At 61.4% G+C, this 45,873-nt stretch carries 37 protein-coding genes, 1 tRNA gene, 1 pseudogene and 3 riboswitches; of the genes and pseudogenes, 19 read left to right on the forward strand and 20 right to left on the reverse strand.

Features of this window, described 5'->3' with window-relative positions; all coding sequences use genetic code 11:
* The 3 genes from CIC12_RS11365 to CIC12_RS11375 all read left to right on the forward strand — a co-directional run.
* On the forward strand, nt 1-748 hold a 748-nt coding region (locus CIC12_RS11365), incomplete at its 5' end, for a helicase-related protein (RefSeq protein WP_274597552.1).
* 180 nt (nt 749-928) lie between these two features.
* A complete protein-coding gene (locus CIC12_RS11370; protein ID WP_168664217.1) occupies nt 929-2,341 on the forward strand; it encodes a YeiH family protein in 1,413 nt (470 codons plus the stop codon).
* 5 nt (nt 2,342-2,346) lie between these two features.
* On the forward strand, nt 2,347-2,595 hold the full coding sequence (locus tag CIC12_RS11375) for a hypothetical protein (protein ID WP_342030528.1): 249 nt from the start codon (nt 2,347-2,349) through the stop codon (nt 2,593-2,595).
* Between the two features lie 191 nt (nt 2,596-2,786).
* Here CIC12_RS11375 and CIC12_RS11380 read toward each other — a convergent pair whose 3' ends face one another.
* Nucleotides 2,787-2,957, reverse strand: a complete 171-nt coding sequence (locus CIC12_RS11380) for a hypothetical protein (RefSeq protein WP_168664218.1) — start codon at nt 2,955-2,957, stop codon at nt 2,787-2,789.
* Between the two features lie 309 nt (nt 2,958-3,266).
* Between CIC12_RS11380 and putA the strand changes: the two genes are divergently transcribed.
* Nucleotides 3,267-7,205, forward strand: a complete 3,939-nt coding sequence (putA, locus tag CIC12_RS11385) for a trifunctional transcriptional regulator/proline dehydrogenase/L-glutamate gamma-semialdehyde dehydrogenase (RefSeq protein ID WP_168664219.1) — start codon at nt 3,267-3,269, stop codon at nt 7,203-7,205.
* A gap of 87 nt (nt 7,206-7,292) precedes the next feature.
* Entirely contained in the window at nt 7,293-8,441 is a 1,149-nt protein-coding gene (locus CIC12_RS11390; protein ID WP_168664220.1) for a branched-chain amino acid ABC transporter substrate-binding protein, read from the forward strand.
* 103 nt (nt 8,442-8,544) lie between these two features.
* Here the strand turns inward: CIC12_RS11390 and CIC12_RS11395 are convergent, their stop codons facing one another.
* The 8 genes from CIC12_RS11395 to CIC12_RS11430 form a co-directional block, all read right to left on the reverse strand.
* Nucleotides 8,545-10,260 (reverse strand): thiamine pyrophosphate-binding protein, encoded by a 1,716-nt coding sequence (locus tag CIC12_RS11395; protein ID WP_168664221.1) that lies wholly within the window; start codon nt 10,258-10,260, stop codon nt 8,545-8,547.
* A 235-nt stretch (nt 10,261-10,495) separates the two neighbouring features.
* The gene (locus CIC12_RS11400) at nt 10,496-11,884 is read right to left on the reverse strand and encodes an L-serine ammonia-lyase (RefSeq protein WP_168664222.1); all 1,389 of its coding nucleotides are present in this window, start codon (nt 11,882-11,884) and stop codon (nt 10,496-10,498) included.
* Nucleotides 11,885-11,911: 27 nt separating this feature from the next.
* Nucleotides 11,912-13,039: an alginate lyase family protein gene (locus tag CIC12_RS11405; RefSeq protein ID WP_168664223.1), complete on the reverse strand. Its 1,128-nt coding sequence runs from the start codon at nt 13,037-13,039 to the stop codon at nt 11,912-11,914.
* Between the two features lie 130 nt (nt 13,040-13,169).
* Nucleotides 13,170-16,106, reverse strand: coding sequence for an aminomethyl-transferring glycine dehydrogenase (gcvP, locus tag CIC12_RS11410; protein ID WP_168664224.1), 2,937 nt, complete (start codon nt 16,104-16,106; stop codon nt 13,170-13,172).
* An 83-nt stretch (nt 16,107-16,189) separates the two neighbouring features.
* Nucleotides 16,190-16,570, reverse strand: a complete 381-nt coding sequence (gene gcvH / locus CIC12_RS11415; RefSeq protein WP_121316065.1) for a glycine cleavage system protein GcvH — start codon at nt 16,568-16,570, stop codon at nt 16,190-16,192.
* Between the two features lie 62 nt (nt 16,571-16,632).
* Nucleotides 16,633-17,751, reverse strand: coding sequence for a glycine cleavage system aminomethyltransferase GcvT (gcvT, locus tag CIC12_RS11420; protein ID WP_168664225.1), 1,119 nt, complete (start codon nt 17,749-17,751; stop codon nt 16,633-16,635).
* 80 nt (nt 17,752-17,831) lie between these two features.
* A riboswitch (glycine riboswitch) is annotated at nt 17,832-17,986 on the reverse strand.
* A gap of 35 nt (nt 17,987-18,021) precedes the next feature.
* Nucleotides 18,022-18,122, reverse strand: a riboswitch (glycine riboswitch).
* A gap of 151 nt (nt 18,123-18,273) precedes the next feature.
* Entirely contained in the window at nt 18,274-18,624 is a 351-nt protein-coding gene (locus CIC12_RS11425; protein WP_168664226.1) for a hypothetical protein, read from the reverse strand.
* 191 nt (nt 18,625-18,815) lie between these two features.
* On the reverse strand, nt 18,816-19,865 hold the full coding sequence (locus CIC12_RS11430) for an oxidoreductase (protein ID WP_168664227.1): 1,050 nt from the start codon (nt 19,863-19,865) through the stop codon (nt 18,816-18,818).
* A gap of 353 nt (nt 19,866-20,218) precedes the next feature.
* Here CIC12_RS11430 and CIC12_RS11435 point away from each other — a divergent pair, with 353 nt between their 5' ends.
* On the forward strand, nt 20,219-22,309 hold the full coding sequence (locus CIC12_RS11435) for a UvrD-helicase domain-containing protein (protein WP_168664228.1): 2,091 nt from the start codon (nt 20,219-20,221) through the stop codon (nt 22,307-22,309).
* A gap of 217 nt (nt 22,310-22,526) precedes the next feature.
* On the opposite strand, the gene CIC12_RS11440 is transcribed toward CIC12_RS11435, so the two are convergent.
* Nucleotides 22,527-23,432, reverse strand: a complete 906-nt coding sequence (locus tag CIC12_RS11440) for a c-type cytochrome (protein ID WP_168664229.1) — start codon at nt 23,430-23,432, stop codon at nt 22,527-22,529.
* Between the two features lie 273 nt (nt 23,433-23,705).
* Here CIC12_RS11440 and CIC12_RS11445 point away from each other — a divergent pair.
* The 8 genes from CIC12_RS11445 (at nt 23,706) to CIC12_RS11480 (ending at nt 29,832) form a co-directional block, all read left to right on the forward strand.
* Nucleotides 23,706-23,781: transfer RNA gene (locus CIC12_RS11445), tRNA-Arg, on the forward strand.
* A 103-nt stretch (nt 23,782-23,884) separates the two neighbouring features.
* A complete protein-coding gene (locus CIC12_RS11450; protein ID WP_168664230.1) occupies nt 23,885-24,952 on the forward strand; it encodes a tyrosine-type recombinase/integrase in 1,068 nt (355 codons plus the stop codon).
* 83 nt (nt 24,953-25,035) lie between these two features.
* Nucleotides 25,036-25,575: a hypothetical protein gene (locus CIC12_RS33055; RefSeq protein ID WP_238812528.1), complete on the forward strand. Its 540-nt coding sequence runs from the start codon at nt 25,036-25,038 to the stop codon at nt 25,573-25,575.
* 9 nt (nt 25,576-25,584) lie between these two features.
* Complete coding sequence (locus tag CIC12_RS11460) at nt 25,585-26,025, forward strand: hypothetical protein (RefSeq protein ID WP_168664231.1); 441 nt, start codon at nt 25,585-25,587, stop codon at nt 26,023-26,025.
* A complete protein-coding gene (traW, locus tag CIC12_RS11465) occupies nt 26,022-26,789 on the forward strand; it encodes a conjugal transfer protein TraW (RefSeq protein WP_168664246.1) in 768 nt (255 codons plus the stop codon). The genes CIC12_RS11460 and traW overlap by 4 nt, the downstream gene beginning before the upstream one ends.
* Nucleotides 26,790-26,793: 4 nt before the next feature.
* On the forward strand, nt 26,794-27,102 hold the full coding sequence (locus tag CIC12_RS11470; protein ID WP_168664232.1) for a hypothetical protein: 309 nt from the start codon (nt 26,794-26,796) through the stop codon (nt 27,100-27,102).
* Complete coding sequence (locus CIC12_RS11475) at nt 27,099-27,620, forward strand: hypothetical protein (protein ID WP_168664233.1); 522 nt, start codon at nt 27,099-27,101, stop codon at nt 27,618-27,620. Before CIC12_RS11470 ends, CIC12_RS11475 begins: the two co-directional genes overlap by 4 nt.
* Nucleotides 27,621-27,636: 16 nt before the next feature.
* Nucleotides 27,637-29,832, forward strand: coding sequence for a DotA/TraY family protein (locus tag CIC12_RS11480; RefSeq protein WP_238812529.1), 2,196 nt, complete (start codon nt 27,637-27,639; stop codon nt 29,830-29,832).
* 31 nt (nt 29,833-29,863) lie between these two features.
* Here CIC12_RS11480 and CIC12_RS11485 read toward each other — a convergent pair whose 3' ends face one another.
* The 3 genes from CIC12_RS11485 to CIC12_RS11495 form a co-directional block, all read right to left on the reverse strand.
* On the reverse strand, nt 29,864-30,409 hold the full coding sequence (locus CIC12_RS11485) for a hypothetical protein (RefSeq protein WP_168664216.1): 546 nt from the start codon (nt 30,407-30,409) through the stop codon (nt 29,864-29,866).
* A gap of 158 nt (nt 30,410-30,567) precedes the next feature.
* Nucleotides 30,568-30,843 (reverse strand): nucleotidyltransferase domain-containing protein, encoded by a 276-nt coding sequence (locus tag CIC12_RS11490; protein WP_342030529.1) that lies wholly within the window; start codon nt 30,841-30,843, stop codon nt 30,568-30,570.
* Nucleotides 30,844-30,922: 79 nt separating this feature from the next.
* Nucleotides 30,923-31,270, reverse strand: coding sequence for a hypothetical protein (locus CIC12_RS11495; protein ID WP_168664234.1), 348 nt, complete (start codon nt 31,268-31,270; stop codon nt 30,923-30,925).
* 301 nt (nt 31,271-31,571) lie between these two features.
* On the opposite strand from CIC12_RS11495, the pseudogene CIC12_RS33060 reads away from it, so the two are divergent.
* Both CIC12_RS33060 and CIC12_RS11500 read left to right on the forward strand, forming a co-directional pair.
* A pseudogene (locus CIC12_RS33060) lies at nt 31,572-31,736 on the forward strand (transcriptional regulator); the annotation flags it as partial.
* Between the two features lie 953 nt (nt 31,737-32,689).
* A complete protein-coding gene (locus CIC12_RS11500) occupies nt 32,690-33,808 on the forward strand; it encodes a DNA cytosine methyltransferase (protein WP_168664235.1) in 1,119 nt (372 codons plus the stop codon).
* Here CIC12_RS11500 and CIC12_RS11505 read toward each other — a convergent pair.
* The 7 genes from CIC12_RS11505 to CIC12_RS11535 all read right to left on the reverse strand — a co-directional run bounded on the left by CIC12_RS11505 (nt 33,798) and on the right by CIC12_RS11535 (nt 41,143).
* The gene (locus tag CIC12_RS11505) at nt 33,798-34,529 is read right to left on the reverse strand and encodes an MAE_28990/MAE_18760 family HEPN-like nuclease (protein WP_168664236.1); all 732 of its coding nucleotides are present in this window, start codon (nt 34,527-34,529) and stop codon (nt 33,798-33,800) included. The genes CIC12_RS11500 and CIC12_RS11505 overlap by 11 nt on opposite strands.
* Nucleotides 34,526-35,602: a DUF262 domain-containing protein gene (locus CIC12_RS11510; protein ID WP_168664237.1), complete on the reverse strand. Its 1,077-nt coding sequence runs from the start codon at nt 35,600-35,602 to the stop codon at nt 34,526-34,528. Before CIC12_RS11510 ends, CIC12_RS11505 begins: the two co-directional genes overlap by 4 nt.
* A gap of 107 nt (nt 35,603-35,709) precedes the next feature.
* Nucleotides 35,710-36,138, reverse strand: a complete 429-nt coding sequence (locus tag CIC12_RS11515) for a very short patch repair endonuclease (RefSeq protein ID WP_168664238.1) — start codon at nt 36,136-36,138, stop codon at nt 35,710-35,712.
* A 454-nt stretch (nt 36,139-36,592) separates the two neighbouring features.
* A complete protein-coding gene (locus tag CIC12_RS11520) occupies nt 36,593-37,657 on the reverse strand; it encodes a GmrSD restriction endonuclease domain-containing protein (protein ID WP_168664239.1) in 1,065 nt (354 codons plus the stop codon).
* Between the two features lie 2 nt (nt 37,658-37,659).
* Entirely contained in the window at nt 37,660-38,280 is a 621-nt protein-coding gene (locus CIC12_RS11525) for a hypothetical protein (RefSeq protein WP_168664240.1), read from the reverse strand.
* A gap of 566 nt (nt 38,281-38,846) precedes the next feature.
* Nucleotides 38,847-39,560: a site-specific integrase gene (locus CIC12_RS11530; RefSeq protein WP_168664248.1), complete on the reverse strand. Its 714-nt coding sequence runs from the start codon at nt 39,558-39,560 to the stop codon at nt 38,847-38,849.
* A gap of 728 nt (nt 39,561-40,288) precedes the next feature.
* Nucleotides 40,289-41,143, reverse strand: a complete 855-nt coding sequence (locus CIC12_RS11535) for a hypothetical protein (RefSeq protein WP_168664241.1) — start codon at nt 41,141-41,143, stop codon at nt 40,289-40,291.
* A 751-nt stretch (nt 41,144-41,894) separates the two neighbouring features.
* Here CIC12_RS11535 and CIC12_RS11540 point away from each other — a divergent pair.
* The 3 genes from CIC12_RS11540 (at nt 41,895) to CIC12_RS11550 (ending at nt 45,873) form a co-directional block, all read left to right on the forward strand.
* Entirely contained in the window at nt 41,895-42,389 is a 495-nt protein-coding gene (locus CIC12_RS11540; RefSeq protein WP_168664242.1) for a hypothetical protein, read from the forward strand.
* Nucleotides 42,390-42,840: 451 nt separating this feature from the next.
* A riboswitch (yybP-ykoY riboswitch) is annotated at nt 42,841-43,008 on the forward strand.
* A gap of 134 nt (nt 43,009-43,142) precedes the next feature.
* Nucleotides 43,143-44,153: a sodium:calcium antiporter gene (locus tag CIC12_RS11545; RefSeq protein WP_168664243.1), complete on the forward strand. Its 1,011-nt coding sequence runs from the start codon at nt 43,143-43,145 to the stop codon at nt 44,151-44,153.
* Between the two features lie 349 nt (nt 44,154-44,502).
* Nucleotides 44,503-45,873, forward strand: coding sequence for a flagellin N-terminal helical domain-containing protein (locus CIC12_RS11550; protein ID WP_168664244.1), 1,371 nt, complete (start codon nt 44,503-44,505; stop codon nt 45,871-45,873).

Consider the following 45,873-nt stretch of genomic DNA (forward strand, 5'->3'; position numbering starts at 1 on the left):
CGTCGATATCGCGCCGATGGGACGCGGCACGCAGCGCGTGGAGGAAACGCTGGCGAGCGCGGTGCCCGGCGCCCGCGTGCTGCGCATCGATGCCGACAGCACGCGCCGCAAAGGCAGCGCGCAGGCGCTGTTCTCCGATGTCCACGCGGGCGAAGTCGACATCCTCGTCGGCACGCAGATGATCGCGAAGGGCCACGACTTCCAGCGCGTATCGCTGGTCGGCGTGCTCAATGCCGACACCGCCCTGTTCTCCCACGATTTCCGCGCGAGCGAGCGCCTGTTCGCGCAATTGATGCAGGTGAGCGGCCGGGCGGGCCGTGCCGGTCTGCCCGGCGAAGTGCTGGTGCAGACGCGTTATCCGCGCCACGCGCTGTACCACGCGCTGGGCCGCCACGACTACGTCGGTTTTGCCAACTCGACGCTGGCCGAGCGGCGCGACGCGCACCTGCCGCCATTCGTCTATCAGGCGTTGCTGCGAGCCGAGGGCCGCACGTTGGAGGCCGCGCTCGCCTTTCTGCAGCAGGCCGCCGCCGAGTTGACCGGCATCCCGGCCGCCGAGCGCGTGACTGTCTACGACGCCGTGCCGCTGACCATCGTCAAGGTCATGCACGTGCATCGCGCCCAACTGCTGATCGAAAGCGCGTCGCGCGCCGCATTGCAGGCCACGCTGCGCGCATGGCAACCGCTGCTGCGCGGCCTGAAAGGCGTGCTGCGCTGGAATCTCGAAGTCGATCCGCTCGACATCTGACGTCGCCCGCCAGCCGGCGGCCAGCCAGCGCGCCGCATTACTTCTTCAGGTCATATTCATAGAGCGAATGGTCGTTTCGTTTTGCGACGCCGCTCGCCTATATTCGCCGAATCGGCGCACGTTCAGGCAAAACTCCAAAATTCCCGCGCCGATGCACCTCAACTTCCCCGGGGCATTGTGATGAGCGACACCAACCAGACCGCGCCGAGCGGCGCGACGCCAGCCAGGCGGCAGGGCACGCACGGCGGCGGACTCCTGCTGACAGAAGACTGGCTGGCCGTGTGGGTCGGCCTGCTCGTGATCGTGATTGCCTGGGCGCTATTCGCATCGGGCAGCAGCATCAAGTGGGTGGCGGTGGCGCCGGCCAAATGGTCGAGCATCGGCCAGGCGGCGCAGGACCTCGCTACGCATCTGCCGAACTACGTCGCGTTGTTCATCGTGTTTTCGCTGCTGTTCGGCACAAGTCTCGCGCTGCTGAAGCAGCGTGTCGGCGCCTTCCTTGCGGCCTTCCTGATTCTGTTCATCGGTTCGGCGCTGATCTTTACGCTGGGCGCGTGGGTCAATGCGTCGAAGTACAACCTGGAGCCGCCCTTGGTGGCGCTCGCGCTCGGCTTGGTGATCTCGAACGTGTTCACGTTGCCCGACTGGTTTTCGGCAGGCTTGCGGGTCGAGTTTTACATCAAGGTCGGTATCGTGCTGCTCGGCGCGACGTTGCCGTTCACGCTGCTGGTGTGGGCCGGACCGGTGGCGGTGGCGCAGGCGACTATCGTGTCGCTCGTGACGTTCTTCGTGATCTTCTTCGCCGCCAGGGCGTTCGGACTCGACCGGCGCTTTGCCGCCGTGCTCGGCGTGGGCGGCGCGGTGTGCGGCGTGTCGGCGGCGATCGCGATTGCCGGCGCGGTGCGGGCCAAGCGCGAACAGGCGTCGGTGGCGATTACGCTGGTGGTGCTGTGGGCGATCGTGATGATCTTCGTGCTGCCGTTTGCGTCGCGCTCGCTCGGGCTATCCACGGCGGTCGCGGGCGCGTGGATCGGCACGTCGGAATTCGCGGACGCCGCCGGCATCGCCGCCGCACAGGCCTACGGCGACTTCGCGAGGCACGCGGGCGGCGCGATTGCCGGCGCGCCGGAGGCGTCGCTGCAGGCCTTCACGCTGATGAAGGTGGTCGGCCGCGATATCTGGATCGGCATCTGGGCGTTCGTGCTGGCGATTGTCGCGACGACGCGCTGGGAGTCGGAGGATAGCGGCGTCAAAGCGAAGCCGAATGGCGGCGAAATCTGGGCGCGCTTTCCGAAATTCGTGATTGGCTTTGTCGTCGCGTCCGCGTTGGTGACGTGGATCGCCAGCCGCTATTCGCTGGCCGATTATCGCAAGATCGTCACGCCCGAGTTCGTCGCGCCGATTACCGTATTGCGCACCTGGGCGTTCACGTTCTGTTTCCTCAGCATCGGCCTGACGACGCGCGTGCGTTCGCTTTCGGCGACCGGCCTGAAGCCGTTCCTCGCGTTCACTGCGGGAGTGGTGATCAATATCGTCATTGGCTACGTGCTGTCCGCGCATGTGTTCGCGGCGTACTGGAACAGCCTCGGGTGAGGCTCGTGGCACGCCGGGCCGAGCGCGTCGACAAGACCGCGGACGCGCACCATCTGGCGTGCGCGCCGCGCTGCGCCGACTGTCGGCACCGCGCCGAGGATCGGCATTCGCTCGAGCAAAGCATTCCGGGACTCGCGGTGTTCAGTTCGGGGTTCGGCGCAAGCGTCGCGGATAGCCGCCTGTGCCGCCTGCATGACCAGCTGGTTTCACCGGGCGATGTCTGCGCGCAGTTTGAGCCGCGCCCGTCGCGTTGACATTAAGTCCGGCGGCGCGTGCTTGCCAATCCCTGCCCGGCGGCAATCAGCGGCACTTTCCCAAAACGCCTGACGCACGGGTCGACCTCGTTTCCAGGTCGATTTCTGCGGCGCACGCTCGCCAATCCACGTCCAGCGGCGGCTAACACCGCTCCCCCACTCGCACTAGCCCAAGCCGCCGCGCATGCGGCTCAGTCGTTCAAAGCGGCTCGCGTATCGCCCGAGGATGCGCGCGCTGCCGCGCGTGCGCCTCCCTTTGCGGCGATGCGCCTGCCCGACCCCGCCGTCGCGCCGCGAATGAACAGCACCGCGCAGGCCGCACACATCGCCCAGATGCCCAATACCACCAGCCACTTTTCCATTTCGCCAGTCCTCAAAAACCAACCCCGTATCGTTTTTTGCGTGCCCTGAGGCCGCGCGCTATTTCTCTATAACGGCGCGCCGGATCATTTGATAAGGGCAAAGGCAAAAAGAATCACGCCAGGGAAAGTACTGAGCGCAACCGGCGCTGCCGTGAGCGGCGCCATCGGCCGGAAATCCCTGTCACACAACGCTTCCATGAGGGTGCAACCTCTCTTTTGAATTGGTTGCACCTTTTTATTTGGAGGCGTACGATTCGCCCAACTTTTAGTCTTTCACCAGGCATTCATCTGGTATCCGAAGAAGGAAACATGGCTAGCACCACCCTTGGCGTCAAGGTCGACGACCTCTTGCGTTCCCGGCTGAAAGATGCCGCCACCCGCCTCGAACGCACTCCGCACTGGCTGATCAAGCAGGCGATCTTCGCGTATCTCGAGAAAATCGAGCATGGCCAGCTGCCGCCTGAACTGTCGGGCGCGAACGGCTCGGCCGATCTGGGCGATGGCGCGGCGGTCGAACAGGAGGAAGACGGTGCGTCGCATCCGTTCCTCGAATTCGCGCAAAACGTGCAGCCGCAATCGGTGCTGCGCGCGGCGATCACTGCGGCATACCGTCGACCGGAACCGGAGTGCGTGCCGTTCCTGCTCGGTCAGGCGCGCTTGCCGGCCAATCTCGCGGGCGACGTGCAGGCGATGGCCGGCAAGCTGGTCGAAACGTTGCGCACCAAGAGCAAGGGCGGCGGCGTCGAAGGGCTGATCCACGAATTCTCGCTGTCGAGCCAGGAAGGCGTGGCGCTGATGTGCCTCGCCGAAGCGCTGCTGCGCATCCCGGATCGCGCGACCCGTGACGCGTTGATTCGCGACAAGATCAGCAAGGGTGACTGGAAATCGCACGTCGGCCAGGCGCCATCGCTGTTCGTCAATGCCGCCACTTGGGGCTTGATGATCACCGGCAAGCTGGTGACGACCAATAGCGAGACGAGTCTGTCGTCGGCGCTGACGCGTTTGATCGGCAGGGGCGGCGAGCCGCTGATCCGCAAGGGCGTCGACATGGCGATGCGCCTGATGGGCGAGCAGTTTGTTACCGGCGAGAACATCTCCGAAGCGCTTGCCAACAGCCGCAAATATGAAGCGCGCGGGTTCCGCTACTCGTACGACATGCTCGGCGAAGCGGCCACCACCGAAGCCGACGCGCAGCGCTACTACGCGTCGTACGAACAGGCGATCCACGCGATCGGCAAGGCCGCCGGCGGCCGTGGCATCTACGAAGGCCCGGGCATCTCGATCAAGCTCTCCGCGCTGCACGCACGCTACTCGCGTTCACAGCAGGAACGCACGATGAGCGAACTGCTGCCGCGCGTGCGCTCGCTCGCGATCCTCGCGCGCCGCTACGACATCGGCCTGAATATCGACGCAGAAGAAGCCGACCGCCTCGAAATCTCGCTGGATCTGCTCGAAGCGCTGTGTTTCGATCCGGAGTTGGCCGGCTGGAACGGTATCGGCTTCGTGGTGCAGGCCTATCAGAAGCGCTGCCCGTTCGTGATCGAATACATCATCGATCTGGCGCGCCGCAGCCGTCACCGCATCATGGTGCGACTCGTGAAGGGCGCGTACTGGGACACCGAAATCAAGCGCGCGCAAGTGGACGGTCTCGAAGGCTATCCGGTCTACACACGCAAGATCTACACGGACGTGTCTTACCTCGCGTGCGCGAAGAAGCTGCTCGGCGCACCCGACGCGGTCTATCCGCAGTTCGCCACGCACAATGCGCACACGCTGTCAGCGATCTATCACCTCGCGGGCAACAACTACTATCCCGGCCAGTACGAGTTCCAGTGCCTGCACGGCATGGGCGAGCCGCTGTACGAAGAAGTCACCGGCCCGTTGTCCGCCGGCAAACTGAATCGTCCGTGCCGCGTCTACGCGCCGGTCGGCACGCATGAGACGCTGCTCGCGTACCTCGTGCGCCGTCTGCTGGAAAACGGCGCAAATACGTCGTTCGTGAACCGCATCGCCGATGAAAACGTCGCGATCAAGGACCTGATCGCCGATCCGGTCGACGAAGCGTCGAAGATCGTGCCGCTCGGCGCACCGCATGCGAAGATTCCGCTGCCGCGCAACCTGTACGGCGCCGAGCGTCTCAATTCGATGGGCCTCGATCTGTCGAACGAGCATCGCCTCGCGTCGTTGTCGTCGGCGTTGCTGGCGAGTGCGCATCATCCGTGGCGCGCCGCGCCGATGCTCGAAGACAACGAGATCGCGGTGGGCACGGCGCGCGACGTGCGCAACCCGGCGGACCAGCGTGACCTGGTCGGCACGGTCGTCGAGGCGACGCCGGAGCACGTGAGCGCTGCGCTCGCGCATGCAGTGGCCGCGGCGCCGATCTGGCAAGCAACGCCGGTCGACGCACGGGCCGATTGCCTCGCGCGTGCCGCCGATCTGCTGGAAGCGCAGATGCATACGCTGATGGGTCTGGTGGTGCGCGAAGCTGGGAAGTCGCTGGCTAACGCGGTCGCGGAAATCCGCGAGGCGATCGACTTCCTGCGCTATTACTCCACGCAGATCCGCGACGAGTTTTCGAACGACACGCACCGTCCGCTCGGGCCGGTGGTCTGTATCAGCCCGTGGAACTTCCCGCTGGCGATTTTCATGGGCCAGGTGGCGGCCGCGCTGGCTGCCGGCAACACCGTGCTCGCGAAGCCCGCTGAGCAAACGCCGCTGATCGCCGCGCAAGCCGTGCGGATTCTGCGCGAAGCCGGCGTGCCGGCGGGCGCGGTGCAACTGCTGCCGGGCGACGGCGAAACGGTCGGTGCCGCCTTGGTGGCCGACCCGCGCACCCGTGCGGTGATGTTCACCGGCTCGACCGAAGTCGCTCGCCTCATCAACAAGACGCTGTCGAACCGGCTCGATCCGGACGGCAAGCCGATTCCGCTGATCGCCGAAACCGGCGGCCAGAATGCGATGATCGTCGACTCTTCGGCGCTCGCCGAACAGGTGGTGGCCGACGTGCTGCAATCGTCATTCGACTCCGCCGGTCAACGGTGTTCCGCGCTGCGCGTTCTTTGTCTGCAGGACGATGTCGCCGACCGCACGCTCGAAATGTTGACGGGCGCGATGCGCGAACTGGCGGTGGGCAATCCGGACCGCCTGTCGATCGACGTCGGCCCGGTGATCGACCTCGACGCGAAACGCGGCATCGACGCGCACGTCGCGGCGATGCGCGAGAAAGGCCGCAAGGTCGAACAACTGCCGATGCCGGAAGGCTGCGCACAAGGCACCTTCGTGCCGCCGACGCTGATCGAACTCGACAGCATCGACGAGCTGAAGCGCGAAGTGTTCGGCCCGGTGCTGCACGTGGTGCGTTATCGCCGCAGCCAGCTCGACAAGCTGCTCGAACAGATCCGCACGACCGGTTACGGCCTGACGCTCGGCATCCATACGCGGATCGATGAAACGATCGCTCACGTGATCAGCCGCGCGCACGTCGGCAACATCTACGTGAACCGCAACGTGATCGGCGCAGTGGTGGGTGTGCAGCCGTTCGGTGGCGAAGGTCTGTCGGGCACCGGTCCGAAAGCGGGCGGCGCGCTGTATCTGCAGCGATTGCTCGCGACGCGTCCGGCCGGCCTGCCGAAGTCGCTCGCGAAGGCGTTGGTTGCGGATGTACCGCAAGCCGCCGAAAACGGCGACAATCCGTCCGCTGCGTTGACCGTGCTGCGTGACTGGCTAATCGCCGAACGCCAGCCGCAACTGGCCGCGCGCTGCGATGGTTATCTATCGCATGTGCCGGCGGGCGCGACAGCGGTGTTGTCGGGGCCCACCGGCGAGCGCAATACCTACACGCTGGGCGCGCGCGGCACAGTGCTGTGCGTCGCGTCGACGGCGAGCGGTGCGCGCGTGCAGTTCGCCGCCGCGCTGGCCACGGGAAATCGTGCGCTGTTCGAAGGCGCGGCTGGTGAGCAACTGGTCTCGCAACTGCCCGCTTCGCTGAAGTCGTACGCGAGCGTGAAGAAGAGCGCCGACACGCCGTTCGATGCCGTGCTGTTCGAAGGCGACAGCGACGAACTGCTGGCGCTGGTGAAGGAAGTCGCGAAGCGTCCGGGGCCGATCGTCTCGGTGCAGGGCGTCGCGGCGCGCGCGCTCGAAAGCGGCGAAGAGGATTACGCGCTCGAGCGTCTGTTGACGGAACGCTCGGTCAGCGTGAACACGGCAGCAGCAGGCGGCAATGCGAATTTGATGACGATCGGTTGAGCGAACCTCATCGATCCCCTCAATAAAACGGAAGCGGTACGGCGACCCCGATATCGCTCCATCTACACCTGGTACCAAGGAGAAGCTATGCAACACAAGATGAAACAGCTGGCAGGCGCAGCGCTGGTTGCAGCAATGTCGCTGGCGGGGACGGCCAACGCGCAATCGACGGAAGACGTGAAGGTCGGTTTCGCCGGTCCGATGACGGGCGCGCAGGCTCACTACGGCAAGGACTTCCAGAACGGCATCACGCTGGCAGTGGAAGAGATGAATGCGACCAAGCCGGTGATCGGCGGCAAGCAGGTTCGCTTCGTGTTGGATTCGGCCGACGATCAGGCTGACCCGCGCACCGGCACGACCGTCGCGCAGAAGCTGGTGGACGACGGTATCAAGGGCATGCTCGGTCACTTCAACTCGGGCACCACAATCCCGGCTTCGCGCATCTACGCGAACGCGGGCATCCCGCAGATCGCCATGGCGACGGCGCCGGAATACACGCAGCAAGGCTTCAAGACCACGTTCCGCATGATGACGTCCGACACGCAGCAAGGTTCGGTCGCCGGTACGTTCGCGGTCAAGACCCTCGGCATGAAGAAGATCGCGATCGTCGATGACCGCACGGCTTACGGCCAGGGTCTCGCCGATCAGTTCGAAAAGGCGGCGAAGGCTTCGGGCGCGACGATCGTCGATCGCGAATACACGAACGACAAGGCTGTCGACTTCAAGTCGATCCTGACCAAGCTGAAGTCGGCGAACCCGGATCTGATCTATTACGGCGGCGCGGATTCGCAAGCGGCGCCGATGGTCAAGCAGATGAAGCAACTCGGCGTAAAGGCGCCGCTGATGGGCGGCGAAATGGTTCACACGCCGACCTTCATCAAGCTCGCGGGCGACGCGGCGAACGGTACGGTGGCATCGCTTGCCGGCCTGCCGCTGGAAGAAATGCCGGGCGGCAAGGACTACGTCGCGAAGTACAAGAAGCGTTTCAACGAAGACGTGCAAACGTACTCGCCGTACGCTTACGACGGCGCAATGGCGATGTTCACGGCGATGAAGACCGCGAACTCGACCGATCCGGCCAAGTATCTGCCGGTTCTCGCGAAGACCTCGATGCCGGCGGTGACGTCGTCGACTCTCGCGTATGACAGCCGCGGCGATCTGAAGAACGGCGGCATCACGCTGTACAAGGTGGTCGACGGCAAGTGGACGACGCTGCAAAGCGTGGGTGGGAAGTAAGCGGCGCTTGTTGCTTGCTTTGACGTCGGAAGTCAAAAAAACCCCGCTTCGGCGGGGTTTTTTATGGGGCAGTTGTTTCGAACTGCTCTGCACACACGTCCCCCTACTCCCCGCGCATCTTCCTCCCCTGCTCGCGAATCTGCTCCAACGTCGCGCCCGGCGTGCTCGCTTCCTGCGGCATGCGAATCTCGATCAGCGCCGCGCGCTGCGCATTCATTGCGCGTTGCAAGGCCGGCAGAAAATCCTCGGTCCGCTCCACCGTCTCGCCATGCGCACCGAACGACCGCGCGAATGCCGCGAAGTCCGGATTCGTGAGCCCGGTGCCATGCACGCGGTTCGGATAATGCCGCTCCTGGTGCATCCGGATCGTGCCGAAGTGACTGTTGTTCACGACGATGAACAGCACGTGAAGGTCATACTGCATCGCCGTCGCGAGTTCCTGCGCGGCCATCATGAAGCAGCCGTCGCCGGCGAGCGCGACGACCGCGCGCCGCGGATACAGCGACTTCGCCGCGATTGCCGCGGGCACGCCGTAGCCCATCGCGCCACTCGTCGGCGCGAGTTGCGAGCGATAGTGCCGATATGAAAAGTGCCGGTGCAGCCATGTCGCGTAATTGCCCGCGCCGTTTGTGAGGATCGCGTCGGCGGACAGATGCGCACGCAGTTGCTGGATCACTTCGCCCATTTGCACGTCGCCGGGAATCGGGCGCGGCTTGCGCCACTCGAGATACGCGCGATGCGCATCCTCGGCCGCGCCAGCCCACGCCGGCTGCGGCGCTGGCTGCAACGCCGCCAGCGCCGCAGCCAGTTCCGGCATGCCGGACACGATCGGCAGATCCGCGACGTACACACGCCCCAACTCTTCAGCGCCCTGGTGCACGTGCACGAGCGTCTGCCTGGTCTTCGGAATGTCGAGCAGCGTGTAGCCGTTCGTCGTCGCTTCGCCCATGCGCGGACCAAGCACGAGCAGCAGATCGGCATCGCGGATGCGCTGCGCCAGCGCCGGATTGATGCCGAGGCCGACGTCGCCCGCATAGTTCGGATGTTCGTTGTCGAGCGTGTCCTGAAAGCGGAACGCGAGGCCGACTGGTAGGTGCCAGTTCTCGACGAAGCGCCGCAAGTCCGCGCATGCGGCCGGCGTCCAGCCGCTGCCGCCCGCGATCACCATGGGCCGCTGCGCGCCTTCAAGCAACTCACGCAGCTTGTCGATCTGCGCGACCGATGGCGACGCCGCCACACGTTGATAAGCCGGCACGCCGGCCACGGCATCACATGCATCGCTCAACACATCTTCCGGCAACGACAGCACGACCGGCCCCGGCCGTCCGGACGTCGCCGTGTGAAACGCGTGGCTCAGATATTCGGGAATGCGTTTCGGGTCGTCGATTTGCGCGACCCACTTCGCCATCTGGCCGAACATGCGCCGATAGTCGATTTCCTGGAACGCCTCGCGATCGAGATGCTCGCGCGCGCATTGACCGATCAGCAGGATCATCGGTGTGGAATCCTGAAACGCGGTATGCACACCGATCGACGCGTGGGTCGCGCCCGGCCCACGCGTGACGAGCGCGACGCCCGGGCGGCCGGTCAGTTTGCCGACCGCTTCCGCCATGTTTGCCGCGGCGGCTTCGTGGCGGCACACGATGGTCTGGATGCGGTCGGTCTCGTCGTGCAGCGAATCGAGCACAGCGAGAAAACTTTCGCCGGGAACGCAGAAAACGCGTTCTACACCGTGCGTGAGCAAAGCATCGACGACGAGACGCGCACCGGTCGTGCGAGCAACATTGGAATCTGAAACGGGAGCATTCGGCTGCGACATTGCGAAGAAGCCTCCAGGCAGTACGTGAGTGCGGTCGGATCGTGCCGCATCGACGCAACGTGAAGTGCGGGCCGATGGGCGCTCCGACAGCTTACGCCGAGCGCGCGTGCGCTGTCATGGCGCAGCGCAACTGTTCTGTCCGACGAAGCGCGAGACTGAAGCGCAAAGTCCGTGAGCGCGCAAATAAAAAACGCGGGCCGTGGCCCGCGTCGTCATGTGCACTGAATGAGTGTGATCAACACTCGACGATATTCACCGCCAGCCCGCCGCGCGAGGTTTCCTTGTACTTGGTCTTCATATCCGCGCCGGTTTCACGCATGGTCTTGATCACAGAATCGAGCGACACATAGTGGCTGCCGTCGCCGCGCAACGCCATGCGCGCCGCGTTGACCGCTTTCACCGAGGCCATCGCATTGCGTTCGATGCACGGAATCTGCACCATCCCGCCGACCGGATCGCAGGTCAGTCCAAGGTTGTGTTCCATGCCGATTTCCGCGGCGTTCTCGACTTGCTTCGGTGTGCCGCCCATCACGGCGGCAAGCGCGCCCGCCGCCATCGAGCAGGCCACGCCGACCTCGCCCTGGCAGCCCACTTCCGCGCCGGAAATCGACGCGTTCAGCTTGTACAGAATGCCGATGGCCGCCGCCGTCATCAAAAAGTCGATCACGCCTTGCTGATTCGAGCCGGGCATGAAGCGCGTGTAGTAATGCAGCACGGCCGGAATGATGCCGGCGGCGCCGTTGGTCGGTGCGGTGACGACGCGCCCTCCCGCGGCGTTTTCTTCATTGACCGCGATCGCATAGAGATTGATCCAGTCGATCATCGACAATGGATCGCGCAGCGCGAGTTCAGGATTGCCGGACAGCGCGCGATACAACTGCGGTGCGCGACGCTTCACCTGGAAGGGCCCGGGCAAGTTGCCATCGGCATCGGGGTTGTTGATGCCGCAGCCGCGCGCGACGCACGATTGCATCACGTCCCAGATTTTCAGCAAGCCCGCGCGCGTCTCTTCTTCGGTATGCCAGACGCGCTCGTTGTCCCACATCAACTGAGCGATGCTCTTGCCGGTCGATGCGCACAGCGCAAGCAATTCATTGCCGGTGCGAAACGAGTGCGGCAATTGATCGACGGCGCTCAGCACTTTCGTGTTCGGCGCGCCGGCCGTCACCACGAATCCGCCGCCCACCGACAGATAGGTCGACTCGCGCAGCGTCTCGCCTTGCGCGTCGAACGCGCGCAGCTTCAGGCCGTTCGGATGCTCGGCCAACGCCTGGCGATAAAACGAAATGTGATCCTTCTGCGCGAACGGCACGTCGTGCGTGCCGAGCAGCGGCAGCTTGCGCGACACCCGTACCGCTTCGAGCCGTTGCGCGATCGTGTCCGGATCGACCGTGTCGGGCGCGTCGCCCATCAGGCCGAGCATTACGCCGCGATCCGTGCCGTGGCCCTTGCCGGTCGCGCCGAGCGATCCATACAGATCCACCTTCACCGATGCGGTTGCGTCCAGCAGTCCGTCGCGTTCGAGCCCTTGAACGAACATTAGCGCCGCGCGCATCGGCCCAACCGTATGCGAGCTGGACGGACCAATGCCGATTTTGAAGAGATCGAACACGCTGACTGCCATTGACTGCTCCCTGCCGATAAGTAGATGTTAGCGCGCCGGCAGCGGCAAACACACGGCGAGCCACGCGGGCGGCGTCGGTGCGAGCTGTAGCGCGATTGGCGTAAAGCGCCCGTCGAGACGCGCTGCCAGGTGAAACAGTTCCGTCGCATTCTTCGGGTCCCAGGGACCCGAGTAGCCGGGCAAGCCGGCCTCGCGACGTTTTGCATCGAACGGGACGCTCGAATGCACAAATTCTTCATGCGTCTGACTGCCGGACGCGAACGGCGCCAGCCAGTTGAGCGCGGCCAGCAACGTGGCGCCGTTGGCGCCCTTCTCCTGCAGCCAGTTGCGGTTGTGGCGGCGCGCGGCAAGCGCGGCCATCACGAGCGGCTGCAGATCGTAGGTGACGTAGCGCAGCGCATCGCGTTCGCTGAAGTCGATGGTCGAGCCGTCCGGCGCGATGTTGTCGCCGATATGCTCGACGAACAGACGCTGCGCCGCGTTGATCATCTTGCGGTTATCGAGTGTGAATGCGGCCATCGCAATCAGCTTGACCCGGTGGCTCTGCCAATTGTTGCGAAAGGTGCCTTTCAGCGGCCGCGGCTGGGCGTCGATCTGCGCGATGTAGCCGTTCGCGAGCTTCGTCAGGAACGCCATTGCCGCGTTGCGCGTCTTCACGGGCAACGCGCTCGCGGTCATGTCGTAGGCGAGGATCAGCCCTTCGAAATGCGTTTCGTCGATCGGATTGAAACTCGGCTGATAAGTCGTGACCCACGCGTACAGCAGGCGGTCGACGAGCTTCAGAAAACGGTCGTCGCTGGTCGCGCGCCAGGCGAGCGCGGCGTCGCGCAGCAGATCGAGATCTTTCTCCGCTTCGACGCTCTGATCGTAGATGCCCTCGTGCGGCAGCGTGCCCTCGGTATGCAGCTTCGCGAGCGCATGTGGCTGCTCGTTCAGATGCGTTTGCACGTTGCTCACGAGCGCCTTCACGCCGGGATCTGCGTTGGTGCGCTCGCTGGTTTGCAACGCGGGCGCCGCACAGAAATTCATCGCGGCCTGCGGCCGCAGCGGCAGCAGCGCGGCCGCGCCGGCGAGCACCAAGACACACGTTTGCCGCCACGGACGGGCTCGCGTTGCTGCGGCCCGGCTTTGCATCGATCGCACCTTTCGCGCCATGCGAAACTCCTCGTTAGGCTGATTCGGTGTGTGATGTTAGCCGTTTGCGGCCACGAGCGACAGAAGCCCGGGTCGAACCGCGTGCACCACCCTGCCGTCCGTTCCGGACAGCGGGCGATGCGCCGCGCGCTTACTCGTAGTCGGCGATCGGCACGCAGGAGCAGAACAGATTGCGGTCGCCGTACACGTTGTCCGCACGGCCGACGGGCGGCCAGTATTTCTTCGCGATCAGCGTGGGCAGCGGATATGCGGCGGTTTCGCGTGCATACGCATGCTTCCAGTCGTCGGCGATCACGACGGCGGCGGTGTGAGGCGCGTGCTTCAGCGGATTGTCCTCGCGATCCGAGCGGCCTTCTTCGACCGCGCGAATTTCGTTGCGGATCGCGATCATCGCTTCGATGAAGCGGTCGAGTTCCTCCTTCGATTCCGATTCGGTCGGCTCGACCATTAGCGTACCCGGTACCGGGAAGCTCATCGTCGGCGCGTGGAAGCCGTAGTCGGCGAGGCGCTTGGCGACGTCGTCCACGGTGATGCCGCTGGTTTCCTTCAACGGACGCAGATCGAGAATGCACTCGTGCGCGACCAGTCCGCCCGGGCCCGAATACAGCACCGGATAGTGCGGCGCGAGTTTGTTCGCGACGTAGTTCGCGTTGAGGATCGCGGTTTCGGTGGCGGCGGTCAGATTCTTCGCGCCCATCATCGCGATGTACATCCACGAGATCGGCAGGATCGACGCCGAGCCGTACGGTGCGCCCGATACCGCGCCGATACCGTTCGGCGCGCGTTCATAGCCTGACGAGATCTGGTTCGGCAGGAACTGCGCGAGGTGCGCGCCGACCGCGACCGGCCCGACGCCCGGTCCGCCTCCGCCGTGCGGAATGCAGAAGGTCTTGTGCAAGTTCAGGTGCGAGACGTCGCCGCCGAACTGGCCCGGCGCGCACAGACCGACCATCGCGTTCATGTTCGCGCCGTCCACGTAAACCTGCCCGCCGTGCGCGTGCACGATCTCGCAGATTTCGCGCACGTTCGCCTCGAACACGCCGTGCGTGGACGGATACGTGATCATGATCGCCGCGAGCTTGTCGGCGTGCTGAGCGGCCTTCTTCTTCAGGTCTTCGATGTCGACGTTGCCTTGCGCGTCGCAGGCGACCACCACCACCTGCATACCGGCCATCTGCGCCGACGCCGGGTTCGTGCCGTGCGCCGAAGCGGGAATCAGGCAGACGTTGCGATGCGCTTCGCCGCGCGACGCGTGATACGCGTGGATGATCAGCAGGCCGGCGTACTCGCCTTGCGAGCCGGCATTCGGTTGCAGCGAAACGGCGGCATACCCGGTTGCGGCGACCAGCATTTCTTCGAGCTGATCGATCATTTCGCGGTAGCCGACGGTTTGCTCAGCCGGCGCGAACGGATGGATCTGACCGAACTCGGGCCACGTGACCGGCAGCATTTCCGAGGTCGCGTTCAGCTTCATCGTGCATGAGCCGAGCGGGATCATCGAGCGGTCGAGCGCGAGGTCCTTGTCCGACAGACTGCGCAGATAGCGCAGCATTTCCGTTTCCGAATGATGACGGTTGAACACGTGGTGCGTGAGGTATGCACTGGTGCGCGCCAGCGCAGCCGGTACCGACGCGGTGTTCGACGCGGCCATCGCGGCGTCGAGTGCATCGACTTGCGGCACGTCGCTCGCGAAGGCCGCTTGCGCGAAGACCGCGAGCAGATCGGCGAGATCGTGGCGCGTCGTGGTTTCGTCGATCGACAGGCCGACCTGCGTGGCGCTCACGCGGCGCAGGTTGATGCGCCGGGCGGTTGCCGCGTCGAGCAGCGCTTGCGTGCGCGCGCCGGTGTCGAACGTGAGGGTGTCGAAGAAGGTTTCGTTGACGAGCGTGTAGCCGAGTTGCTTCGCGCCTTCGGCGAGCAGCGCGGCGATGCGGTTCACGCGCAGCGCGATGGTCTTCAGACCGTGCGGGCCGTGATAGACCGCGTACATGCTGGCCATGATCGCGAGCAGCGCTTGCGCGGTACACACGTTCGAGGTGGCCTTCTCGCGGCGGATATGTTGTTCGCGCGTTTGCAGCGCGAGACGCAGGGCGGGGTTGCCTTGCGCATCGACGGTCACGCCGACGAGACGCCCCGGCATCTGCCGCTTGAATTCATCGCGCACCGCGAGATAGGCGGCATGCGGACCGCCAAAACCGACCGGCACGCCGAACCGCTGCGTATTGCCGACGGCCACGTCCGCGCCCCATTCGCCGGGCGGCGTGAGCACGGTCAGCGCGAGCAGGTCGGCGGCGACCACCACGTGGCCGCCCGCTGTGTGGATCGCTTCGGTCAGCGCGCGGTAGTCGCGCACGTCGCCGTTCACGCCCGGGTATTGCAACAGCACGCCGAACGCGTTCGAGTTCGCGGCTTCAGCGGCGGGTCCGACTTTCACTTCGATGCCGACCGGCGTCGCGCGCGTCTTCACGACTTCGATGGTTTGCGGCAGCACGTCGTCGGCGACGAAGAACACGTTCGACTTCGGCTTGCCGACGCGTTGCAGCAGCGTCATCGCTTCGGCGGCGGCGGTGGCCTCGTCGAGCAGCGACGCGTTCGAGATCGCGAGACCGGTCAGGTCGACGATCATCTGCTGGAAGTTCAGCAGCGCTTCCAGACGGCCTTGCGAAATTTCCGGCTGATACGGCGTGTACGCGGTGTACCAGGCCGGATTTTCCAGCACGTTGCGCAGGATCACCGTCGGGGTGTGCGCGTTGTAATAGCCCTGCCCGATGTACGAGCGGAACACCTGGTTCTTGTCCGCGAGTTCGCGCAGTGCAGCGAGCGCTTCGGCCTCGCTCTTCGGTTGCGCGAAGGGACCGAGCGGCAGCGTTTCGGTGCGGCGGATCGTCTGCGGAATCACGGCGTCGATCAGCGCGGCGCGCGAGGCGAAGCCGAGGGCTTCGAGCATCGCTTGCTGGTCGGCGGAATCCGGGCCGATATGCCGTTCTGCGAAGGCGTCATGCACTTCGAGCGCGGCGAGCGAGAGAGGAGTGCGGTTCATCAGACGATCCGGGTGTTCGAGCTTCATGGGTGTTCCTGGCGGTGCGGGTATCCCTGTGCTTCGAGAGGGACGCGCCGCACCTTGGGGGTTAAACGTAAAGGCGAATCGGATCAGGCGCCGATCGACTTCGTGTACGCGTCGGCGTCGATCAGGCGATCTTGCGTCGCGTCGGCGGCCGGCTTGATCTTGAAGAGCCAGCTTTCGTACGGCGTGCTGTTGACCGAGTCGGGCGAGTCGGCCACGGCCGAATTCGCTTCGATGATCTCGCCCGAGACCGGCGCGTAGATGTCGGAAGCGGCTTTCACCGATTCGATCACGGCGACGGTGTCGCCCGCGGTCACGGTCTTGCCCAGTTGCTGGACTTCGAAGAAGACGATGTCGCCGAGCGCTTCCTGCGCGTGGTCGGTAATGCCGACCGTCAGCGTGCCGTCCGCTTCGGTGCGGACCCATTCGTGCGATTCGGTGTATTTGAGGTCGGCCGGGATGCTCATCGGATGCTCCTGTGCGGTGTGATTCGGTATTGGCTTAAAAAGAGGGGACGTGCGCGCGGCTGCTAAACGGCCAGCACCTTGCCGTTGCGCACGAATGGCAGTTTTACCACGCTTGCGGGAACGGCCTTATCTCGAATCTGGACGTGAACGGTGTCGCCCGGCTGTACGCCCTTGGGCACGCGCGCGAAGGCGATCGATTCCTGCATCGTCGGGGAAAAAGTGCCGCTGGTGATTTCGCCTTCGCCGTGCGGCGTGACGACTTTCTGATGAGCACGCAGCACGCCCGCGGCCTTGCCGTTTTCCTTCAGCAGGATGAGGCCGACGAACGCGGCCTTCGAGCCGTCGGCTTCGAGCTTGCCCTTGCCGACGAAGTCGCGCGGCGAGGTGAGGTCGACGGTCCATGCGAGGCCGGCGTCGAGCGGCGAGACGTTGTCGTCCATGTCCTGGCCGTACAGATTCATGCCGGCTTCGAGGCGAAGCGTGTCGCGCGCGCCGAGACCGGCCGGGCGCACGCCTTGCGCGCGTAGCGCGTTCCACAGCGCCTCCACGTGGTCTGCGGGCACGATGATTTCGAAACCGTCTTCGCCGGTGTAGCCGGTGCGCGCGACGGTCAGTTCCCCGAACGGCGTACCGTCGACGCGCGCCGCGTTGAACGGCTTCAGAGCTTCGGTGGCGGCGCGCACGGTGGGCACCGTTTGCCAGACTTTCTCGCGTGCGTTCGGACCTTGCACGGCGACGATCGCGAAGTCGCGGCGCGGCGCGATGGTCAGGCCGAAGCCGCCGTCGGCGTTGAGCTGGCCGAACCAGGCGATGTCTTTGTCGGCGGTGCCGGCGTTGACGACCACGCGGAAGTGGTCTTCGCCGAAGTAATAGACGATCAGATCGTCGATCACGCCGCCGTTCGGGTTCAGCAGACAGGAATAGAGCGCGCGGCCGGGCGTTTGCAGCTTGCCCACGTTGTTCGCCAGCGCGTATTCGAAGAAGGCGCGCACGCGCTCGCCAGTGAAGTCGACCACGCACATGTGCGAGACGTCGAACATGCCGGCGTCGGTGCGCACGGCGCGGTGTTCGTCGATCTGCGAGCCGTAGTTGACAGGCATGTCCCAGCCGCCGAAATCGACCATGCGGGCATTGAGCGCGCGATGGGTGGCGTTGAGCGGGGTGTGTTTGAGTTCGGTCATGGGGCCTCGGGCATCTCGCGAAACAGAAAAGGCCATGCGGCGCGACGCCTCGCGGCAAGGTGCCGGCGAGCGTGGTTCTGCATGACCCCTCTGTCCTCGATACCTGAGAGATTGCGCGACCGTGAACGTTGCCTGGTCACGGTGACACGCGCGCCCCTTCGGTGGGCAGCCTGCCTGAATCTGCATGATGTTGCCAACACGCAGATGGCTACTGCCGCTCTCCAGAGTGCGAAAAACCGCTGCCTTGAGCTTGCTTCTGGCGAGGGTTTTTCGACGCGGTCGGTCCTTTTGCCTGAGAGTTTGCGGGTGTGCCCCTTCGGCGGCGCGGCGTGCCATATTCGGCGGCCAGCGCGCTCTCCCGACGCGTGCGGCGAATGTACGCGACGGCCGGGGGCTTGTCAAATAAAGGCTGGCGGCCTGTACGGCGGCGGCTGCGGCACGCGTGGGCGAAAAAAAAGCGCGGGCCGGTTGCCCGCGCTGGGCTGCGTAGCGGTGCTGCTTCGATGACGGAAGCGGCGCCGCTTACTCGCCGATCGCGTGAGCCGCGTTGTCCAGTTCCTGATTTAGCACGCGCTGTTCGTCGGCGGTGAGGCCGCCGCCATGTTGCGCGGCCATGTGGTGGGCTTCCTCGCGAATCACGTCCAGCCGATGATGCAGGGATGCGCCTTGCGGCGGCGGGTAGACGCCCTGATTCACCCGTTTGTCGATGCGTCGGCCGAGATTGTCGATCCGGCCTTCCACCTGACGCAGACGCTGATCCGCGATCTGCTGCTGGGTGGGGTGTGACGCCGGCGCGGGCGGCGGAGTCACCACGCAGGCGGCGAGAGAACTGAGCAGGGCGCCTGCTGCAATGGCGCGGGTGATACGAGGCATAGACTCTCCGGAAGTCGTTGTCGTGGGATGCTACTCAGGTAGCAACGAATGAGCGCGGCCGCGCGCTGACCGGCGAGCGGGCAGAGTTGTAACGTTATGTTCCTTTCGGAGGCGTCGGATGTCTGCCGCGCGAGCCCGGCGGCACGTGCGGTTTTAGGTACACAAGACGTCGCGCCGCGCGCTCGAGCGGCTCAGCGAATGCGCGCGAACGGCAAGCGTACGCCTTCTTCCGAGCTGCGCGCGGCGAGCTCGATGATGGTCATCACGTCGACCGCATCCTGAGCCGTGACAGGGAATGCAACGCCGTTCTGGATGGCGTCCGCCACCGCGACATAGAACCCGGCGTAGTCGCCATTGCGGGTCGGCACTTCGCGCTCGACTTCCTGATCGCCTTCCTGCACGCGCAGCAAGCCCGCAGTATTGCCGGCACCGAAGCCTTCGTCGCCGGGCCGCAGGCCTGCCTTCAGTTGATCTTCCTGCGTGTCGAGGCCGTGTTTCACATAGCTGCCCCGCGTGCCGTGGATCGCAAAGCGCGGCGCGACTAGCGCGGTCAGCGCGCTCGCATGCAGCACCACCTCGAACTCGCCGTAGCCGAGCTGGATGTGCACGTAATCAGGCGCGCTCGCCTGGTCGCGATGCGCGCGCACCGTCGCCGAGACCGTCTGCGGGGCGCCGAACAGCGCCAACGCTTGGTCGATCAGATGCGGCCCGAGGTCGAACAGCAGGCCGCCGCCGCGCGACGCCTCTTCGCGCCAGCGTTGCCGCACTTCGGGCCGGAAGCGGTCGAAATGCGATTCGTACTGTGTGACGCGCCCTAGTTCCACGCGGGCGAGCAGATCGCGCACGGTCAGAAAATCGCCGTCCCAGCGACGATTGTGGAACGGCATGAACAGCTTGCCCCGCGCGAGCGCGATGTTGGCAAGCGTGTGAGCGTCAGCGGCGCTCAGCGTGACCGGCTTGTCGACCACCACGTGCTTGCCGGCTTCGAGTATGCGGCGCGCGAGGTCGAAGTGCGTGTCGTTGGGCGTCGCGATCACGACGCAATCGATGTCGTCGAGGGCCAGCAGCGCGTCGAGGTCGGCCACGATTTTCGCGTGCGGATAGTCGGCCTGCGCGCGTTCGGGCTGGCTCGTCGCGATGGCGGCGACGCTCGCGCGTCCGCAATGTGCGATCACCGGCGCATGAAAGGTCGCGCCAGCAAAACCGTAACCCATCAGTCCAATATTTAGCGATCCGGACATGCGAGTCTTCCTGCAAAAACGGCGCGCCGCTTTGCCACCGCGGCGACGGCGCGCCACACCGTAATTGTGGCATGTCCTGAAGGCGGACCGTCAGCATCGTTGCGGTGAGTCGTCGGGGCCGGCGAGGTATCGGTCGCGGCTAGCCGCCATGGCATCCGGCGCGGCGTCCATAGCAGGCATCCGTGTTAACATCGCTCCTCTCGCGCGGAACCGTGGCGGACCGGAATACCTTGCACCCTGCGGGCGCCCGTTCCAGCCGACGCTGCCGCGCAGCATGCACCGGGCCTCCAGCCGGCGATTTCACGCCCGCTGCCCTCGACCACCGCTCCTAACGCATCACCCATCCACAGACGATGTCCGCAGGCCTGAACCCCGCTCAAAATGAAGCGGTCCGTTATCTCGACGGTCCGTGTCTCGTGCTCGCCGGCGCAGGCAGCGGCAAGACGCGTGTGATCACGCAGAAAATCGCGCACCTGATCGAAGCCAAAGGCTTCGAGCCGCGCCACATCGCCGCCGTCACGTTCACGAACAAGGCCGCGGCGGAAATGCGCGAGCGCGTCGGCAAGCTGCTCGAAGGCAAGACGCTCACGACGCCCGGCAAGGAAGGCCGCAAGGTGCCCGTCAATCAGTTGACGGTGTGCACGTTTCACTCGCTCGGTGTGCAGATTCTGCGGCAGGAGGCGGAACACGTCGGCCTCAAGCCGCAGTTCTCCATCATGGATTCGGACGACTGCTTCGGCATGATTCAGGAGCAGGTCGGCTCGACGGACAAGGGCTTCATCCGCAAGATCCAGTCGATCATCTCGCTGTGGAAGAACGGGCTGATCATGCCCGAGGAGGCGATTGCGATTGCCGCGAACGAAGACGAGCATCAGGCCGCGATCGTCTACCGCAACTACGTGGCGACGCTGCACGCATATCAGGCGGTCGATTTCGACGACCTGATCCGCCTGCCCGCCGAACTGTTCGCGAAGAACGAGCAGGTGCGCGAGCGTTGGCAGAACAAGCTGCGCTATCTGCTGATCGACGAGTATCAGGACACCAACGCGTGTCAGTACGAACTGGTGAAGCTGCTCGCGGGCAAGCGCGCGGCGTTCACGGCGGTTGGCGACGACGACCAGGCGATCTACGGTTGGCGCGGCGCGACGCTCGAAAATCTCGGCCAGCTCAGCAAGGATTTTCCGAAGCTGCATCTGATCAAGCTGGAACAGAACTATCGCTCGACGGTGCGCATTCTGACCGCCGCGAACAACGTGATCGCAAACAATCCGAAGCTGTTCGAAAAGAAGCTGTGGTCCGAACATGGGATGGGCGACACGATCACCGTCACGGGTTGCAACGACGAAGAGCACGAGGCCGAGTCGGTGGTGTTCCGCCTGTCCGCGCACAAGTTCGAGCGGCGCGCGAATTTCCGCGATTACGCGATCCTGTATCGCGGTAATTTCCAGGCGCGCATTTTCGAACAGGTACTGCGTCGCGAGCGGATTCCGTATGTGCTGTCCGGCGGGCAGTCGTTCTTCGACAAGGCCGAGATCAAGGACATCTGCGCGTATCTGCGTCTGATCGCCAACGCGAACGACGACCCCGCGTTCATCCGCGCGATCACCACGCCGCGCCGCGGCGTCGGCAATACGACGCTCGAAGCGCTCGGCTCGTTCGCAGGCCAGGCGAAGGTCTCGCTGTTCGAGGCGGTATACATGGGCGGCATCGAGGCGCGTTTGTCGCCGCGCCAGATCGAACCGATGCGTGTGTTCTGCGACTTCATGCAGCGCCTCACGGATCGCGCCGAGAAAGACGCGGCCGGCACGCTGCTCGACGAACTGATGGACGCGATCCACTACGAAGCGTATCTGTACGACGCGTTCGACGAACGTCAGGCGCAGGCCAAATGGCAGAACGTGCTGGAGTTCATGGAGTGGCTCAAGCGCAAAGGCACCAAGGCCGAGCCCGAGGGCGCCGCCAACGGTGAAGCGACCGGTTACGACACCGCTGACGGTTTCGGCGATACCGGCAAGAACCTGCTTGGGCTGATCCAGACCGTCGCGCTGATGTCGATGCTCGAAGGCCGTGAGGAAGATCCGGACGCGGTGCGGCTTTCGACAGTGCATGCGTCGAAGGGACTGGAGTATCCGCACGTGTTTCTGGTGGGCGTCGAGGAAGGCATCATGCCGCATCGCGGCGGCCCCGACGACGAACCGATCGACGACGCGCGCATCGAGGAAGAGCGCCGGCTGATGTATGTCGCGATTACGCGGGCCCAGCGCAGTCTGCATCTGAACTGGTGCAAGAAGCGCAAGCGCGCGCGGGAGACGGTGGTGTGCGAGCCGTCGCGCTTCATCCCCGAAATGCTGCTCGATGATGCGCCGCCGCCAACGCCCGAAGAAGCGCCGATGTCGCCGAAAGACCGGCTCGCGAGTTTGAAGGCGTTGTTGCAGAAGCCTTGAGTGGGCGGGAGGGTGCTCGTTGGTGAGACGTTGCGCGCCGATATAGGCCTTTGTTGAGGACGCGATGCATTCGCTCGTCCCGCATGTGCCCCGGACCCGCGCCATCGAACCTGCGCATAAACGCATCGCGCATAAAAAAATCCCAGCATCGCGTTACCGCATGCAGGGATTTTTCTTTCTGCGCGCCGAGCACACGCAGCGCGTTCTGTCGAAAGCCTTACTTTACCGCGCTCACCATGTAGTCGACGGCGGCCTTCACGTCGGCATCCGACGCGCTCGACCCGCCCTTCGGCGGCATTGCGCCCTTGCCGTGCAGCGCGTAGTTGTAGACCGTGTCCATCGGCTCTTTCAGGCGCGGCGCCCAAGCTTCCTTGTCGCCGAACTTCGGTGCGTTCAGCACGCCTGCCGCGTGACACGCCTGGCAGACCTGCTGATACAACGCCTTGCCGGCTTGCGATGCGTCCGCGCTTTGGGCGCCGCCGGCTGCCGGCACCGCGGCTTGCGGGACGCTTGCCATCGCCGCCATGGCTGCGGCGGCTTGAGCCTGGGCTGCGCCCGCGTCCGACGCGCCAGCCGGCGCGGCTGCCGCGGCCGCACCAGAGGCCGCCGCCGGACCGGCGGCTGGCTGCGCCGGTTCCGGGAAGCTCGCGCCGGAGTTGTTCGCCATGTAGGCCACCGCGCGGGCGATTTCGAAGTCGCTGTAGTCGTCGGGGCTAGTGCCGCCGCGCGGGGGCATCGCGCCCTTGCCGGCGAGCGCCGTGTGCCAGAGCGTGTCGAAGCCCTGCGCGATGCGCGGCGCCCAGTCGGCGGTATTGGTGAATTTCGGCGCGCCTGCCGTGCCCGACGCGTGACATGCAGAGCAAACGGCCTTATAGACCTCTTCGCCGCTCTTGTAGACGCGCGGCGCATTGGCGTCGCGAATTTCGACTTGGGCTAGCGGCTTGATGCGGGCGGTGACTTCGGCTTCGGAGAGAGAGTCGGTGCCGGCGCCGGTGCGTGTCGAATTATCGACATAAACCGCCAGCAGAACGATGATGACGATGGGCACAGCAAACCCGGCGATGATCGCGGCGACAAGCTGCGCTGGGGTTTTGATCGGGGCTCCGTGTGGTGCTTCCCTCATGCTTGTCTCGTCTCCGTGGGTATGTGAGCGGTACAGCGTGACGGCAACTTCTTGTTCTATATCAGCCACGGACGATTATAGACGCAAGATTTCGACGGCGGCGAGGGCGGCGGCGGGCTGTTCAGCAGGCGTTTACCCGGAGCGCAAAGGATGGCCCGAAGGTGCCGGAGCCCGCCATGTCGGCCGTCCGGTGGACGGTGTGGCCGAAACCGGGTATCCTTGCGGTCTCGCTTTGGCGTCGCATCCGTCTGGGTGCCGCGCTGTCGTGTTGAAGCGCCCGTAGCTCAATGGATAGAGTACTGCCCTCCGAAGGCAGGGGTTGCTGGTTCGATCCCAGCCGGGCGCACCAAATAGAATCAAGGGATTAGCAAGAATTCCGAGATTCGTTCCTCGCTCACTTCCCGAGGCTCCCGTAAATTTTCCGCACTAGCATTGCGGAGGGAACGGGAAGCATGCCAAGCATCATCAAGCGCTCCAGTCGGGGCACCACTAAATACGAAGCCCAAATTAGAAAAAAGGGCGGCGTATCGATCTCCAGAACATTCCCGTCACGTCGCGAAGCGCAAGTTTGGGCCGCAACCATCGAGAGCGAGATCGCGCGAGGAGTGTTCGTTGATCACACCAGCGCGGAGCGCACCACGCTCTCGGACCTCTTGGAACGGTATGGAAGAGAGATTTCGCCATACAAAAAAGGTGGCGACCTCGAAATCTTACGTATTCAGTGCCTCATCAGCGACCCCTTGGCGCGGACCAGGATCGCCGCGCTTACGGGTACGCATATCGCCCAGTATCGCGACCGACGGTTAGCCGGAGACACTAAGCGTAAGCCAGTTTCCGGGTCCACAGTCAATCGCAAACTCACCATCATCAGCCATGTGCTCACCATTGCCAGCAAGGAGTGGGGAGTCCACGTCCACACCAATCCAGTTTCCCAGATTCGCCGCCCGCGCGAAAACCGCGCGCGTACTCGTCGCCTTCGTCGTGGTGAAGAAGAGCGCTTGCTCGCTGAGTTGGGGCCCAATCCAGACGACGTTGCTCGTGGCTATGGGACCGGGGGCTGTCGTGGTTGCCGTAACGAATACATGCGGCCGATCGTCGTCTTGGCGGTTGAAACAGCCATGCGACGTAGCGAGATCCTATCGCTGCGCTGGAGTGACGTGTTTCTCGAGGAGCGCTACGTCCGCCTACACGACACGAAGAATGGCGATGCAAGGGATGTTCCCTTGTCGTCACGCGCTATCCAAACGCTGACCGAACTTTCAACCAAGGATCGCCGTATTGATGGTCGAGTGTTTCCCGTTTCCGCCGAAGCGCTGAAACAGTCGTTCGTCCGTGCCTGCGAACGCGCGGGCATCCGTGACTTGCGGTTCCACGACCTGCGGCACGAAGCGACCAGTCGACTTAGCGAACGCCTCGATAACGTTTTGGAGCTCTCGGCAGTGACTGGCCATAAGACGGTCCAAATGCTGAAGCGCTACTACCACCCGCGTGCGAGTGACCTGGCCCGAAAGCTCGGCTGATTGTTTCAAAAAGCGGCGTGTCGGCCGGCGGCTACCGGCCAACACGCCTGACCACAACTCACCTGAACAAGAGAGGTGAAATCATGGCTACCCCCATTCTACTGGCCCACCCCCTCAACGGCCTGCCACCCGATTGCGAACTGTCATTAGTCTTCGAAAGAGAAGACCCGTTTCATATGCCTCTTGAACGCTTGCAAACGCTAATCGAGCGCAGCGAACCGGGCGAAATGAGGGGCTACCTGTTTGGCTTGTATGACCTCCGCCGCGCCATCGTCTACTCAGGGGGCACTGACATGCGAATGGTCATTTGCACATGCCTGCTCGCTACCGCGTCGGCGTCCGCCTTTGCGGATCAACGCGCCGTCTCCGATGTGATCGCGGCCGCGGAGGCTGCGGCCGATGCTCACCATGCCGAAGTCACTGCGCAACTCGCGTCCGAAGACGACACGGCTATGGACCGTGTCGTGACGGTGTGTGACTGCGTGAACGGGGTATCGGTCTACCGTCAAACGACGCTGCGGCAGTACCTGAACGACGGCAAGGCCCTTGCCATGAAGGCGCGGTTGCTCGAAACGTTCATATCCGCTCCGACAGCGATGCGCCTGCTTTCCTTCTGCCACTGAGAAGCGCCCATGAAGCTGAGAAAAACCGTCCTATGCGCTGCGCTGGCCGGCACGACCATGCTTTCGACCAGCAGCGCCTACGCCGTGTGCGACGGTTGCGTGGTGAGCGCCGTCGAGCAATCCGCACTGACGATCGGCAACATCATCCAGGCGCTCGGTACATCGTTCACGACGCTATTCAACGAAATTGACACCGATATCGCGAGCGTTGGCACGAAGGTCTCGAACGCCGTTACGCGGGCGTCCGACTCGCAGCGCGAGATGGCGCTCGAAGTCCAGCGACAGCAGGAAATGGATCAGGTCGCCCGCGAAACAGAGTTGCCGATCGACCCGTGCGCCACGTCGCCGAGCAACTATGCGGTGCAAGCCGTTAGCGGCGCTGCCTCTATCTCGTCGTCGTTGCGTCCGGGTGGCTCACATGTGAGCTATACGCACTCGATAAGGCGCTGAACTCGCCGGCCCCGTCCGTTGAGGCTTCGCGTCGCGCTTCGGCGAGCATCCACTCCGACAACTACTGCACGCCGCTGGAATTGCAGCTTGGCTATGCGGGCTGCAAGGCATCGCAACTGCCCGATGGCGATGCGGACGTGGACTCCGTTTTCATCGGTGCGGGCATGCCCGGTAAAAGCGTCGATCTGACGTTCACGCAGCAGCAACAGGACGCGGCACGCGCCTACGCGCGCATGTCGATTGACGCGCAACCGCCACAGAGCATTAATAAGGCCGAGGCAGGCACGGAAGCCGGCAAGCTGTATATCGCGATGCAGAAGGCTTACCAGGCAAACATGTCGAGCGCGATGAAGCCGATCAATGACCTCATCGGTTCACGTCAGCCGTTCAACGGCAGCGCTCAACTGATTCAGGATCTCAAGCAGTCGGACGCCGCCGCGCAGTATTTCAACGCGACCGCATCGAGCGTCGCCAAGAGCACGGGCACGATGAGTCTCGCCGAACTCGAAGATTTCGAGGCAGGCCGCCGTTGGCGTAACCCGTACTGGCAAATTGAATTTGGCGCGATCGCCGACCCGACCAAGCTCATGCGCGAACTGCTGTTCGCCACGGCTTTCTTGGCCGACCAGACGCACGAGCACGTCGAATTGCAGCGGCAAACGAATGTGCTGTTAGGGCAACTGCTCGCAAACAATGAGCGCGGAGCCGATCGCACCGCGATCGAAACGCAGCTACAGCGCGTGCGCGCGACGAATGCGAGGTGATGCGATGACGCGAACTATCAACGATGTGTTCCGCGTGCTCGGGGCCTTCCCGTGCGTCTTGGCGCGTCGCCGCGCATGTGGTGGCCTCACACATGAGCAGTTTAAGGATGCCTGCCTGGTCATCCAGATTTGTCTTCTCGTGCATTGCTTTGTCGCCGCCTCGATCTGGTGGGCGCGTAGCCACGAAGGCGATCCGACGCGTTGGCTCGGTGTCGCGGTGGCCGTAGCGTGGGCAGTCTTTTTCTGGTGTTTCCTTTTGAAGCAGGCATATCAAACGGTCGAATACGCAGTGGCGCGGGAGATCCAGCGATGAGCAACGAAACGAAGAAAACCAGCATCGGCCGTCACGTAGCGCGTGCGAGCCTGTACATGGTCCCAGGCTATCCAGTCTATAAGGCGTTCAAGTCCGCCAAGGAGACGGCCAGCAGCGGGGCAAAGACGTTGCGCGATCTGCACAATGAACTCGAACGGCAACGGCCTACAACCCGGTACGTGCGAACCTATCGCGAAGCTCTTGAACGCCGTCCGGCCGACGCGCTGCCCCTGCCGCAGATCGCGAGGAAGTGTCTCAACAGCAAGAGGGTGTGCCTCACGATCTCATTCGCCTGCCTTTTGTATCTCATTTGGGGGGTGTTCGGCGGGGACAAGTTGGCCGTATTCAACAGCGTGTTTGGTGCCACGCTCCCGTTGCTTTTCACGGTCAAATACGAGCATCAACTATGGCAACTGGAGGTCGGCCCGCAACGGCCCGATGAGCCTCTTGGCAGCTACCGCGATTTCTTCCGCTCTCGCGGGGCGCTCCTGCGATTGGTCAATCCGCGCCTGTTTTAGACCACGGGGTATGTCGATGCTCAAGATACTTAAACGGGCTGCTGTGGCCGTCCCGCTCATCCTCGTAACAGCAACGTCCTTTGGCCAACAGGCGAGCGTTTCGATGGGCGATATCCAGAACGCAGCGAACCGCAGCGGCGACAAGTCCATGTCGCTGCTCGAAACGGTGTTCGGCTCCATCGTTCGCAATCCGTTAACTGCTGGAAGCGGTACGGGCAGCATGGTCGCGCAAATGTTTCTCGTGCTGAATTCGTGCATGCTCGCGGTCGGGGCGATCTGGGCCACGTACCATTTTGTCGCCTCGGTTGTAGCGACCGGCCAGGATGGCGAGTTCATGGGTCAGAAAAAGTCGTCGCCCTGGTTCGTGATTCGAACGTCAACTGGCTTTTCTTCGCTCGTTCCGGTCTTTGGTGGCTTCAACGGCGCGCAAGCGGTGATGTTGTGGGGGACGGTGCTCGGCGTGGGCATCGCCAATCTCACGATGGACGCCGCCCTGACCGTGCTCAACAGCGGCGGTTCGATGATCGCGACGCCGGCCGCGCCGCAAGCAACGACGTTGGCAAAGGCTCTTTTCGAAGCCAACTTGTGCGCGCAGGCCGCGAACACGGCCATCGATAACATGCCCAACGACACGGGCGTATCAGTCGATCCCGCCGAGAAATTCAACTCGGCCGGAACGGGGACAAAGATCGTCCTAATGAATCTGCGCGGCCTTTCATGCGGCGGAGCGGAAATCGACATTGCAGCCCCGGCGTCGCTGCCGTCGTATGACGGTATGGCGGTCTATGCGAACGATCCGAACCAGGCATATTCGCAACTGCTTGCCGCGCACCAAAGCGCGCTCGCAGCGATGCAATCAACGCTGGCCGGTGCCGCGCAAACCTATGTGTCTGCAATCAACACGCAGGGTCAGCCGGCCGACCCTGCGAACACCGTCAACCAAGCCGCACTGCAATACCAGGCCACGATCACAAAGGCGCTCGCAGATTCATCGAGCGGCATCAGCCAACTCGCAAGCGTCATCCAGTCGAACCTTCAGCGTGATGGCTGGGTCATGATGGGCACTTGGTATCAGACTTTCGCGCAGGCGAACTCTCAGCTAACAAGCTTGGCGAACGCGACGGCCGCCGCAGTGTCGGGAACCAGCCCCGACAATCTGCCTTACCCCCAGCTATACCGAAAAGTCAGTGCCGTCTACAGCCAGCAACTACAGCAGGATGCATCGGTTACAACGACGCCAGGCGCGTTGGACAACCTGTCGGTAGGTGTCACCGGAACGGACCCGAAAAGCATCCTCGGCAAGCTGGTCAACACGCAGGGTCTCGTGAGATGGGCGGTCAACCTCAACTCGGGACAAGGGCCAAACGGATTGACCAATCCGCTGATCGGCATGAAAAACCTTGGTGACTACATTCTCGACGCTGGCTGGACCGCGCTCGGCGCGTATGGTGTCGTCAAGGCTACGGTCGGTGCGGCGAAAGAGAGTACGGCCGGAAAGATTGCCGATGTGGTGACAGGTGGCATTACAGGATTGTTGACCGGCGCGGGCGACGGCTTATTGAGCGCTCTCGCCCCGTTCATTGTGATAATCCTCATCACACTGTTTTTTTTCGGCGCGATGCTGTCGATCTATATCCCGATGCTGCCGTTCATGGTGTGGTTCGGGGGCGTGGTTGGCTGGTTTGCTGTCGTTTGTGAAAGCGTCGTTGCCGCACCGCTATGGGCGTTTGCTCACCTTGACGGCGAGGGCGAAGGCATGGGCCAACGTACCGCGCACGGCTATATCTTCCTGCTGAACGTGATGTTTCGCCCCGTCTTCATGATGCTCGGCTTCATTTTTGGCGGGGCCGGCGTGGTAGTGCTCGGGACGTTGCTCAACACGATGTTCGGCGTAGCACTTGCAAACGCGCAATTCGACTCGACAACCGGGCTGGTGAGCATCATCGGCTACATCTTCCTGTACGTGAGCATGTGCCTCAGTCTGGTCAACGGCGCGTTTGCGCTCATCAACGTGATACCCGATCAGGTGTTCGCGTGGGTGGGCGGACAGATGACAGGTGCGGTTGGTCGTGACATGCACGACAGGTCCAAGGGAGTCTTTGACGCGGGTACGAAGCACGGGCAAGGATCTGCAACGGGAGCGCTCGGGCGTGGTGGTTCTCCCAAACCGGCCGGTCCGGGCACAGTACCGCCTCCACCAACAGAGATTTAATGCATAAGGCCCGTCGATGACGGGCCTTATTTCATTGCGCGAGCGCTTCGTTGATCGTCTCGATGCGCGCCTCGAACAGCGCATCGGGAATGATGTTGCGATCTCTGAAAGCATCGTCGTGCGTCGCCCCCTCTGCCTCGATCAGCAATCGAGCAAGCTCGATCAATTCCGGGTAGGCGCGCACCCTCGCTATCTCGTTATGAACGGTTTGCGAAAATGACGTTGCCTCGTGAGGCATGGCCGTTTTTGCAAGCAGCAGCGCACTGGCTACGGCCCGTGCCGCGTCGCTCACCAGGCGCGCGCCGTGGTCGGTCGATGCGAACGCTACAAGCCGGTCCATCAGATCGCCATGCGTGCCGTCCGAAAACACGTCCAACACGACCGCCTGCACGTCCGGGTCGGGCAGGTTGATGCGATAGCAGCGACCGTCGCCGGCGAGCCGCCCGGTTTTGCGGTCCATGTAGACCGGCTGTATGCCTTTCGCTTCAAGTTCGCGAACCGCCTTTTCAACGGCGGCGTTGGCGCGCTCGAAAAACTCCGGGCTTGTCATGTAGCGGCCTAGTTTATCGGCTGGCATAGCTTGTTCTCCTTTGAGACAAGCATACGCCTACGGGCCGGACCCTCGAAAGAGTTGACTTTTGTTTTTGCACCGAGCAGGCGCGACCAAATAACCTCAGTCCATCGATGAACGCGCGCGGGCAAGACGATGTGCCGGCCCTCAGCTTCCGTCTGGCATCAAGCTATCGCACAGAATTCCCTCGCGGGTAACGTTTGCGAACAAAGCCGGGTTCGAGAAGGTTTTGGGTGCCGCCATTCACCCTTCCACACGACAAGCGGTTCGATGAGAATGCTGGTATCGAGGAGAACGTCGAATGCGTCATCAGCCAATGCCAGTATCGCGTCGATCCTGCGCTCATGACTGTCGGCAAGTACGAGCGCTAGGTCAGCATCGCTGTCCGGGCGGTGATTGCCCTTGGCTCGGCTGCCGTACAGCATGACATGCCTGACCATAAACCGAGCGTCCAAGCGGACTAGGAAGGTGCGGGTCGCGTCTGCGGTCCTAGCCTCGATGATGCCCACGTTGCGCGGCTCATAACCGCGTCTGCGGCGCACGCGCCATCGTTACTGCGGTTTCAACAATAGCGTTTCTACGCGCCACGGAAACCAGCGGGTTTGACGGGCTGACCTTCGCGAGTTCGGCCGCCATCTTGTCCTGCAGGGCATCGAGCGCTTCCGCCCGCATCTGCATGGCCTGCAATTGCTGACGCAGGGCGTCCCGCTCTTGCTCGACAGTGGAAAGTTTGGCCTTCACCTTCTCTGCGTAGGCCATCCATTGCTTAGCCAAGTCCCCATTCTGCTCGGCGACCTGCCTGTTTTGGTCAGCGACGCGTCGGTTGCGTTGCGCAACGCCAAGCGTGTAAGCATTGAACTCAGGCATGACCGGGGCTCCCGTAGAGTGCTATCGACAGCGCGTTACTTCGCGAAGGCTTCGACCGATTGATGACGACTCGGCAAGTGCAATACTGCCTTGACACCCGCAACATCGCAACATAGCTTCTTTATCCAAGAGGCAATAACGACGACCAGATGACTTGATGCCGCGACCAATTAACCTCGCGGTTCCGAGCAGGCAGAGGGATATCCTGCCCATGTCGTCGCACTTACTTGGCATAACGCGCTTTTCAAGCGATTGACGCCCGGGCCGCTACACTCGGTGCATTCGACACCTTGGGCAAAAAATGGATATTCGACCGCTGCACACCGATGACGACTACCGCGCAGCGCTGGCACATGTGTCGGCGCTAGTCGATCGGGATCCGGAACCCGGCACTCCGGAAGGGGACCGTCTGGAAGTCTTGTCGGCCCTAGTGGAACGTTATGAGGCCGAGCATTTTCGGCTTGAACGCGGAAGCTGACATCGTGATGCACCTACCAATCGAAACGGCGACGCAACTCGGCCTGCACGCCAACTTGCCGCCCGAGAAATCGGAACGCGCGTGCGACGACGACAAGTGACAGGGGCGCCCGTGATCGAACGCAAACTGATCGGCCTAGTGACAGTCATAGGGCGGCCGTGTGGCTCGTGCGCGTCGTATTCTTCCGAACCGAACGACGCAAGCTCGACCTGGCCATGCAGGCGCTCAAGGACACCGGGTCGCCGCACGATGACACGCCCAGTGTCTAGGGGAATTCTGTCAGGCCCATCCAGATGCCTGGCTCGGCCAGCGCACTAATCAGCGCGACCAGATAACCTCACCAAGCTGCCGATCGTATGGCGCACCGAGGCGCACTGCGCGAGAAAGTAGCGGCTGACGGTCCGACTCATGATTACGTACAACGTCATATTTATGACGACCCGACGGCATAATCGGACATAAGCGCTGTTATGTCGTGAAAGAACTTGGCCTTATTCGGACGCCCTACAAGTGCGTGGAGCATACGTACCAGCGCACGGAAAAGACTTCTCTGACAAGAGGTTGGGCAGTACTCAGTGGTATCTGTGAAACATGAGCGGCTGAATCAGGCGCGTTGTTCTTCTGACCGCACTTCATACCTCCAAGGTACGCCGACGCGCCGAAAATCGAAAGGGCGAATTCACGGTCGGGCCGACACAAGTGCGATCAAATAACCTTAAGCGTCTGGCTCGAAAAGCGACAGAACTTTGGCCCGTTCGAGCCTCTCCAGCGATGCGCCGCTCGGGCCCTTGGCAGCCATCGCCAGCATCCGCTCCGCCTAAGATCACTGGCAGCCGCGCTGCCAGTCTCCTGAGCGGCAAGTTTTCGTATGTCAGGGAAAAGACAAAGCCCTGTTAAACTTACGCCCGACAATCTACAGTCGCATATATTTCTAGCCACGAATGAAGCGTATTCCCCCCTCTAGCAGTCGACGAGTTCCTCGCGAAGAGAAGATCGCGGCCGTGGATCTGTTTTGCGGCGTGGGAGGAAAGACGCACGGTTTCATAAGCGCGGGAATACCCGTTGTCGCTGGGTACGATATCGATGACACATGCAAGTATGCCTACGAAAACAACAATGTAGGTGCCACATTCGTGTGCAAAAGCGTGGAGGAATTGGCCCCCCCCGAGCTCGAGTCTTGGTATCCCAAGGGAACGGTCAAGGTACTCATTGGTTGCGCCCCTTGCCAGCCCTTCTCGACCTACAGCTATCGTTACGCCACAGCACCTGGCAAACGAAAGTCGAAGGACAAACGGTGGGCACTACTGTATCGCTTCCGCGATTTGATCCGCGCGGTAAGGCCGGAGATCGTATCGGCCGAGAACGTACCGGAGCTCGCAAGACTCAAGCATGACGTATATGTAACCTTCGTCAAAGATTTGCGTGACATGGGATACCATGTCACCGAAAGCATTGTCCGTTGCGCCGAGTACGGTGTGCCGCAAACGCGAGAGCGCTTGGTACTACTCGCGTCTTTGCGAGGCCCACTGAACCTTATTCCGGCGACGCACCAAGCCGAGAATTACACATCCGTCCATGACGCCATTGGTCACCTTCCGACCATTACCGCTGGTGGCCCCTGCCCGGCCAACGACCCAATGCACGTCAGCTCTAGACTTTCGCCTCTGAACCTAGAACGGATTCGCGCCACGCCCGAGGGTGGCGGTTGGCCCGATTGGCCGGAGCATCTCAAACTGGCTTGCCACAAGAGAGACTCTGGCGCCACGTACCCCAGCGTCTATGGGCGCATGCGCTGGGACAAGCTAGGACCAACCATCACAACTCAATGTTATGGCCTAGGGAACGGGCGCTTCGGGCATCCGAGTCAAGACCGTGCGATTTCGCTACGCGAGGCGGCGTTACTACAGACGTTTCCGTCGAAATATTCTTTCGCCGCCCCGGGTGACAAAATAATATTTCGACACATCGGCCGTCACATCGGAAATGCCGTGCCAGTCAAACTAGCCGAAGCAGTTGCATTGTCAATTCGGCAACATCTACGCGATTTCCCTACGTTGTAGCAAGATATTGCTCAAGAGCGATATATTCTTGAAACGCATTAATGACCGCGTCTAAATAATCGATTACTGTATTGGCAATCTTGCGAAGATCGCCAGTCGTATGGTCATTGCCACACTCAGAGAATGAGATTGCGCCATGTGCGAGCTTGTTTCGAAGATCCCGCACAAGCTTTAACGGTCCTTTGTTATCTCTGGCGGGACGCTTCACGGCGGTATAAATAGCTTTTGGCACAGTGAGTGTCATTCCGAGCTTTTCCGCCAAACCTTCAATCTCATCATCATCCCAGTTACCGCCGCCGCCTTTTGTAATTGATAGTTCGAGCGGCAGGAACCCGAGTAAGTGATTGCAAATCGCCATGGCTCGCTCTAAACGGTGCTCTGGCGAAAGGTCTTCGTGCGTTTTCGCAAACGAACGAACCCACTGTTTTCGCATTTCCGCCGAAAGTTCCCGTGCAGTCCTCGGTGGATCCCCCACGCCCATTGCCGCGCTTTCGACGGCGCTGATAAGCAAGGTGGTAGTCGACTCCACGAGGTTATAAAGATGCAAGTAGAGTCCGGCATAGAGAATTCGCTGCTGCAGGGGCGTGACTTGATGCTCCTCTAGTCCCACTTTGATTACCGGGACGCCAATTTGAAGACTGCGCTCGATGGTTTCCATTAACGCAAAATAAGCGTCAATCTCGCTTTTGCGTTCCTGAAATGCAGTGCGGACGCTGTTCATGCGACCGCCCCTAGCAGACTATCACGAACAAATCCAATTCGCCCCTCCAGTCGTCCGATCGCATTTGCGCCGTCCGACCGAGCTTCCTTGATAAACCGCTCCGACTTCAGCCACTCCTCCGTTTTCGCTGGATCTGGCTGCAAATCGGGTTTCACTTGCAAAGCCAGGTAGGTACCAATGGCAATGCCTTCAAAGCGCGATCGGGGCGTTGCCTTCCCTGTCGGCGAACGCCGAAACCCATAGGGAATAGCTTTCTGGACAAATGCCATCGTTTGATGAAAACGCTCCCGGTAGGCAGCCACCAATGAAGGATCTTCTTCAAAAGCTTTGTTTGTGTGACGCGAATACGAAAACAGGAATGGGGAAACCTCATCAGCATAGTCTTCCAAGCCATCACCGTAGGCAAAGAACCGCGTTACCAATTCCTCTGGCTCTCTTTCTTTTAATTGTTTTTCGCTCACCGGCGCCAAGGACTGGAATACTGGATCTTTGGCAAGCTCAACCACAAGGTCCAAAAATGGACCTCGCAGAGCACCACGCCGCACTTCGGCCTTATTTGCAACCTTGCTGCCAGTATTGATCCGCTCGAATAGATCAAATCGAGCCTCTTCATCAGCGAACTCGCTCAAAACTATCCCTCGGATTGAACGATTAAAGAGCTTTCGCTGACGAGCCTCCGGTAAATCGCAAAATCTAAACCCAGAAACGGCCGGGAGTTTCTCCAAATCGCCCAAAATCAATTCGTTATATACAAACTCTTCCAAGGTGCGCAAGCGTTGCGAACCGTCCACTATTTCCAATTTCCCGGTGACGGGATCTTCCCAGAAAAAAATAAATGGTATTGGCAAGCCCATTAATACCGATTCAATGAACCTCCATTTGCGTGATTCTTCCCACGTGAATTCACGCTGATAAGCTGGGACTATATATTCCCCCTGACGCGTCTTTTGCGCCAATATTTCAATCGTGAATTCGGTAATATAATATTCGATGCGCTTTGCGCGCTCTTGGATTTGCGCCTCTGCGGCATTTTTTTCTTCGTCTGTAAAGCTAAACAAAGATTCCTGTTCCATCCCTCTCCCCTAATTTCGTAACCAGCAGCGGACAAGGCGTTTAGTATAGCTCCACGGGGGAGCGAACATCGTGATAAAGGCGCCGGAAGCAAGGGGCGAAGGAAGCGCTATTTCGATCCTTCCGTCATACGCTCGGTCAGTTCGCGCTTTAGCCTTTGAAACAGCGTTTCGGCGTCACGAGTCTCACATTCCCAGACAACCACAACCCGCCATCCGAGCGCTTCTAAGTCGCTCGCGTTGCGTTCGTCTCGTTCAACGTTTCGATCGAATTTACTCAGCCAAAATTTCTCATTCGACTTCGGTGTTGTAGCGAATCGGCATCCGACGTGCCGATGCCAGAAGCAACCATGCACGAACAGACAGACTCTCAATTTGGGGAAGACGAGGTCGGGCCGTCCGGGCAAGTCTTTCCGATGAAGGCGAAAGCGAAATCCCATTGCGTGAGCGACCCGCCGGACGCACAGTTCCGGGCGCGTGTCTTTTTGCTTCACGCGGCGCATTACGTCACTTCTTCGCTCGGGTGTAAGCGTGTCCATGCTTTCTTTGATAGCACATCATGCGTCGCGGCGTATCGGAAGGGGTGGCAGCGCACCGGGAGGTGGTTGTAGGGACCGGCCGCTGTGGCCTGGCGATTGCGGGAGCAGCCACCGGGATTCTGTCGGAAAGGTGGGGGACCTCTATACCAGCATCCTCAAAGAGAAGGTGCTTCACTGCTCGCCCCGTCGGGAGCTTCGCTGCATTCCGGCGCTGAGGGTCCATGGTGGTTTGCGCGTCGGCAGTGGCCGCCGACTGTGGATATTGCACCTTCGTCGCTGTCCCTTCCGCATGAGCACGGTGCATCGTTGCCATTTCCGCTAACGACCGTTGCCCTTGAGAACGGGCTTGAGAGTTAAGCACGCGGACAACAGCATCTCATTCGACTGCCGCCGACTATGGCGGGCAGCCGCCGTCCTGAGACAGCCACCATGGCCACGGACGCTCATTGGGCACTCACTGTGCCGGAGGCACAATGTCGAACACATAATGGTTTAATGCATTGGCCCGCGCAACGCGACTTCCTCTGTCCGATGCAGCCCGTACGACCGATCGGCTGTACGCTAGGATATCTGCATTCAACCTTTCCTGATCGGGCTCGTCCAACCTCGCGAGTTCGTCAACCGCTGAACTGAAGGTGAGCAATCGTTCCGCGAACCGCTCGCGATCTTCAGCTGAAAACGGGAATTGGTCTGCCTTCTCTGCAAGGCACAAAAAGAGCGTATAGAAGTCAGATTTTTTCCGCCACCGCGTTCCAGCCAGACTCGGCAACAACGCAGAGATCTCGGCGGTCGTTGAGCGAAAAGTGCGAATTAACGTTTCGCGGTCTTCAAACGATTCCTCATAAAGTTGATAGTAATAGTCAAGCTTATCTTTCTTGTTTTGAGGTCCGTGAAGAAACGCAACTGCGAGTTCGCTAATATATTCGTGATCCAACATTCGGCGATGATCGTTCGCTGAAAAGATCCCGGCGTCTGTCCAAAATGCATCTTCATCAGCCATCATTTGAATGGCTTTTATGAACGGCCCCCAATAGGTGGCATTCCTCAACTCCTGGTCATTAAGTGAAACAACATTTCGGTTCAATCTGGAAAAGATCGCGCGGACGCTGTCTTCATCCATTGGCGGCAAAATTCGAACCACGAACTTGTAATTGAATACAGCCTTCTTGTCATCTGCGGAAAGCTCTTCAAATTTGAGTCCGCGCCATTGTCGAGTTACGTCATCACCTTCAAGCGCAAACGCTCCACTCAAAAAATCAAGGACGGCACGAATCCGTTGTTGACCATCTACAACGACATGTCGTTCATCACCGTTTTCATTCCCGATATCCTGCATGTATAGCTCGGGAATGGGTAGTCCGTTCAAGATCGTGTCGATCAAGTATGCCTTTTGAATGTCCGTCCATACGGGATTACGCTGAAATGGTGCGGCCAATACAAGTTCTTCAGCGTCATCTGCCTTTCTAAACCAATTGACCGTCCGATGAGTTGTGTGGAGGAAATTCTCTGCCTGTGCCATGTTTAATCCTCAACTTCTATGTCCGTGGTCGCGATCGATTCCGTCAACATGCTTTCGCGCAGCCTACCTATTCCGTAGGCCTGATATTGGCGAAGTGAATCGTAGTCTTTATATATTCTTAATTTTACATCGCGCCCGTTCGCAGGATTGAGCGCACCAACTTTATCCAAAGCCTTTTGCCAAGTCTGGCCAAATGGTAGCAACGGCAATATTTTATCGGTTGCTATCGTTCCGGAAAATACATAGTTGCTGCTGTGCATCTTTATCGCGTTGCGGACATCTTGAGTCAAAGAAAGCCACGATGGACGCTGATAGCGAAGATAACGCCACGCCATCTCAAAGTGGTGCGAGCTAATCACGCCGCAATCAAAATCAGATCTGTCATCGAACTTCCTGAACTTCTTCGCCGGGTTCAGGCTGTATCCTATCGCCCCGCTCCCCGTTAAAACAATATCGTGAGGGTCCACTTCCAGGCCATTTGCCAGCGTTGTCTTCCATGAAATCCACAACGCCATATCGCTAGAAAAGGCGAATGGAATAGGCTCAAAGAGATAATGCGAGACAAAATCTCGAGGGTCCTTTTCCAAAATGGCCTTCTGCAAATCTGCTACGTGATTAAACACATCTCCCCCAAAGCACTAGGACCACGTCCGCATCGTTTTGACCGCAAATCGTCGCACAACTCGTTTGTGCTCGCAATCAGCTCATATGTCGTGAGCTCCGGGAGCGCAACGATCTTGCTGGTCCAGTAGATCTTGGAACGCCGAGGTGGCTTGAACTGGCGCTTGACCCGGTCCAGGGGCCGCGAAGCGGATACTTTTTACACGGCCGTACGTGTTCACGGACCAGAGATTGCCCAGGGGAAGCGAAAGCCAATCGGCCTAAGCGTTGGTCGGGCGAACTCGCTTGCCGCGCCTCATTTCGTGCATAGATACCCTGTTGTTCCAGAAGCCACTCGACCTCCAGACTTCATCCGCGCCGTATGCCATCCGCAGTTTCTGGCCAGCGGCTATGCAGCGACGAACTTTCGCCGAACCGGAGGTTATTTGCTCGCGCACGCGAATGCGTCGAAATCGACGCGTTTATGACGCAACCCTACGAGTGCCGGCGTCACCACATCTCTCGACTTACAGCTTTGAGGCAGAATCGACGCAAAAACAACGCATTAGCCTTTGAGTATGTCGAAGGGTCAAACCGGTTTGTGGCCGCGCCGTTTCGCACTCGCCATTTTAAAGCGGGCCAGACGGTCCACCTTCGGCGAGTGCTTAATTGGTCGCGCAGTGTCTGCGAAAGGCGCCGTAACACGGCCGCCACGACCTTTTCGACCGTGAATGGCGTGTCCGTACCTTCCGATGCTGTAATCGCTAAGATGACCCATGACTTTGGCTGCGTGCTCTAGTGATACATCAGGATCCGCCTTCATGTCGGAAGCGATCTGGTGCCGGAAACAATTTGGGCTGACACGCGTCCGTAGTTTTGGGAACGTGCTCTTCCCCAATTGCACAATGCTGTTGTAGAGGTAGTCCTTGTCGTGCGCGATCGCGAACGGGCCCGTGCCGTCAGCGGCATCCCGACTTGCGAGGGCATGTAAGAACTTCAGCGCAGGGTTCGCGCCTGCGTCTATCGCGAACGCCAGTGTTCGCATCGGCTGTCCGCGCTCGCGTCCGCCTGCATCAATGCATTTTGCGCCCTTGATTCGAATCGCAAGGAGGTCTGCACGCACGTGGACAACCACGCCGGCCGCGAGTTCTGCCGAGCGGCACCCAGTGAGCCAGAGCACAGCAAGTGCGGGGAGCAATTGCGGCCTAGATTGCCGCCATTCTGGTCGGCATGCCTGCTCCCATAAGGCCTCCCGCCAATCAGCAGGAAGCAGCTTGAGTGTGGGCTTCTTTGCTTTTCCCATTGTTCTCATCCATTGTCTGGCGTCCATCTTGTATCCGCTTTCAGTCCTGGCCGGGGCTCGTAGCGGATCGATTTCCAGATCGTTAGAAATCGGTCAAAAACCACCCCCGAGTCGCATTGCGCCTCGACCCCTGAGGGGTTGGGGCTCGCACTGTTTCAACCACAGCTCGCCATGTCTTCGCATGTCGTTGTTGTGGCTGAAACAGAACGAGCCCCCTCTTGTCCGACATCTGCGTCGGACAAGAGACCGACACGATTTCGGCGCGTTGGAAATCAAGTTCGGCCTGTGCTCGGCAGAGAAGAATTCGCACGAATCGTGGCCGCCGCAGTTGGGTTTCGGTAATGACGTGCGCTGCCCGCAAACCGGCCTTGTGCCACTGCTATGGTCATTCCCGCGCCCGCCCATGGACGGCTGCGCTGCCCACACCACGGGGGTGTGGACAGCGCCGGCTCGCTGGCCGGCGTCCCGCAACCGACCACCGGCTCCCCGCGACGATTGCCTTCAGCCTGACGCGCCGCGATGCGGCTTGCCCAAGTGACAGAAGTGCTCCGACCACAAGCCCCCCTCTGCAAGCCAAATCGGTTGATCGACGGCGAGGCGTCGGCTAGCGCCGCGAGCCCGGATTGAGGTGCACGGGCACCGCCGCCCGCAGGGCGGTGGGAGAGTACCGACCGGCACGCAGTGCCGGACAATCCGGCTCCCACACTCCCAAATGTTTGGTCTCGGGGTCATATCCCGCGACCCTTCGCAGCGATGGCGGCCACCGTTTCATGCAACCGCCCTAAATTCGCTTCAACGGTTTCGCGTGACGCCCTAGGAGGTTCGGTGACCGACAAGGCCGAGAACTGCAATGGACCTTGTCTTCTCATCGTGATCGCGCGTCCGAACTCCGGTATGAAGCTTCCGTTCTTGTATTGGCTAATCACGCTATTGAGCCACCCGCGCACACTTCCGACCGCACTGTGCGTTCCTCTCGCCGCAGCCTCCAATCGACCAACCAGTTCGTCGGCAATCTGCTGGCCGGCGTCACTATTCAGCTTGGCTTGGGTAAGCAGTGTGATCAAAATGTCACGGTGCTTCTCTGCCGAGCCGCCCACTACCACGGAGACAGGCGTTTCAAGCGTGCTGTCTCCGCCGCGCTGTCCATCCTTGGGCGTTGTAGGGGTGGTTATTTTGCTATTGGTGCTTTCTTCGCTTGGTATTTCTTTATTGCCGGGTTTTCCGGCGATGGATGAGCCGGAGCCGGTCACGCCATCGCCGGAAAACCCGGCACTGGTGTCGAGCGTTCTTGCTGGTGTTGGATGGAAGACAATGTTCCACTCCCACTGTCCACCATGTCCGTTGCGCTGCTGCCGGTGAAGGTAGCCGGCTCCTTCCAACTCGCGGGCAATTCTTTGCCAGCGGTCCTTTCCCAACGTTTGATACTGGGGTCGCCCGCTCTCAGTGTTCGGCGTGATTTTCCCGAGCCGCTTGCGAAGGGCTTCGACCGAAATTTGCCAACCTTGCGGCTTAATGGCCAGCCACGCGGCGACGGCCCTGCTGTCGAGATCCAAGGCCGGATCTTCAAGCAAAGCCTCGGGCACTGAACCCCACCTCTCAGTGTGGCGTACTTGTACGACTCCGCCCGTGTGGTGTGGAAATTTTCGGTTGTTCATTAGAGGGCAACGTTGAAGCAGCGGATATCGGACGACAGGAATGCGAGCGGTGACCGCGCCAGTGCGGCGCTGAATCTCGATGTTTTGACTATCGGTTCCTCATCCACGCTCTGACGCAGCCCAGATGCCACCTCAAACGTCCAACGCGGAGGTCAGGCAACGGCAGCCCTGAAACCTTTCGTTGTCTGATGCTGTTGACGGAGAAGCCCGTCAGTGCCGCGAACTCGGCCACATTTATGAAGGTGTCGTCGCCGAGGAGACTCAACCGCGCAGCGAGTTCCAGTTGTTCGTTGCTTCGCATGTTTTTCATAGCACACCTACGTGTTGATTCACGAAGATTCAGGTTGTTGCAAGAGGTGAACGAACGGTAATATGCAGACCAATGAGGGAACAGGAACAAAACTCGGAAATGTGGAGCTACTTGCCGCACTTAGCTGCGAGGGAAGATCTGCAAGCGTTCTTTTCATGGCGTCTTGGAAGCGAGGCGCAGGCGCGAGCGTCAACGGACGTTACCTGCATGCTCCGCATGCTCTTAAGTGCGTCCGGGTTCGCAAACCTCAGCCAGTTGGAGGAGTGCCTCAACGGCACTGACGCCGGCGCTAGGTTCAACGACGGCTACTTGAAGCAGTACGTCAACTGGGGGAAAGGTCGGAGACCGGCCAGAGGAAGCCCCAAGCGCATGCGTGTCAGTTTTGGCGATCGCGGCGGAGTCGAGGCAGGCGCTCTCGTACTTGTCGAGGCTGCATGGCAAGCCAATATTATCGACACGGCCCGAGCCGGCGGTCTGTTGATCGCGCTCGATAGGGAGGAAATGCTCGGCAAGTTGGCGCAGGCATGGCGCTCAAAGAAGCGGGCTTACCCGACCACGCTCAAGAGTTGGCAGGACGTGTGGAAGACAGCCGAAATCGAAGCAATGGCCGTATGGAATCGTCGAAGTAGCTGGCACAAGGATGCTGTGAGGTCCATCATTGCAGCGCGGGCAGAGGATCAAGCCATGGAATTCGCTGCTGAGTGTCAGACGGATCGCGATCACCAGTTGGTTTCAGGGAATTCCGTAGTAGGCTCTGGATGCGTCGAGGAAGTTGTGTCTACCGCGTCCGAGTATCGGATCGGCATGGTGTTAACCGGCGGCACCGCGACCATGCGCGCAATGATGATCGCCGAAGACCTCTAAGGGGACCGGCCGCGATCGCCGCGATAGCGCTGCGGCTACCCGCAAAATGCCCGTAGCGAAGGGGGTAACCTTTGCTAAACTACGTGGGGCTTAGGTTGACGCTTGCTCAGATAAGCATCTGATAAAAAAGCAGTTTCACTTGTAAGTTACTGAATTTATTACGGGTTCTTCGCGGACTCCGAAGGCAGGGGTTGCTGGTTCGATCCCAGCCGGGCGCACCAATTCTGGCCGAAAATTCCGGCGCTGGTTTCTCGTTTCACCTCCCCCATCCCTGCTGCATCCTCCAGTTCCTCGCGCATCGCAGTCATCGGTTTGGCGTGACCTCAGATCCATCGACTCGCATTTCCACATTCGCACTCCCCGCGTCCTATCCACGAGGCGAAAACCCAACGCGCCTCGCTGCCGCTGTCATGTGCACAAGCTTGTTGAAAGCGGCACCTGCGATTAGAATCCCCCGGTCACTGGGGAGTAGCCTTCCTTCATCCCTTGAAGGAGAGCGCGTCAACATACTTGGCCTGCGGGTCATGGCGCGTTCGACCGGTTCGGTTTGGCGAGACCATTGACGTACTGCCTCGTTCTGGTCGGACGGGTGGCGGTGCGTCATTGGTTCGTCACATACGTCCGACCGTGGAGTTGCCCTGTGAATCACCGTAGGTTTCCGTCAAGTGTCCCGACATACTCCTCGCATGTTGTCGCATCGGCTCATCATCCAGCGAGCAGCCGTGCTTTCGACGCATGCGCCGGGAGCCTTGCATGACCGGTTTGCTTGTCGAACTCGCGATCATGCTGCTCGTCATTCTGGTAGCAGCCGAACTCTTCACCAATGCGCTCGAACATCTCGGCGAACGTCTGAAAATCTCCGAAGGTGTGACTGGCTCGCTGTTCGCGGCCGTCGGCACCGCGTTGCCGGAAACGCTCGTGCCGCTGCTTGCTATCGCGGGCGGCACGAGCGACAACACCGTCAACCATGAAATTGGCGTCGGCGCGATTCTCGGTGCACCGCTGATGCTCTCCACGCTGTCCACGTTTCTGATGACGCTCGCCATTCTTGGCGCGCGCGGAGTCAAGGGCTGGGTCGCGCCCGAGCGCACAGGCTTCACGCGGGACCTCAACTATTTCCTGTGCGCTTTCGTGCTGGCCGCCGCGGCGATGTACGTACCGCATGAGCAGATGCTCGTGCGCGCGCTCTTCAGCGTCGCGCTGGTGGGCGTCTACGTGACCTACGTGGTGATGACGTTTCGCGCATCGAATCAGCTCGTCGACGCCGGGCACGGCACCGAAGCGCCCGGCAGGATGCTGCTGTCGCGTCTCGGCTTGCCGACCAATTTCGCGACCATCGTGCTGCAACTGATCGTCGCCGTCGCGTTGCTGGTGTGGGGGGCGGAGGGGTTCATCCACGGCGTGCGGGGGGTGTCGCAAGCGGTGGACGTGTCGCCGCTGCTGTTGTCGCTGCTGATCATTCCGATCGCCACGGAGTTGCCGGAGAAGGTCAACAGCATCCTGTGGATCCGGCGCGGCAAGGACACGCTCGCGTTCGGCAACATCACCGGCGCGATGGTCTTTCAGGGGACGCTGTTGCCTGCGATCGGCATTCTACTGACGCCGTGGACGCCGCGTATCGAAGTGGTGACCGGCATAGTAATCACGTTGGCCGCGGCCGCATGGTTGCGCGTCAATGTGCGCGAGCGCGGTGTGCCGGTGTGGGCGCTGCTTGTATGCGGCGTGCTATACGCCACCTATCTGGTGGTGACGCTGACGCGTTGACCGGGGCGGCCACGCGAGTCGGCGGTTCGAGTGCCCATCCGATGAGGGGCGGTGTGGCCAGATGAGGCTGGATCCATCGGGCGGCCGACTGTCAGCGGCCTCGACCGGTCGTTAACGGCGGCAATCTGGCGGCCTTGAGGCCTTCATCTGCAACTTGCCTGCTCGATCCGGCATGCCGATATTTTCGTCTGCAGAATCGGCCAATATGCGTGTCGTCCCCATAAAGTTTTTCCTGGACGGGCCGTTACCACAAACAAGGCGGGCGGCAAACGAACATAGCTGCCTCGTTCGCTGATGCCTTGATCTATATGGCATGTAACGGGCTGACGGCCCCAACAGGAGAATTTTCATGCTCGGAATTAACAGCAACATCAACTCGCTGGTTGCACAGCAGAACCTGACCGGCTCGGGCAGCGCACTGTCGCAAGCAATCACGCGTCTGTCGTCGGGCAAGCGCATCAACAGCGCAGCGGACGACGCAGCAGGCCTGGCCATCTCGAACATCATGCAGACCCAGATCAACGGTCTGACGCAAGGTGTGTCGAACTCGAACGACGGCGTGTCGATGGTGCAAACCGCATCGAGCGGCCTGTCGTCGCTGACGAGCAGCCTGCAACGTATCCGCCAGCTCGCAACGCAAGCGTCGAACGGTAGCATGACCGATACCGATCGCGCGGCGCTGCAACAGGAAGTGACGCAGCAGGTTTCGGAAGTGAACCGTATCGCATCGCAAACGACGTACAACGGCATGAACGTCCTCGACGGCTCGTTGGGCAACGTGTCGTTCCAGGTTGGCGCAAACGTCGGTCAGTCGATCTCGCTGAATCTGTCGCAGTCGATGTCCGCTGCTTCGATTGGCGGCGGCGTTCCGGCAGCGGGCAACACGCTCGGCTCGTTCTCGGTCTCGCTGGATAGCGCGGGTGCTGCTGCGGCGGCTCCGGGCATCACGTCGATTACGGCTTCGTGGGATACCTCCAAGAACGCGGTCTCGTACACGGACCAAAACGGCAACGCTATCACCGACGCATCCACGATTTCCTACTACACGGCAACGACGACGGGCACGACCCCGACTTCAGCGAGCGATCCTTCGGATACGCTCGCGGTTAGTGCCAACGCTACTACCACGCAGATCAACGTGATTGCTGACGGTAAGGGCGGCTTCACGCTCACGGACCAAAACGGTAAGGCGTTGACTACCGCTGTTGCTACCGCAGCTTTCGCGAGCGGTACGGTTGCTACGGACAGCGACGGCAATACCACGCTGACTGGCGAAGACGGTGCGACTATGGCGACCGACATCGAAGCGGTCACGGACGCTGGCGTCACGACTGACGCGAATGTGGTGGCTGCGGACAAGGTCACTGACGCAGTGGGCGCGACAATCGACAAGCTGAGCACGTCGAACACGGTTTCGCAGATCGACATCTCGACCAAGGACGGCGCTTCGGCAGCAATGCTGACCATCGACAACGCGCTGAACGCTGTCAACAACCTGCAAGCAACGCTTGGCGCGGCGCAAAACCGCTTCACGGCAATCAGCACGACGCAGCAAGCCCAGTCGACCGACCTGTCGTCGGCACAATCGTCGATCCAGGACGCCGACTTCGCGCAAGAAACGGCTAACCTGAGCAAGGCGCAAGTGCTGCAACAAGCTGGTATCTCGGTGCTGTCGCAAGCGAACTCGCAACCGCAGCAGATCCTGAAGCTCCTGCAGTAA

This window comes from Paraburkholderia sp. SG-MS1, from assembly GCF_012275575.1.
Lineage (GTDB): Bacteria > Pseudomonadota > Gammaproteobacteria > Burkholderiales > Burkholderiaceae > Paraburkholderia.

Bases quoted from the DNA above. Each gene is read 5' to 3' on its own strand.
- CIC12_RS11430 (WP_168664227.1), bottom strand. From the start codon at position 19,865: ATGTCCGGATCGCTAAATATTGGACTGATGGGTTACGGTTTTGCTGGC.
- CIC12_RS11530 (WP_168664248.1), bottom strand. From the start codon at position 39,560: ATGGGAAAAGCAAAGAAGCCCACACTCAAGCTGCTTCCTGCTGATTGG.
- CIC12_RS11390 (WP_168664220.1), top strand. From the start codon at position 7,293: ATGCAACACAAGATGAAACAGCTGGCAGGCGCAGCGCTGGTTGCAGCA.
- CIC12_RS11490 (WP_342030529.1), bottom strand. From the start codon at position 30,843: ATGGTCAGGCATGTCATGCTGTACGGCAGCCGAGCCAAGGGCAATCAC.
- CIC12_RS11440 (WP_168664229.1), bottom strand. From the start codon at position 23,432: ATGAGGGAAGCACCACACGGAGCCCCGATCAAAACCCCAGCGCAGCTT.
- CIC12_RS11515 (WP_168664238.1), bottom strand. From the start codon at position 36,138: ATGGACACGCTTACACCCGAGCGAAGAAGTGACGTAATGCGCCGCGTG.
- CIC12_RS11540 (WP_168664242.1), top strand. From the start codon at position 41,895: ATGCGTGTCAGTTTTGGCGATCGCGGCGGAGTCGAGGCAGGCGCTCTC.
- CIC12_RS11475 (WP_168664233.1), top strand. From the start codon at position 27,099: ATGAGCAACGAAACGAAGAAAACCAGCATCGGCCGTCACGTAGCGCGT.
- CIC12_RS11500 (WP_168664235.1), top strand. From the start codon at position 32,690: ATGAAGCGTATTCCCCCCTCTAGCAGTCGACGAGTTCCTCGCGAAGAG.
- CIC12_RS11435 (WP_168664228.1), top strand. From the start codon at position 20,219: ATGTCCGCAGGCCTGAACCCCGCTCAAAATGAAGCGGTCCGTTATCTC.
- CIC12_RS11400 (WP_168664222.1), bottom strand. From the start codon at position 11,884: ATGGCAGTCAGCGTGTTCGATCTCTTCAAAATCGGCATTGGTCCGTCC.
- CIC12_RS11505 (WP_168664236.1), bottom strand. From the start codon at position 34,529: ATGAACAGCGTCCGCACTGCATTTCAGGAACGCAAAAGCGAGATTGAC.
- CIC12_RS11370 (WP_168664217.1), top strand. From the start codon at position 929: ATGAGCGACACCAACCAGACCGCGCCGAGCGGCGCGACGCCAGCCAGG.
- CIC12_RS11520 (WP_168664239.1), bottom strand. From the start codon at position 37,657: ATGGCACAGGCAGAGAATTTCCTCCACACAACTCATCGGACGGTCAAT.
- CIC12_RS11480 (WP_238812529.1), top strand. From the start codon at position 27,637: ATGCTCAAGATACTTAAACGGGCTGCTGTGGCCGTCCCGCTCATCCTC.
- CIC12_RS11550 (WP_168664244.1), top strand. From the start codon at position 44,503: ATGCTCGGAATTAACAGCAACATCAACTCGCTGGTTGCACAGCAGAAC.
- CIC12_RS11450 (WP_168664230.1), top strand. From the start codon at position 23,885: ATGCCAAGCATCATCAAGCGCTCCAGTCGGGGCACCACTAAATACGAA.
- CIC12_RS11460 (WP_168664231.1), top strand. From the start codon at position 25,585: ATGAAGCTGAGAAAAACCGTCCTATGCGCTGCGCTGGCCGGCACGACC.
- CIC12_RS11380 (WP_168664218.1), bottom strand. From the start codon at position 2,957: ATGGAAAAGTGGCTGGTGGTATTGGGCATCTGGGCGATGTGTGCGGCC.
- CIC12_RS11545 (WP_168664243.1), top strand. From the start codon at position 43,143: ATGACCGGTTTGCTTGTCGAACTCGCGATCATGCTGCTCGTCATTCTG.
- CIC12_RS11425 (WP_168664226.1), bottom strand. From the start codon at position 18,624: ATGCCTCGTATCACCCGCGCCATTGCAGCAGGCGCCCTGCTCAGTTCT.
- CIC12_RS11470 (WP_168664232.1), top strand. From the start codon at position 26,794: ATGACGCGAACTATCAACGATGTGTTCCGCGTGCTCGGGGCCTTCCCG.
- gcvT (WP_168664225.1), bottom strand. From the start codon at position 17,751: ATGACCGAACTCAAACACACCCCGCTCAACGCCACCCATCGCGCGCTC.
- CIC12_RS11395 (WP_168664221.1), bottom strand. From the start codon at position 10,260: ATGTCGCAGCCGAATGCTCCCGTTTCAGATTCCAATGTTGCTCGCACG.
- putA (WP_168664219.1), top strand. From the start codon at position 3,267: ATGGCTAGCACCACCCTTGGCGTCAAGGTCGACGACCTCTTGCGTTCC.
- CIC12_RS33055 (WP_238812528.1), top strand. From the start codon at position 25,036: ATGGCTACCCCCATTCTACTGGCCCACCCCCTCAACGGCCTGCCACCC.
- CIC12_RS11485 (WP_168664216.1), bottom strand. From the start codon at position 30,409: ATGCCAGCCGATAAACTAGGCCGCTACATGACAAGCCCGGAGTTTTTC.
- gcvH (WP_121316065.1), bottom strand. From the start codon at position 16,570: ATGAGCATCCCGGCCGACCTCAAATACACCGAATCGCACGAATGGGTC.
- CIC12_RS11405 (WP_168664223.1), bottom strand. From the start codon at position 13,039: ATGGCGCGAAAGGTGCGATCGATGCAAAGCCGGGCCGCAGCAACGCGA.
- CIC12_RS11510 (WP_168664237.1), bottom strand. From the start codon at position 35,602: ATGGAACAGGAATCTTTGTTTAGCTTTACAGACGAAGAAAAAAATGCC.
- gcvP (WP_168664224.1), bottom strand. From the start codon at position 16,106: ATGAAGCTCGAACACCCGGATCGTCTGATGAACCGCACTCCTCTCTCG.
- CIC12_RS11495 (WP_168664234.1), bottom strand. From the start codon at position 31,270: ATGCCTGAGTTCAATGCTTACACGCTTGGCGTTGCGCAACGCAACCGA.